This window comes from Gottfriedia sp. NPDC058432 (assembly GCF_042721555.1).
Classification (GTDB): Bacteria; Bacillota; Bacilli; order Bacillales; family Bacillaceae_G; genus Gottfriedia.
On the sequence record NZ_JBHXLC010000022.1, the window covers coordinates 1 to 57,671 of the forward strand.

Genomic DNA, 57,671 nt, shown 5'->3' on the forward strand with positions numbered 1-57,671 from the left:
GATAATCATTACAACATATGGGTAAGCCGTATGCCTTAATAGGGCATGTACGGTTTGATAAGGGGGAAGTCTCGTGAGAGATTTCCCTACTTTCTAAATTGACTATTTTGATCAGACGAATTGTATATTAAGCTATTTTTCTAATAATGTTCTCTGTGAAAGGATTCTATTCATAAACTTAGAATAAGTTTAAAGATAGTATTTATAAGGGGAGAAGATATTTTGAAAAATAAAAGAGTATTTTGGATTGGGATTAGTTTTCTTTTAGTTGGATTTTTGATAATGATTCAAAGCTTTAATATAAATTATCCAAGACCTTTATTTGAAGATAGCTGGCGTATTTACTCTAATTCAATATCGCATTTGCAATATTATGTTAAATCAATTGCAGTTTTATTAATTGGGTTCATTTTGTCTTTAGGTGGAATGTGCCTTTTAGTGAAATCTATAACAAATGAAGAATAAGGAATTTTTCTAATGCAACTAACGCATTGCTTTAGTTTAATTAGAATTTTGTCATTATATTTTTTATGAGGTGAATTAATGGATTTTATTTCAGGAGGATATTACATTATAGCTCCTACTATTAGACAAGAATATATGGATAAAGAAATAATCCCCGATAGAATAGTCTCAGTAAGTGAATGCATTTGTAATATGCATCCTGATATCGATATATTTTGGGGTGGTTCGAAGGAAAATAAACTAAAATACATTAAAGATCTTAATATTTCAGTAGATAAATACAAAGAGATGGAAAAATGGATTCAAGATAAGTTTGATTTGAGAGAATTCCAATATCCTCAAATCTTCCCATCATTAAATTTAGCAAAAGAGTTTTTTAGTACATTTTTAAATGACGTAAAAGACTTAAGAATAATAGGTATTGGACTACCTAATAATTATTTAGAAAGTTTTTTTGATGAGGAAGACACAATAAACAAGTCCACAGATGAAAGAACAGGAATAGAGAATGTCCTAATCAGAAAAGAATTTATTGTTGATGAAACTAATTTGATAAAAGGCTATGAGGTCTTAGGCTATGAAACTAATACATTCCATTCTTATTTGTGTAACGGATTAGAAAAAGAGTTTAAAAATAAGTTTGATTTTTCATTGAATGAAAATGGTTTTATTAAATCACTTGCTGAAGCAGAGAGATGTTGTGACATTGCAAATGACGAAAACCTTGGAACAGAACCATTTTTTTGGCTTCCTTGGGCTATTTTTGAATACAATTCTTATTGAACTACCGCATTGCTTTAGTTGAAGAACAAAAGGGATGATCATAAATGGGGCTGTTGACAAAATAGGAAAGGAGATTTAACTCCTTTCCCATTTTGTTTTTTTAGGTTAATTCATTGTGTTTAAACCTGTTTTTATCACATTATCTTGTTTAATTCATTACTTTTATCAATCTTTTTAAGTTCAATGCCAACGCCGAAAAGAGGCACTGTTCAAGAATTTTTTGAATGCCCCTTTTATAAGTTTTATATAAATTATGTTTTGTTTTCATCGTCCCAAAAGTACCTTCACACCAAACTCGTCTTTGTTTTTGAATCTGTCTATATTCATCTGTCTTTGATCTTTTTAGATTTGCTTCGGTTAATTCATGTGCGATTGGTCGTGCAATGGTTCTTTTGCTTGAGCTTTTTCCGAAGCATTTTTCTCGAAACGGACAAATTTTACACTCCTTGGCTTTTGCTGAATAGATTTTGGAGTATTGTCCTTTACTTTTCTTTAAATGAGTAAACGGAAGTTCCTTATTGTTTGGACAAATATAACTGTCTGTATCATTATTATATTTAAATTCACGATAGGACATTGTGTCAAAAGCTGTTCCACTTTTGATTGGGCTAATATAACCTGTAATTTCTAGTTTCTTTAAGCCATGATGAATAGGAGCTGTATCGTACCCGCGATCAGCTCCGACATTTTTTATATCTAACTCAAACTTTTCTTGCAGGACGTTTAATCTTTCTACAAAAGGTTCACAATCGTTAATATTTCCAGCACTCGGATGAATATCGACAATGATTCCATTTTTAGTATCAATACTAGTATGTGCTAGGTAGTGAGGTCCAGATGGTTTTCCAGTACGATTTAACACTCCTGAATCAGAATCTGTTCGAAAGACTGTGATTGTTTTTAAAGTAGGATCATCATTTGCTTCTCTACCTCTCTTCTTCTTACCTGAGTCTTTTCTTTTTTTTTCTTGTTCCGTTTCAATTTTTTTTACTTCTTCTTCAAGAGTATTTAAGTATTGTGAAGGTGACTTCTCTACTGTCACTTTTTGAACTTTATCTTTTGCCGCACTAGCTTTTATATGAGTCGAATCCGTCACGATTACATCTCCTGTAACGAAGCCTTTTTCAATGCAAAGTCTAATAATATGGTCAAATATTTCTTGAAAAACTGTACTATCTTTAAATCTTCTACGTCTATTTTGGCTAAATGTCGAGTGGTCTGGCACTGGATCAGATAAGTCTAAACCTAAAAACCAACGATAGCCGATATTTAAAATGACTTCCTGTTCAAGTTCACGCTCTGATTCGATATTAAAAAGGTAGCCAATTAATAACATTTTAAATAAAAGGACAGGATCTAAAGACTTTCTTCCTAATTTTGAATAATAATTTTCCATTTTCTCGTAGATAAATGCGAAATCTATCTTTTCTTTAATTTGACGTAAAATATGGTTACTAGGTACAAAATCATTTAAATCAATAAACTCTAATTTATTTTGACTATCTTCTTTTCGACCCATCATAAGAATTCCCCCAATAAAAAAACCTGTATAGACTAATTTCTACACAGGTTTACAAATTCCTATTTAATTTGTCAACAGCCCCTAAATCAATCATCCTCTTTTTCACTATATAGTAGGATGGTCGGCAAAGAAGATTTGTTTAATATATACAATACAATTAATTTCATACTGAAAATATTCACTGTTAAGCGCTAACGCATCATTAGTGTGTTTTTCCAGAAGTAAACAACTAATTTATATCGTATTCCCATAAACCTAATTTTCCTTTAGCTGGTATAAAATCGATTAACATTTCTTTATTGGAAACTTCCCAAATATAATTCCCTACTCTAAAATCTCCTAAGAAGTAGTCATTTCCTGAAACAATACGTCCATCTTCCAATACTGCACTTTCTTGATTATCTTCTATTACTTTTAAACAATTAATAAGATTACAGACACCAATAATCATGCCGGTTGGTAGATTGCTCCTATTCAACTCGTGCTTACTAAGCAAATGCTGAATTGCATTGTTATTACAAACATTACTATCTATTTTTTTACTTGTGTGAATCGCCAATGGACCACGATATTTAGTTTTCCATGTTCTTGTTTCGTATTGTGCTTCATTAAAAAGGAAAAGGCTGGCCCAAGGTTGAATCATTGAAAGTACCTTCATATATGTAATTACACTTCCTTAATATATAATATATATCAAATGGAAAAAGCCGTATTCCGAAGAGTACGGCTTTTCTTCTTGTTTTTAATTATGGTTTTAGAATGACCTTGGTACGTGACTGCTTTCATGTGTTACCTCCTGAATTTATGATACTTCCATAAAATATCCAAATGAAATAATCGTTATTCAATGCAATTTTTAAAAATTCTTTTGCTTTTCTTAATGCAAATGTGTAAAGGAAAATACCTTTTTGTAGAATCAAGTCGCCGCAGTCAACTCAAAAAAGTTCTGATGAATCAATTACTAGAAAAAGACATTTAGGCTTACGCATAATACAGTACGAAGAGAGTAAACAAGAGTTCACATTAAACATAACCCAAGTGTTAGTTTTCCAAAAGTACAATAAACTAAAAAAGCAATAGTTTGTAGATTGAATCTCCTATATAACTAACTGGCGCGTTAGTTGTACAACATTTAGAGGGTAATCATTTGATTATCCTCTATTTTATTAAAAAGGACTAATTGTCTGTTAAGAAGAATAGTAAAAAGAAGGTACTTGAAAAGTTTTAAATTTGATGAGAGGTGGAGATTCGTGAAAGTACACGATTGTCCTAATTGTAATACAAATAGTAGAGAATGTATTATTGTCATCCAAAATGCTCCTAACTTTTCGGAAGAGATATTAAAGTGCAGTATTTGTTCCTGGATCGGCAAGTGGTCAGACATGACAGTGCGGGAGGTCAAATTACCGGAGATTCCAGGTGGGATAGTGATCCCTGGCGTCGAACCTATTACTGATTATTATGTACTTCATTCAGATCAAATTAGAATTACTTATACAGGAGGGTATTGCCCTCATTGTGGTGGAACTGATTCTTTATGTTGGTGCATGACGTAATAAACGATTAGAGCCCCAAACTTGGTAAGTATTATTAACTTTATAACACATAGATAATAAATATCTTATTGAACTAAAACAACCGTTAGTTCAACAACATGAGTTGTTTAGGTGGTTCTTTTTTGTGGAGTAGTAGTTTCAAACGTGACTTATAAAATGAAATATCATTTAAGTGTCATAATTAACATATTATGAGAATTAGAGAGCGTGGAATAAAAGTAGAATTTTCTTTTTAATTCGATTGTCATCTTAATTAGAGTGCTATTAATGATTTGGAGTGATTGCAATGAATAAATCAACCAAAGGATGGATTTATGGATTCCTAGGAGTACTCATCTTCAGTGGATCGCTACCTGCGACGCGCTTGGCTGTGGCTGATTTCGATCCGTTGTTCCTAACAGTCTGCCGCGCGGCAATAGCTGGTGTATTGGCAGGAGCTCTCCTTCTAATTTTTCGGCAGAAACGACCTGTCAAGAGCGACCTTGTTCCACTATTTGTAGTGGCGTTTGGTGTTGTGATAGGTTTCCCTCTACTAACAGCATTTGCCCTTCAGTATGTTACGTCCGCACATGCTATTATCTTCATTGGACTACTTCCACTCTCGACTGCAATTTTTGGCGTACTTAGGGATGGGGAACGCCACCGACCAACCTTTTGGATCTTTTCAGCTATAGGCAGCTTCTTAGTGACAGGATTTGCCCTAATTCATGGTGGAGAATCATCAACAATCGGTGATGCTTTCATGCTGGCTTCAATCATTGTATGTGGTCTCGGTTATGCAGAAGGTGCTCGACTTTCACGTCGGCTAGGGAACTGGCAGGTGATTTCTTGGGCTCTCGTTCTGTCGTTGCCCTTTATGCTCCCACTTACGTTCTATTTTAGTCCAGAATCATGGAAGGACATCGGACTTCCTTCGATCTTCAGCCTTGCTTATGTATCCTTATTCAGCATGCTCATTGGCTTTATTTTCTGGTATCGAGGACTGGCGCAGGGAGGTATAGCGGCAGTTGGACAGTTACAACTTCTCCAACCTTTCTTTGGACTATTGCTTGCCTCCGTGATTCTGCACGAGAAGGTTGGTTGGTTACTTGTGGCAGTTAATATCGTCGTTGTACTATGCGTGGTAGCAGCTCGTAGATTTGCAAAGGAACAAGTTGTCCCATTAAAAAACGAGATTGAACAAAATTAGTACCCTGTTCAATCTCGTTTGTCGTTTACCAAAGTCAGAGCTTATTAAACTATCGCATGCTTTTGTTGAATAAAAAATTTATTAATCTTAGTATCCTCCCATAATCTATTGACTTAGAGTTTACTCTAAACAATATAATTAAAAAAAGATATGAAAAAGTACTGTAATTAGTAAAAAATTGGGTCTTTATCATCATATGGTTCAGATGGAAAATTCGATTTGATTAATGTTAACAGTGATTTTTTCTATTAAATATTTAGATAATAGAAAGGGATAGAACAACAAATTTAGAAAAATAGAAATAAAAATGGTGGGAGTCGGTAATATGGAGCAGTCAAATAAAGCATTTAGTGACACATTAGTAAAATCATTAAGAGGAGAACGTGGTCATCTTCCTATCAAGAATGCTTTGTTGGATATAGATATGGATCTTGCTGGAAAAAGAATAGAGGAGCTACCTTATACTATTTATCAATTAGTCAAACACATGACATACTGGCAAGAATTCCTCTTATTATTCGCACAAGGAGAGAGGCCTAAATTACCTTCTGATGTGAAAGAAAGCTGGCCTGTTGAAGAAGGACCTAGTAATGAGGAAGAGTGGAAACAGATTATTCAGCATTTTCTTCAAGGGATAGAACAGGCATGTACGATTGCCCAAACTGTTCAATTGGACAAATCATTAGAGAAATGGCCAGGCGAATCCCCAGGTGGTGTACTACGCAATATTGCATCTCACAACTCCTATCATTTAGGTGAAATCGTACTAATACGCAGATTATTTAGTGCTTGGCCACCACCAACCGGAGGATATCCTGCTTAAACTTTGGATCAATAGTGAATTCATGGAAACCAATTGAAATTCACTATAAAGGTTTTAGTTGAGTCAACAATTTGGGGGCATTGCATTAGTTCATTATAACTAACGCATGTGTTCGTATTATAAGGACAACTAGTTAAATTACTAGTTGTCCAATTTTTTTATGGTCTTATGATTAAAGTAGTCGGGGTGGTAGCAGAAGTATCAAAGAAGTATGCAGGTTTCATCGTGAATGTAGATCATGCAACTTCAATGGATTACCTCGACTTGATTCGATCTATGCAAGAAACGGTGAAAAATAAATAAAAATTGATATTGAAACAGAAGTGAAAATTCTTGGTGAGGAATATCAAAAAGAAGATCGTTGAGAGAAACAAGGCTGGGCAAGTTATTGGCATATAAGAATTATGCGTGAACTAAATCTTGATTCTAATGAAGCAATTGAGTACGCAAAGCTTAATGCAGGAGTAGTTCAGCCATCAAAAACAAGCATTAACCCTTATTATTTAGGACTAAGAATGTTTGAAGATATTGAAGAGCGATATAATAATCCAACAAAAGAAATGCGTGAGTTAGGAATTAAACCTGGCAGCGGTCGAGAAAAAATGTTTGAAGTACGAGAGTTAGAGTCTGATAGTTCATTTATACGAAACTACTTAACAAAAGATCTCGTCATGCGAGAAGATATGTATTTATTCCAGCGACAAGGTAAGGAGTATAAAGTTACCGATAAAGCATGGGAGAATGTAAGAGACCAACTTGTAGTTAGTCGGGTAAATGGAGGATTCCCTTATATTGTAGTTCAAGAAGGAGACTATTTAAAAAATGGTGAGCTTTACTTGAAGCATTCCTATGAACATATGGAACTTGATGTGAAGTATGTTGAGAAGGTTATGCCGTATATTCATCAGTTATGGGGTAGAGGGGTTCATTTAGAGACGAATATTGAGAATAAGTCTGTGTTGTTCAGTTATGATGGGAAGAATATTCATCGGAAGTATATTTGAGCCACCTTTTTTAGGTGGTTTTTTGTATGAATTGCTTTCTACTTTAACCTGCAAATTTGATCAGAATTTTGTTAATGCTTATTCAACATAATGGAAGTTTAATTGCATTAGAAATGTTAAAATAAAGTATTGAAATTAAAATAGTTTATAAATAATAAAAATGGAATCCACACGCATAAAAGTGTGGATTCCATTTTTATTTGGATCATTAAATTTTATTCGATTTGTTTATCCTTATTCTTTCGTACTGCGAATGTCTTATTATTATTATATGGAAGACCTAAGTAAAACTTATTTTTTTCATAGATGGAGTTAGTTACAAATGTAAACTCATTTGACTAATATACTTTTCTAATAAAGTAAAGATAATTAAAAAATACGTAAATATTTTTAAGGTGAATTATCTTAATATTTTTTATAATTTGAATAGAGTGAGCACTACTTGCTTATTTTTTAATCTATCCTTGCATCGAATGATCTACTATCACTAATTTCAAGAAAATAGGAGGAGGAATAATTTTGAAGTTTATTGGTCTTTTGGCGGTAATTCCTTTTATTGGATTTCTAGGAGGACTTCCTTTTGTGAATAAAGTTAACCCTTATATTTTAGGAATGCCTTTTTTTCTTTTTTGGATTGTAATGTGGGTGGTTATTACATCGGGAATTATGGCGATTATATTTAAACTAGATCCTAAAAATAGGAGGGGAATTTAGTAATGAATGTCGCACTTCTTATTATCATTGCATCTATAATTTTTGCACTTTCCATTGGCATTCGAGCGCGGAAAGGTAAAGATATGAACCTTGAACAGTGGACAGTTGGGGGTCGAGGTTTTGGTACGATTTTTATCTTTTTGTTAATGGCAGGGGAAACGTATTCGACTTTTACCTTTTTAGGAGGAAGCGGTTGGGCATATGGTAAAGGCGGCCCTACTTTTTATATTTTAATATATGGTACATTAGCATTGATTATGTCGTATTGGTATGTTCCAGCTATTTGGCGATATGCAAAAGAAAAGAAGCTATTGTCACAATCGGACTTCTTCGTTAGTAAGTATAATAGTCCATATTTAGGTGTCCTTGTGTCAATTGTGGGTGTAGCCGCTGTCATCCCATATCTAGTTCTTCAATTGAAAGGTTTGGGCAGTATTGTTTCAGAGGCATCTTACGGAGCGATTTCTCCAACAGTAGCAATTTGTATTGCAGTTATTGTTCTTACCATTTATGTGATGGTCTCAGGAATCCATGGTTCTGCTTGGACAGCAGTTGTCAAAGATATTATGATCCTAGGGGTTACCGTATTTTTAGGAATCTATTTACCCCTTCATTATTATGGTGGGTATCATCACATGTTTGAAGCAATCGATACAGCGAAGCCAGGGTTTTTAACTTTGCCTAGTAAGGGATTAAGCATATCATGGTTTATCTCTACGGTCTTGCTAACTTCTCTTGGTTTTTATATGTATCCGCATGCATTCGGCGCAATTTATTCAGGAAAAAGCGAAAAAACGTTCCGCAAAAATACAATTATTATGCCGCTATATCAGCTTATCTTACTCTTTGTGTTCTTTGCCGGTTTTGCCGCAATTCTTCAAATTCCTGGTTTGAAGCCGGATGAGGTTGATCTATCTTTATTACGTCTCTCTAAATTAGCTTTCGACCCATGGGTAATGGGAGTGATTGGCGCTGCAGGAGTACTCACAGCATTAGTGCCAGGTTCGATGCTATTAATGTCTGCGGCTACTTTGCTGGCCAAAAATGTATATGGAGTATTTGTACCTTCAGCTACTGATAAGCAGATTGTAAGTTTGGCTAAGTATTTAGTACCTGTAGTAGCTCTTGTTTCATTATTTTTTACGTTTAACAGTGGTACGATTGTCGCATTATTATTAATGGGGTCCAGTTTGGTTACACAGTTGTTTCCAGCTATGATATTTAGCTTAATGAGAAATAATTTTGTAACGAAGCAAGGGGCATTCGCGGGAATCAGTATGGGGGTTGCTACGGTAGCATACATTACCCTTTCACAAAGCACTATTGGAACACTGTTTCCTTTACTTCCACAGTGGGTGAAGGATATAAATGTGGGGATAATAGCACTTACTATAAATGTAATAGTTATGACCGTTGTCAGCGTAGCCACAAAGAATAATAATGTTTCTAAAATGAAGAATGATGAAGTTGCATCGTGAGGTTAAAGGTTCAAATTCACATTAAACTTAGCGGAAAAGGATCTATTCTGAAAAAAAACGTGCATAGACTTGACCAAGTTAAAACATAATCCTTTCACAGAAAATAGAGATCTTCTCGTTTTTATATTTATTCTTTTAGGACATGAACATCATAACCCCCGTGTGCCTTCTTAATTATGTTTTTAACGTCATTAGAAACATTATGTGCATCGCGAATCTCAAAATTAAATACCTATCTTCAAGATAGAAAAACGTAAAGGTAGATTTTATTATCACTACTTTATTAATCTATTTTATTCTAAATTAATCGTAAGTTAAAACCTTCAAAGCCTTAGATTTGGTTCAGACAGAAGTGAAATATTTGCAATATTAATAGATTAAAAAAAGATGCCTAATTAGGTATCTTTTTTTTAAATACTAATAAAATCCCTAAAGTTGAACTCTCTTTAATACAAATATAAATAACGATCGCATGCAATAGTTGTATTATCTGAACCATGTAACACTAATTTTTTTCTAGTTGGCTTTAAAGCTGAAAAAGAGTGTATTCGATAATGCAAAGTATTGTATAAATTGGAAGGAAATGTAATAAAGTATAAATGTAAACTCAATTAAGGATAGTAAATACATTTTATTTACTTTCAAACACAATTTGGCAAAAAGAGTTACACGCCTTGGGGTATAGATTAGTAGTTGACTCTTTGTATGTTCAACTAGTATAGATATGTTAACAATTAAAGTGAAGTATTTTAATTTAATATAATGTAACGTTACCGAACTTTTGCGAGGGGGAAATATAATTGAATATCACAAATGTATTAATTATCCTTGGATTCATTTTTTTTGCCTTAATATTTACAGTTATAATAATAGGTACACTATATTTGTTTTTTATAGATCGAAAACAGAAGCAACATCCAATACTCCGTAATTATCCAGTAATCGGACGAGCTAGGTACTTCTTAGAAACTATTGGACCTGAGTTACGTCAGTATTTATTTAACAGTGACCGAGAAGGTAAACCTTTTTCAAGAGATGAATATGAGCATATTGTCAAAAAAGCAAAATATAAACGAGATGTCCTTGGGTTTGGATCTAAAAGAGATTTTGAAGATAAAGGGTATTATATTAGTAATTCGATGTTCCCTAAACTGTCAGAAGAATTAAAAATGGACCAGGAAATAAACGTAACAACAAATCGATATTTATTGATAAAAGAGCCTTTATTTACACAGAAGGAAGAACGATTAGAGGAGAATGATTCACTTGCATATTTGTTGGATGATAGTGATGCAATTGTAATAGGTAAAAACACGAAGTATCCTTTTATTGTAAAAGGCCAGATTGGAATGTCTGCAATGAGCTATGGATCTTTAGGTGAAAATGCTATTACTGCACTCTCAGAGGGATTGGCAATTGCGAAGGGGACATGGATGAATACAGGTGAGGGTGGTTTGTCTGAATATCATCTAAAGGGTGGCGTAGATATTATCATGCAAATTGGCCCAGGTTTATTTGGTGTTAGAGATCGTGAGGGGAATTTTAATTGGGATGCCTTGATAGAAAAAAGTAAAATTCCTGAAGTGAAAGCTTTTGAACTTAAATTAGCTCAAGGTGCTAAAGCACGTGGTGGGCATATTGATGGGGAAAAGGTAACTGAGGAAATTGCAAGAATAAGAATGGTAGAACCTTATAAATCTATTGATAGTCCTAATCGTTTTCGAGAGTTTCAGGACTTTCCTTCTTTGTTTGACTTTATGGAACAGATCCGAGAACAAACAGGAAAACCAGTAGGAATGAAAGTGGTTATTGGTAGTAGTCAAGAAGCGGATGAATTAGCAAGACATATAAAAAGTACAGGGAAGGGCCCTGACTTTATTACTGTAGACGGTGGTGAAGGGGGGACGGGTGCCACATACCAGGAACTGGCAGATAGTGTAGGGTTGCCAATTAAGTCTGCATTACCATTATTGGATAATGCTTTAAGAAAATATGGTGTACGTGACCAAGTTAAAATAATAGCTTCAGGAAAATTATTTTCGCCAGATCGAGTAGCGATTGCATTAGCAATGGGGGCTGACCTTGTTAATATCGCAAGAGGATTTATGATTACAATCGGTTGTATTCAAGCATTAAAATGCCACTCCAATGCATGTCCAGTCGGTGTGGCCACAACAGATCCTGATTTGCAAAAAGCCCTTGTCATTGATGAAAAAAAATATCGAACAGCGAATTATCTAATTTCAATGCGAGAAGGTTTATTCCGATTAGCTGCCGCCGCGGGTCTAGATTCCCCTGTCCACTTTCAAAGGGAACATGTCGTTTATAAAGATGAACAAGGGAAAGTGTGGTCACTGAAGGAAATTTATCAATCAATTGTAGAAAACGTAGATTAAAAATAGTGCCTTTACTAAGCCACCTTTTTAGGTGGTTTTCTTAATGGATTAGAAAGCCTAAAATTCTTTTTCGGTAATTGTAGCTTATGCTAGTAAATGGAAGGATAGGTATAAGGAAAAGAATTTTTTATTGTTTTATTGTTATATGAGTAGTTGAAATACAAAAGGAGCTGATTATTCTGTTCCTTATGTACAACTAACCGTTGTTAGTTCTGCCTCTACCATCATAATAATAAAGCTACTTAAAAATTGCTTGATGAGCACAATTTAGTATAATAATATGTACAATTCATGAAAGGCTTTGAAACAATGACCAAAATAAAATTAACTGATTTAAAAAGAGAACTAAAGGTATTAGATAATAAAGAACTAATTAACCTAATTACAGAACTATATAAGCAAAATAAAGATGTGCAACAGTTTTTATCCAATAAGTTTATAGGTGAAGAAGCAATAATAGATTTATATGAAAAAACTAAAAAGAAAGTAGAAGAAGCATTTTTTCCAGAACGTGGTTTACCAAAATTACGAATAAATGATGCGAAAAACGAAATTACAAATTTTAAGAAGTTATCAACTGATGAGTATAGAACAGTAGATTTAATGTTGTTTTTTGTTGAAAATGGTACAAAGTATACAAATACATATGGCGATATTGATAGTAAATTTTACAGTAGTATGATAACTATGTATGACAAAGTAGTGGACGAATGTAATAAAAATGAAGACTTTTTTACTTCATTTAAAGAACGTCTATATTCTGTTGTTCAAAAATCTGAGGGAATCGGATGGGGTTATCATGATTGTATATATGATATATATTATTCACTGGATTATGAATTAGAGGATGATGACGAATGGGTTGAATGCACATAATCATTCCTTATTTTTTATGTAGAAATTTATGAACTAAATATTGATAAGTACAGTAAAACCCCCTTCAAAAACATCGAAGGGGGTTATTTATTTGTGCAATATATTAAGAGTTTTAAATGCTTTGAATAGAATCTCTGTCCTCTCCCCATTAAAAAGCATTGATATTTATTAAGGGAAATTTAAGGTACACAATCCAAAATGAGCTTATCAAATGAAATTAGGAGGAGTAAAAAAATAAATAAAACAAGCTCTAATACAAACTTCCAATAGTAGAGTAAGTTTGCTGTATAAACGCAAGGTAAGCCCTGGTTTTCTTAAAATGGTTACAAGATATTAGAGGTTCTGAGGATATGCGGGATCGAATGAATCTCGTTAAGAATAATCGGGTATATATTCATATCAAACTCAATGATGGAGAGGAGAAAAGAAAATTGAAAAAGTGGGTAATTATTTCAGTTATTGTTGTTGCTGTTGGAGGAGGAAGTGGTTGGTTTATATATAGTAAGAGTCAAGCAAATCAAGCCCAAAATGTGATGGCTACAGCACAAACAATTACGGCACAAAAAGGAAAGTTAGAAGTAGCTGTTACTGGGTCGGGTTCGGTAACTGCAAATACTGATGAAGATGTTACTGCGGCAAATACAATTCTAGTTGTGGATAGTGTAAGTGTTTCATCTGGAGAATCAGTAGATAAAGGTGACACACTTGTAATATTTAAAAATGGTGATGTTGTTACGGCTCCAAAAGATGGGGAAATTACAAAGGTTTATGTAAGTAGCGGTAGCGGAGTTTCACAAGGAAAAGTACTAATTCGTATGGAAGATGAAGATGGAGTTACATTAGCAATTACAAGAGAAGATAGTGGCAGTTCCTCAAATAATTCTAGTACTGGAAACACTGGAGGTAGTAGTTTAGTAGCGGATACTGTATATGTAAAAGAAGGATCAGTTGTAAAAGAAGGTGCATTACTTGTGAAATTTACAGATGGTAGTATTTTACAAGCACCAGTTGCTGGAACAATTACTAGTCTTGCTGTTAATAGTGGAGATTCTGTACAAAGTTCTGCGACAGTAGCGCATATAACAAATTACAGTTCTTTGGAAACAACAATCAGTGTTGATGAATTAGATATCACAAAGGTAAAAGTTGGACAGTCAGTAAAAATAACAGCAAGTGCCTTTGAAGGTCAATCATTTGATGGGAAAGTAACGAAAGTATCAAATGAAGGTACATCGACGAATGGCGTTTCAACATTTGATGTAACCGTAAAAATTAATGATCCAAAAAGTTTGAAAATTGGTATGTCAACAGAAGCAAGTATTTTAATCCAAAGTAAAGCAGACGCGCTATATGTTCCAGTAGAAGCAGTGTATAAAAATGGAGATGAAAAATATGTACTTGTTCCTACTTCAACAGACGATTCTGGAGAATCCACTAAGAAAGTTACAGTAAAAACTGGTATTACAAATGATACGAATGTAGAAATTACAAGTGGATTAAGTGAAGGAGAATCTGTTGAAATTCCGAGCGTTCAATCTAGAGGTAATTCTGGTGGATTTATGATGCAAGGTGGCGGATTCCAAGGTGGTGGATTCTCTGGCGGCGGATTCTCCGGTGGTGGATTCGAACGTGGCGGAAACTTCGGAGGTAAAAACCAAACAGGTGGCGGACAAGGAGGTAAATAATGACTAACTTAGAGCCGATTATTCAAATAAAAAACATGACGAAAATGTATGAACTTGGTGGAGAAACGGTAATGGCTCTTCAGAGTGTCTCTCTCGATATCCAAAAAGGTGATTTTATTTCAATCATAGGTCCATCGGGATCAGGAAAGTCCACATTTATGAACATGATTGGATGCTTAGATCGACCTGATTCTGGGAGATATTTGATTGATAATGAAGATGTAGGGCAAATGAAGAGCTCGCAACTAGCGACTATACGGAATGAAAAAATTGGATTTATATTTCAAAATTTCAATCTTATACCAAAGTTAACTGCGGTAGAAAATGTAGAGCTTCCGCTCATTTATAGAGGGATGAAAACGGCAGAACGAAGAGAAGTTGCTCTTTCGGCGTTAAAAAAGGTAGGACTAGTAGATCGAGCGAATCATTTACCTACACAATTATCAGGGGGGCAGCAGCAGCGTGTCGCAATTGCGCGTGCCCTTGCTGGAAGCCCTCCTATATTACTGGCAGATGAACCGACTGGTGCTCTTGATAGTAAAACAAGTAAAGAAATTTTGGAGATTATGAATTTGTTAAATGAACAAGGGCATACGATTATTTTAATTACACATGATCTAGATGTAGCAAAACAAGCAAGTCGTGTTGTCCGAATTCATGATGGCCAGTTATACGAGAATGGGGGTGAATGGTTTGCAGACACTGAAAATGGCGCTTAAGAGCATTAATGGGAATAAAGTAAGAGCATTCCTAATGATGCTAGGGATAATTATCGGTGTAGCCTCCGTTATTGTTATGGTTGCAATCGGACAAGGATCAACGAAAGAAGTACAAGATCAAATTGGAAGTTTAGGTACAAATGTATTAACAGTAAGTGTTACTGGTTCAGATGTTACCTTTAAAGAAGATGATGCCAATCAACTTAAAGATGTCAACGGTGTAGAAGCAATTGCTCCGACTGTTTCTGGAAGAGTAACTGTCAAGAATGGACAAACGAACGCACAAGTGTCTGTGACAGGAACAACTTCACCTTATTTAAAAGTTCGTGATTTGGAGCTACAATCAGGGCGATTTATCGCAGACTTAGATAATGATAATCACTCGAAAATAGCAGTACTTGGATCAAGCACAGCACAAACATTATTCGGTTTTGGAAATCCAGTTGGCCAATCCGTAAAAGTGAACGGAACTTCATTTAGAGTTGTTGGGGTACTTCAATCAGTTGGTAGTTCGTTAGGTTCAAGTGGAGACAGTACAATCATTGTTCCTCTTAGCACAGCGCAACGCTTGGCATCTACTACTACAATTGGATCTGTCTATGTAAAAGTAGAAAATGAAAATATGGTTAATTTTGTACAACGTAGAATTGAACAAAAGATGTTTACGATTATTGGTGATGAAGATAGCTATAGCGTTTCGAGTCCTGAAGATTTAATGGAAACAGCTTCATCAGTTAATGAAACAATGACATTAATGCTAGGCGGAAGTGCTGCAATCTCACTTATTGTTGGTGGTATCGGTATTATGAATATTATGCTTGTATCAGTTTCAGAACGCACAAAGGAAATCGGTATTCGAAAAGCAATTGGAGCAAAACGTGGAAGTATTCTTCTTCAGTTCCTAATTGAATCAATGGTATTAAGTTCACTTGGAGGGATTATAGGAGTTGGAATAGGCGTAATAAGTGCCAAAATATTTACTATAACGACAGGAACTACAATTGCATATTCCATTCCGGTTATGCTGTTATCATTTGTATTCTCTTTATTAGTTGGAATCGTATTTGGTGTTTTTCCAGCAAATAAAGCGTCTAAGCTTGATCCAATTCAAGCACTTCGATATGAATAGAACGAATAAAGAGGTTGTCCCAAAAGTAAAACTTTTAAGGGGCACCCTTTTTTTGTTTAAAAAGGTTTTTGATAGATTAATCTTCTTTTCGCTTTCAAAAAAAAAATAGATTCGTTATTAAGTTGATTAACTAATAAAATAGTATTTTAGGTTTCTATTCAAAAATATCAGAATAGTCTATAATTATGGTCGTAACCTGAATTCAACCGTAAATAGTATAGTGTATTGGTCTCGTTAGGAAAAAAGTATTAATACAACCCAATTAATAAGGAGGCAATGACGTGGAAGAAATAATCTCAGAATTAGTTGATAACATGAAAGAAAGTTTAATCAAAATTAGGCGTGATATCCACTGTTATCCGGAGATCGGATGGACGGAATTCCGAACCTCATCTCTTATAGCAGATTTCTTATTAGAATTGGGATTTGAAGTAAAAGTAGGAAGAGAAATAATTGTACCTGAATCGAGAATGGGAGTCCCGGATGAAAAAACGATACAAGAAGCTAAGGAGCGGGCATTGTCGTTTGGGGCAAATTCATATTGGATCGAGAAAATGGAAGATGGGTTAACTGGTGTTGTAGGAATTTGTGATACTGGGCGGATTGGTCCAACACTTGCCTTCCGATTTGATATTGATGGATTAGAAATTTCTGAGGATAGAGGAACAAATCATGTTCCATGGAATCAAAATTTCTGTTCGAAAGTAGAAGGCTATATGCATGCTTGTGGACATGATGGTCATATCGCAATTGGGTTAGGAATGGCAAAGTTGATTTCAAAAATGAAAGAGAGGCTTTCAGGAAAAATTAAACTCATATTTCAACCTGCAGAAGAAGGTGCGCGTGGTGCGAGAGCGATGGTTGATTCGGGAGTTTTAGAAGATGTTAATTATTTCTTTAGTGGTCATATTGGTGTATCGGCAACAAAACAGAACCAGCTTGTCTGTAGCGTAACAGATTTTTTCGCGTCAACTAAGTTTGACTTAGAACTGGAAGGTGTGCAGGCACATGCAGCATTAGCACCACATGAAGGTCGAAATGCATTACTTGCGGCAGCTACTATTACATTACAATTATATGCCATCTCACGCCATGGATTAGGGGATTCAAGAATAAATGTTGGAGTTATTCAAGGTGGAGAAGGTCGAAACATCATTCCAGCACATGCTAAGTTAAAATTTGAAACAAGAGGTACGACCAATGAGGTTGATCAATATATGAAGAATGAATCACTGCGTATCATACAATCAGTTGCTCAGTTGTATGGGATTAAGGAATATACCGAAGTAGTAGGACGTTCGATTATAGCAGACTGTGACTCTGAACTTGCGAATATTGTATATGATATAGGATCAAAAGTTAAACAAACGAGTGAAATTGCTATTTCTCAACCTTTCCTTGCTTCAGAAGATGTAACGTATATGATGAAAGAGGTTCAAAAGAATGGTGGAATGGCTACTTATCTACTGTTTGGAACTGAATTGGCAGCAGGGCATCATAATTGTGCATTCGACTTTAATGAAAAAACAATTGCGTATGCAGTTGAAGTTTATGGAGACTTGCTTGTACATTTAGCCAGATAAATGAACTAGAGAGAGAGGAGAAAAGAATATGTTTTTTCTTGCATTAATTAGCTCTTTTTTGAATGCAGTAAATGCGCTGTATGCAAAAAAAATCACATTGCAAATGAAGGATAATAATAGCTTTATTGTAACATCTTTTCTGGTAGTCACCATATTGTTAGGCTGCGTAATGCCGTGGTATTATTCCTTTTCTGTTACTCCAGCTACAATAGGTTTATTAATCATTGTAATTATTTTAGATGCATTGTCCAATGTATCATTTTTCTTAGCGCTAGGACGAATAGAAGTATCTCAACTAGCAGTGTATACTGCGCTAACTCCATTATTCACGTTTATTCCAAATAGCATATTGCACGGATTTGATGTACATATATTAATTCCTGTCCTACTTATAGTGCTTGGTGTATATTTTCTAAATGTAAAAGGTAGAAACATGTTATCTCCATTAGTAGAAATTAAAAAACCGGGAAATTTATTAGGGGTTGCAGCTGCAGTTTCTGCTGGACTCAGTATGGTTCCTACACAACAACTGCTCGTTCATCAATGGATAAATGCTCCTACACTTTACTTTTTCAGAGCGAGTGGAATTGCCCTAATCATCTATTTAATACATCGTCCGAAAATTTGGTATCCAAAACTGAATATACACCTTTCGATTCGTGGTGTGCTTGCGATTACTCAATGGATCGCATTGTTTGCAGCCTTAAAGATTGCCAACGGGACTCTAGTTGTAGCCTTAGCCTATACCTCACCAATATTTGCGTTGGTTTTAGCAAGAATTTATTATAAAGAAAAAATTACAGCGGCAAAGTTGATTGCCTGCTGCATTACCATTTTAGGAATTTTATTTATTTTAGAGTAGTGGAGGAAAAGATGAAAAAAATCCGTTTAGGTTTACTTGGATCTGATGATTCGATTGATGTTATTCAATCTGTAATAAAGGAATACCCAGAATTTGAATGTACCCCGATCATCTATTGGAGAGAAGAGGAAATTATTGATTTATTAAGTCCTATTGCAAATGATTTTGATATTTGGCTCTTTTCAGGTAAGGTCCCTTATGCAATCGCAAAAAGTTGGGGTGGAATTACAAAACCTATGTTTTTCACACCACACACTGGACCAAGTCTTTATAAAACCTTGTTACAAATATTTTATCATAACCAGATTGCAATGGAGCAAATTAGCTTTGATAACTTCCATTTTGATGAACTCAAAAGTATTTTAGACGAAGCAGAGATTAAAGCCGATAACCTATTTTTGAAATATTATGAAGGAGAAGTTGATGCGGAGGTACTTGCAGGATACCACTATGAGTTATGGAAAAGTGGAAAAACGAAAGCAGCAGTTACATGTCTCAGGTCGGCACATATAGAACTTGAGAAAATGGGTGTTCCTGTTTATCGAGTACTTCCTGCTAAGTCAGCTATTGAGTCTGTACTAAATTTAGCACTTCGAACTTATGAGATGTTACATTTTAAAGAAAGCCAAATTGCAGTTCAAATGATTGAGATCGACTCTTATTTTGGATTGGCGAAGGATACTTTTTCGACTGATGAAATTTACAAAATAGAAATTAAAATGGCAGAGAAGCTTCTTGTTTACGCAAATAAAGTGCAAGGATCACTTAAATCTGCTGGTCCTGGTAGATATGTCATTTTTACAACACGAGGGCTTTTACAGGATATAACGAATGAATTTTCAATTATACCGAATTTGGAAGATCTTGAAGAATTAAAGAAAGAAGTAATTACTTGTGGTATAGGAATTGGTAAAACGGCTTATGAAGCGGAAATTCATGCCGGAAGAGCTTTATTTCATGCTAGAGAGTATGGAAAAGGAAGTTGGATGGTTGCACTCGATAATCAAACGATAGCGGGACCATTGGGAAGAGAAGAACAAATTACCTATTCTTATGTCTCAAAAGAGCTACAAAAAATAAGCGAACAAACATCTTTAAGTATTTCGACACTTAGTAAGCTAGAATCTATTCTTAAAAAAATAGGAAAGAGTGAAATTGGAGCACACGAGCTGGCACAGTATATGCAAATCATGCCGAGAAGTGCGCGTAGAATTTTAAAAGAATTAGAAGAACAAGGAATTGCTCAGGTAATTGGAGAGGAAACACCTTATTCGCGTGGAAGACCTAGAAACATATATAAAATAAGCCTTTGACAGGTGATTAAGATTTTTTTTAGTTTTTATACAATATTCAGAATATTATTACTTAACAAACTAAATGATTAATGATATAGTTATGGTCATAACCATAAATAGACCTAAAATACAAACTTTATTGTAGGAGGAAAAATGATTAATCAGGAAAGATTGTGGAATCGCCTAATGGAATTAGGATCCATAGGAAAACAAGAGTCTGGTGGAATTACTCGTTTGTCCTTTACTGAAGATGAGAGAAAAGCTAAGGAATTAGTTACTTCCTATATGGTTGAAGCGGGATTAAAAGTTTACGAAGATTCCGTTGGAAATCTTATTGGACGTAAAGAAGGAACTAATCAAAACGCATCAGTTGTTCTAGTAGGCTCACACGTTGATTCTGTATATAACGGCGGAAACTTTGACGGACCACTTGGTGTTCTCTCAGGAATTGAAATACTCCATACGATGAATGAGCAGGGAATCACAACAGTCCATCCAATTGAAGTGATTGTATTTACAGATGAAGAAGGAGCAAGATTTAGCTTTGGAATGATTGGGAGTCGAGGAATTGCTGGAACACTGACTTTGGAAGAACTACAAAATAAGGATCAACAAGGAATTACAGTAGCTCAAGCGATGATCGATGCAGGTTATGACCCATTATTAATTGATCAGTCAGTCAGAAGTATTGGATCAGTAAAAGCCTATGTAGAATTACATATTGAACAAGGTAAGGTGCTTGAAAACGATAATTTATCGGTTGGTATTGTTACAGGAATCGCCGGACCGTTGTGGCTTAAGTTCACAATTGAAGGCAGAGCAGGGCATGCGGGGACAACCCCAATGAATGACCGTAATGATGCTTTAGTTGCCGCTTCCCAGATTGTTCAACTAATTGAAACTGAATCAGCTAAGACACGTTCAACGGTTGGAACAGTTGGTCAATTGCAGCTATTTCCTGGAGGAATCAATATAATTCCCGGGAAGGTTGAATTTACCTTGGATCTTCGCGATGTTAATGAGGCAATTCGTGATGAGGTTGAAAATCGAATTTTAGAAGAATCAAAAATTTTATGTGAACAACGTGGTGTAGGATTAGAAATTGAAGTTCTGCAACGTATTGCACCTTCATTATGCTCTAATGAAATTCAAGGTATAGCAAAACTTGCTTGTGAAACGATTGGTGTGGAACCATTTTTTCTCCCAAGTGGAGCTGGGCACGATTGCATGCAGCTTACAAGTCTCTGCCCTATAGGGATGCTTTTTATCCGTTCAAAGGATGGGATAAGTCATAATCCTGCTGAATGGAGTTCAAAGGAAGATTGTACAGACGGTGCTAATGTACTTTATCATACTGTACTTCAGTTATCTAATAATAAATAGAGGGAGATACAATTATGCAAACAATATCATTAGATAGTTTAGTAGAGCAAACAAAAGAAGAAGTAATTAAGTGGAGAAGGCATTTTCATCAGTATCCGGAGTTATCTTTTCATGAAGAAAAAACAGCTCAATACGTGTATGATACACTTCAATCTTTCGGGAATTTAGAGATATCTCGTCCAACAAAGACGAGTGTTATGGCTCGTCTGATTGGTTCTCAGCCAGGCAAGGTGCTAGCAATTCGTGCAGATATGGATGCTTTACCGATCGAGGAAGAAAACACTTTTGAATTTACTTCTAAAAATCCGGGTGTAATGCATGCTTGTGGGCACGATGGTCATACAGCAATGCTTCTAGGCACAGCAAAAATTTTAACTAGTTTAAAAGATAAGATCAAAGGTGAAGTTCGCTTTTTGTTCCAACATGCTGAAGAGCTGTTCCCCGGTGGTGCAGAGGAAATGGTACAAGCAGGTGTAATGGATGGAGTAGACATGATAATTGGTGCTCATCTTTGGGCTCCTATGAAACTAGGTACAGTAGGTGTAGCTTACGGACCGATGATGGCTGCCCCAGATACTTTCTATATCACTGTTGAAGGTAAGGGTGGACATGCAGCACTTCCTCATGACACGATCGATTCGATTGCTATAGCTTCCCAAGTGGTAACGAATCTTCAACATATCGTTTCTAGAAATACTGATCCGCTTGATAATCTAGTACTTTCTGTTACAAAGTTTATTGGCGGTACAACTCATAACGTAATCCCAGGTTCAGTTGAAATCTGTGGTACCGTTCGTAGTTTCAACGCCGAACTTAGGAAATCGGTTCCTGAACTTATGGAAAGAGTTATAAAAGGTATAACTGAGGCACATGGTGCACAATACAAATTTAATTATGAGCTTGGATATCGCCCAGTTATCAACGACGAGCATATTACGAAGGCTATTGAAGAAACCATTCTAGAAGTGTTTGATGAAAAGACACTCGACCTTATGAAACCAAACATGGGTGGTGAAGATTTCTCTGCTTTCCAACAAAAGGCACCAGGTACTTTCTTCTATGTGGGAGCAGGAAACAAAGAGAAAGATATTGCTTATCCTCATCATCATGCTCGTTTTACAATAGACGAGGACGCATTGGAAATTGGTGTGAAATTATTTGTTCATGCTACATTTAAGCTTCTAGATTGATAGACTTATGATTAAGTAGACCCTTTTTTTACAAGGATCTACTTAATCTAAACTTATATTTTCTGAATATTTAAACTAATATAAATTTTAAATTGAAAGTGGGGAACAATTTTTGAAAATCTATCATTTGTTAGCACTTATTCCTTTTATTGCTATTCTGGGCTTTTCATCTTGGGCAAACCACGTTGAACCATTTGTATTAGGAATGCCTTTTCTCCTTTTTTGGGTTGTACTATGGACTGTTTTTTCAACACCAGTTATGTGGATTATCTTTAAATTAGATTCGGCTAATAAGGGGGAAAGATAAGATGAATAGTGCATTAATTATAATTTTTCTCTTTCTTGCTGTATCGATTTTTCTAGGGGTACAAGCTAGGAAAGGAAAAGACATGAATCTTGAGCAATGGAGTGTTGGAGGAAGAGGATTTGGTACTATTTTTGTCTTTCTCTTAATGGCTGGCGAAATCTATACAACTTTTACTTTCCTAGGTGGAAGTGGCTGGGCTTATGGAAAAGGAGGTCCAACATACTACATCACTGCTTACGGTGCACTTGCTTATATTATGTCATATTGGTTGCTTCCAAAAATATGGAAATATGCTAAAGAAAATAATTTAATGTCTCAACCTGACTTTTTCGCAAGTAAATACAAAAGTAAAGGCCTTGGCGTTTTAGTTTCACTAGTTGGTGTATCTGCTGTAATTCCCTACTTAGTTCTACAATTAAAAGGGTTGGGAAGCATCGTTTCGGAGGCTTCTTATGGATTGATTTCACCAACTTTTGCGATTTGGATAGGTGCTATTTCAGTGACTATCTATGTTATGATATCTGGTATCCATGGATCTGCATGGACTGCAGCATTAAAGGACATTATGATTCTTGGTGTTGTTCTTTTTCTAGGAATCTATCTTCCATTGCATTATTATGGTGGATTCCAAGCGATGTTTGAAGCAGTTGATCAAGCTAAACCAGGTTTTCTAAGTCTCCCAAAAGAGGGATTAAGTGTATCTTGGTTTAATTCTACGGTTCTTCTAACAGCTTTAGGTTTTTACATGTGGCCGCATACTTTCGGCTCTATTTATTCAGCTAAAAGTGAAAATGTATTTCGTAAAAATGCGATTATTATGCCTTTATACCAACTTGTGTTGCTTTTTGTATTTTTCGTTGGATTTGCAGCAATTCTTCAAGTTCCTGGATTACAAGGTCCGGATGCGGATTTGTCTTTATTAAAATTAAGTAAACAATCTTTTAACCCGTGGTTTGTTGGAATCATTGGTGGAGCAGGAGTATTGACCGCAATCGTGCCAGGCTCGATGATTCTAATGGCATCTGCTACTTTAATATCAAAAAATATTTATAAAGTGTTTGTACCATCTGCTACAGAAAAGCAAGTTGCTGTTTTAGCTAAATACCTTGTTCCTGTGGTAGCCTTATTCGCAGTTTATTTCACATTTAATGGTGGAACTACATTAGTAACTCTACTTTTAATGGGATACAGTCTAGTTACTCAATTATTCCCAACACTTGTCTTTAGTTTAATGAAAAAGAACTTTGTAACGAAGCAAGGAGCATTCGCTGGTATTTTTACTGGAGTTGCAACAGTTACTTATGTGACTATAAGTAATACAACAATTGGATCATTATTTCCAGCACTGCCTCAATACATTAAAGATTTGAATATCGGTGTAATTGGCTTAGTTGTAAATCTAGTATTTTTAGTCGTTGTTAGCTTACTTACTAAAAATGTAGCGGTTCAAAGCAAAAAAGAAATTGTAGCTTAAATAAGAATATTTTGTAACAAAGGGGTTGATTACTTTAACAACCCCTATTTTCTGTGTAGGGATTTTTAAAAATATAGGAGATTTACGAAGTTTGGTTTTTATCTACGAATTCTTCATAACTTTTAAAGTACCTAGAACTTGCTTTATAACTAGCTAATCCTATAATTGTTCCAATTGTATTTAGTATTAAGTCAGCAATATTACATGATCTGTAGTTATAGCCAAGGAACAGTCCAGAAGTAGATTGAATTAATTCTATTGCTAGACTTAATGTAAAACCTATTAAAATCGTTTTTCTGTTTGTTATTTTTATAAATAGAATAGGGAATGCAAATCCTAGTGGTATGAATAATAAGACATTACCAGCAATTTGTTTTAGAACAATTGAAATTGAGCCATAATTGGCGGTATGGTATCCACAATCGATTTAAAGGGAATAAAATTATGATTAAATCCTAACTGATCTTCTATCATTACTTGAATTAAATATTTTTGAAAGGGGAAAGGAAATAAAGTGAAATTAATAAGACATGTAAAGTAAATACCAAAGATTAGCCAATAAAGAAGTTTTAGGAGAGTTATTGAACCTTTTAGAAATTGATATCCAAAAAATAGGATAAAAAAAGTAGGGATGATTATGCTAGGATATAAGAAATTTAACAATCAATTGTACCAGCCTTTCATATTACTAGACTTAATAACTTAGAGATCCTGAACCTGCTTGTACCATCATGTGACTCATGAAAAATTGCACAAAAAAACAAAAGTGCAATTATTTTTTTGCTACCTCCGTTTCCAATCTTATTTATTACATCTTGAGAGTATCAAGCTTGTATAGCTTTTCTCCATCATTTTTATGTCAAATTTTAGAAACTTACTAAATATACGTACCACCAATTATAGGGATATGGATTGAAGGAATAGATAGAGAAAGATTCATTAAGTAACAAACAGACTCGTCTATTGGAATATAGGAAATAAATCTAGACCAAAATATTTGTGTGGAGTGCATACTTGCCACTGGAAAAATTATTAGTTTTTAACGAAATTACCCCAAATGCATATTTATAGTTAAAAAGATTTCAAGAATAAAGAATCCCTAATAAAACCACCAATTATAGGTGGTTTTTCTATTTGAATAAAATAATATTGGCCTATTTAACATAGGTTTTTCCTGAAAAAAGCAGTATCAAACTCGAAAATTCAATAAAATCAAGGCGAAAATAACCCAAGTTTAAATCAAAGGGAAATCAATTTAAATTGTAGAATTTTTCTTTATTGGAGTTGGAATCAATTGAGTTTGTTCAATTGGTTTTTAGGAAGGAGATAACATACACATTTATATACGAAAAATCATTATTTAATCAGAAAAACCAATATTGATACTTTTTATCAAAATTAAAATCACATCAACACTTAATATAATAAAACTAGAACAAGAAAGAGAACATCGTGGAGTATGGAGGGAACTAAATGAATATTGAACAATTAAGTCATCTATGTGAAGTTTTAGAGAGTGGTTCCTTTACGATTGCAGCACAGAAATTTTCTATTAATGAAGCTGACATGAAAGAATCAATCATTAGTTTAGAAATTGAATTTGGCATAAAGCTAATTGAGTGTGACGAAGAATCTAAAGTGATTCCTTCATTTGAATGTTTACAAATTATTTCACATATAAAAGAAATCGTAAGGAATTGTCAGGGAATTGAAGAAGAAATTAAATCCTTAAATAAAAAATCTTCTGTTAATACAATGTATGATGTGAGCTTGTTTTAACTCCTTGTAGTAAAGAACTTTAAAAAATAGGACCAAATCATAAGTGATTTGGTCTTTTTAGAATGACTTTACTTTGCCAATAAGTAGTAAAAAAGAAGGCTGCAATTTGAGTAGCCTTCTTTCAATTTGTCTCATATATAATTTTTCCTGTCATAGAGGTATCATAATCTCCTAAAGAATCAACCTCTAATTGAAACTGATTTGAAGATAATATTTCTTTGACAATACTGATGAGTCGTTCATTTGCAGGAGTTTTTAAAATAACGAGATCATATTGCTCTGTAATCAATGGAATAAAATCAATTCCAACAATTTTAGCGGCTTTTTCAATTCCGACCCCAACATCTGCTACTCCAGTAGAAATAGCGGAAGCCACGCTTAAATGATTGCTCTGTTCATGCTCATATCCGTTAATCTTTTTAGATGAAATTTCGTTGATACGGAGTTGTTCATCAAGAAGGATACGTGCGCCCGAACCTTTCTCTCTATTTACAATCTTTATATCTTGACGTTCTAAATCTTTCCAAGTGGTAATCTTTAAAGGGTTACCTTTTTTTACGTATAAGCCAGCTTTCCGAGATAGAAGGTTGATTAAAATAAATGAATGGCCCACTAAAACTTTTTTAAGATAAGGTAGATTATATTCACCTGTATCCCCGTCAAAAAGGTGTAGGCTAACGATATCACATTCTCCATTATACATAGAAATAAGGCTGTTTAAGCTCCCAGTAAAAGATCTTAATGATTTATAAGTTGAATTTTTCTCGATCTGTTTGCCAAGCATATCTAAAACTAAATCTTGTCCACTAATAACAACATGATTAGATTCCTTTGAATCGCTTCTGCGAGGTTCAAAAACAGAGGTAGGCAATATAGTATTTTGATTTGTTTTATTGTTTTTTATGTAATTGTCCAAGTCATTTGCTGCTATTCTCATCTGTCTTCCAACACGGAATACAGGTAATTCACCTTTTTTGACAAGATCATAAATGGTTAATTTGGATACTTTTAAAAACTGTGACACTTCTTCAATTGTATAGGAAAGTTCCATCGTCATTTCCATCCCTCCATTATCTATTTTAACTCAATGGCTTTTAAAAAGCATATTCCTATTAAATTTAATGTGAATTTAAAAAAGTTATTTCTTATTTAGTTATAACTAAATATAATTAGATATAATTAGTTTATTTTAATATGGAAGGTAGATGAGGAATGAAAAAACTTTTTTCTTTATTTTTTTCAATGCTGTTATTAGGACTAGTGGTATCTGGTTGTTCAACAAATGACCAAGCTAAAAAGTCAACTGCACAGAAACAAGTAGTGTCTCAAAAGAATGTGGAATTGACGATTTCAGCAGCAGCTAGTTTACAAGATGCACTAAATGATATTAAAGCAAACTTCGAAAAGGCTAATCCGAATGTGAAAATAAACTTTAACTTTGGAGCATCGGGAGCATTACAACAACAAATTTCTCAAGGAGCACCGGTAGATCTTTTCTTCTCGGCTGCAGAGGACAAATTTAATAATTTAGTACAAGCAGGTCTTATTGATAAGAGTGAAGGCAAAGATGTAGTTGGAAATGAATTAGTTTTAATAGTGCCAAAAGATTCAACTAAACAAATTACATCTTTTGAAGACCTTGCGAAAGCGGATAAAATTTCAATCGGTACTCCAGAAGCTGTACCAGCAGGAAAATATGGTAAAGAAACATTGGAAGATTTGAAAGTTTGGAAAGCGGTTGAAGGAAAAGTAGTATACGGTAAGGATGTTAGACAAGTTCTTTCTTATGTAGAAACAAATAATGTGGATGCAGGGATTGTTTATAAAACAGATGCCCTAACATCTACAAATGTTAAGATTGTAGCAACAGCAGCTGAAAATACACATGACCCAATTATTTATCCGTTAGGCGTTATAAAGAATAGCAAGCAACCTAAAGAAGCTAAACAATTCTATGAATATCTTCAAAATGACGAGTCTATGAAGATATTGGAGAAGTATGGGTTTAAAGGACTAAATTAATTTACTTTAGCTTTTTTTGAATAACAGAAATCAATAAATGAGCCGTTTAGTTGATTGGCTCATTTTTTTTGTGGGAATACATCCTTAAAAATACATGGTTTAGTACGTTCTGTATAAAGAACGATTAGGTGGATTTGTTAAAGTTTGTCTAGAAGGGGAAATTTAAGAGGGGAGGATATTATTTTAAACAGTAAAAATGGGAAAGGAATTGGCTAGGAAAAAATAATATCAAATAAAATCCTTTTATAAGATAAAAGAAAAATATAATGCCGAATAATTATTATGCTAGTGCATGTATTCTTTTATTGATATATTGAAGAGTTTTCGGTCTCTTTTTCCTTTTTGGCCAATTAGCCAGTACCAGCTCTGTCCAATATAAAAAGAGTTTGATACAAGCTGTTCAATATATTTTGAAATAATTCCATTGATTTTTTCTTTTTCAATTTTATTTTTTATAGATAAGGCAATGACAAAATAGGATTTATCACTTTCAAATTCGAGTAATTGAAGATGATATTTACCACCTTTTTTTTCATTAAAGTCATTTAGTACATGATCTATACAGTTTCGGACGTCAATTTCATATTTAGCCGCATCGTTCCAATTTGATATAAGAGAGTCATATAATGAGACTGTTAAGATGTAATAAGATGCATAATCTTTAGGATTAAATTTTCGTTTCTCACCTTTGTATTTATATAAAGGTGGAACAACAAATTTTTCATAATCAGCAAAAAAATCTTCATTCATGTTTTATACCTACTTTCTAGTTTGAACAAGAGTTTACTATATCGAATCTCAATTTAGTTTTTCCTATTCTTTCCAAAAATAGACACAAGTAAAAAGCAGAGTTGAAAAAATTCAACTCTGCTTTTTTGTTTTATCTTTTGGTTTTATTTTAGTTTTAATCTTATAGAAAATGAAATTAATCTAGTTAGCTTTATAGAATTTGAAGCGAGAATACAAGAGAGGTGAAATCACCATTCGCAAATGTATCATTAACAACTGTAGAACATGACATCTTTCTCCTCTTTGATTCGCATACCAGACTGAAAATCATAAAGAAATTAGTGAACAAGTTAGAGGAAGTGTAAGAGAAATTTGGACATACCTTTCAGAGGCGACTGCAGAAAGACGAAAAGAAAAATGATTTATTAAGTAGGTTATTAACTGAGACTCTCGGTGAAGATTGTTAACTTAATGATGATCAATTAATTGCTCAAACAATGCACTTAATTTTCATTGGGCATAAAATTCCTCAATTTGAGTTATTAAAGTGTGCTTTTAGTTGAACGATGATTCATTTTCGATATTGACAGTAAATTTAGTGTGTAATAGTATAATAGTTAATTTTTAAATATTAAGTATTTTTAGAAAAAAGATTTTAGCTAATACATACTGTCTTATTAAAATAAATAGATTGCTAATTTAGGAGGAGTAATAATGAAAGCGATTACTGAAGGTGCTTTATTATGGGAACCATCTAGGCAGCAAATTGAAAATGCTGGAGTTAGCCATTTTATGAACTGGCTCGAAAATGAAAAAAATCTATGTTTCAATAAACAAAGTGAGTTATGGAAATGGTCAGTCGATGAATTAGAGTCCTTTTGGGAAAGCGTTTGGAAATATTGTAATGTAATTTCCCATGCACCATATGATCATGTTCTTGAAGAGCGAAAAATGCCAGGCGCAAAATGGTTTACCGGATCTAAAATTAATTATGTAGAACATGTATTTCGAAACGATAAAGGAGACCAATCTGCATTAATTTTTCAATCTGAAATTACTCCAAAAACAGAAATAAGTTGGAAAGAGCTTAAGGAAAAGACAGGCTTGGTCGCAAATTCTTTAAGAGAATTAGGTGTTAAACCTGGGGATCGAGTTGTAGCATATATGCCTAATATTCCTGAAACGATTATTGCCTTTTTAGCTTGTGCAAGCATTGGAGCAATTTGGTCAAGCTGTTCACCAGATTTCGGAACGAGTAGTGTAATTGACCGATTTAAACAAATCGAACCGACTATTTTAATTGCGGTGGATGGTTATTCTTATAATGGAAAAGTGCAAAATAGGTTATCAAGCGTTGAAGAACTACAGTCTGAATTACCTACATTAAAGAAGACAATTTTAGTACCATATGTGAATGTTGATGAATACAAAATGGAAAACGAAACAATTCTTTGGAATGAATTATTAGTGGGAAGTAGTGAACTTACTTTTGAAAGTGTTCCTTTTGATCATCCACTATGGATCTTATTTTCTTCGGGGACAACAGGTTTGCCTAAACCAATTGTACAAAGTCAAGGTGGAATATTAGTTGAGCAACTTAAGACATTAGTAGTTGAACAAGGGATAAATCAAGATGATGTAATTTTTTGGTTTACTACTACTGGTTGGATGATGTGGAATCAATTAGTTGGAGGCTTGTTATCTGGCAGTACAATTTTATTGTTTGATGGAAGCCCTTCTTATCCTAGCCTACATGTATTATGGGACCTTGCAGAAGAAGTAGGTGTAACATTCTTTGGTACAAGTGCAGGATTCTTAAGCGTGTGTGAGAAGCATGCAATAAAACTAAAAGATAGACATAGTTTTTCCAAATTAAAGTCTATTTGTTCAACGGGATCCCCACTATCGGTGGAAGGATTTTCGTGGGTATATGAAAATATAAGAGATGACATTTGGCTTGTATCAACTAGTGGAGGTACCGATGTTTGTACAGCATTTGTCGGAGGTTCACCGATTCTTCCTGTTTATGCTGGAGAAATACAAGCTCGTTCATTAGGAGCTCATGTACAATCATTTGATGATGAGGGAAAATCAGTCATTAATGAGGTGGGGGAACTTGTGATTACTTCTCCTATGCCGTCCATGCCTCTATATTTCTGGGGTGATTTAGATAATGAACGTTATCTTGAAAGTTATTTTGAAGTTTACCCAGGTATTTGGAGACATGGAGATTGGATTAAAATTGACGAAAAAGGTAGTTGTGTAATTTATGGGAGATCAGATTCAACTATTAATAGACATGGAGTGCGTCTAGGTACAAGTGAAATCTATCGAGTTGTTGAATCACTTGATGAGATTATGGAAGGTTTAGTGATCGATTTAGAACTACTTGGCCGTCAGTCATTTATGCCATTATTTGTTGTACTTAAAAATGGGGCTGCTTTGACAAATGAATTAAAGGAAAAAATAAAAGTAGTAATTAAACAGAAGGTTTCACCGCGATTTGTCCCTAATGAAATTTATGAAGTTGAGCAAATTCCAAAAACATTAAGTGGAAAAAAATTAGAAGTTCCAATCCGTAAAATATTATTAGGTTTTTCTCCTGAAAAAGTAGTTAACCAAGGTTCGATGGCTAATCCAGAGTCATTAAAGTTTTTTACTGAGTTGGCACAAGTTTTAAACTGTTGTAACTAGCATTATAATATCTATTATGCCATTTGCATAAACAAATGATTCAACATAGTATGAAACAAAAAACATAGTTGTCGCATCAAAAAAAGACCCCTTTAATTGTAAACATAAGTTATGTCAGTTTTTAATTAAAGGGGTAAAAAATAGATAAAGGGGTTTTTTAACGATTAAGATTTTTCATGGTTGTATTAATTCATATATTTCAATTAAAGTTAACACTCATTATTAATAATTTTACCTTGATCAGTCAGTTTAACGAGTGCCGCATAACCAATTCCTTTTTTTACGACAGTCGCCATACCTTCACTGACAAGTGTATTTAATGTTTTTAGTTCGTCTTTATTTAATTTGGTATATCGGAAATAACCATCTCCAATTTTATGAATTAATCTGCCTTCTCTTGTCATGCCTAAAACGCTTGTCATATTTTTCCCTTCTTTCGAAAGTTGTTTGGATTAATGATTACATAACTATCGTATATTGTTTGCTCAATATTGTCTGTGTATATTTTGTGAAATGTTTAACAAACTTAATCTGTTAACTAGGTGGGATCTTCCTTCGTCTTGTAAGAATTTGGAAGGATAAACATATTTTCAACCCGCCATACTATTTTTGTGTCAAAAAAATGGAGGTGTGTTGGTATGTCGTTTCAAAATCGTGGTATCGGACATCCTGAACATCAAGATGATCCAAATAAATTACATATCGTCGCAGTACGAAAAAATGGCGATGGTGATATTACAGATGTAAAATTTCAAAATGGTGAAATAGTTGGGATTGAGCAGGCCATTGCGATGGCAGAACTTGAACAAATTGAAGATGTGAACACCGGTCTAACTCGTGGAGAGAATCCACATAAAACACTTCGTTCTTACCCTGACGGTGATCCTACAAATAATTTAAGTAATTTACCTACTTTTTAATGTCTACACGCTAAAGGTGCACAAGTTCTGTGCACCTTTTTTATTTCAGAGTAATTAAGGAGAAAATGGAAAATTTAATATTAGATGACAAAAAATACCAGTAAAGTAGGGAGCTAATTTGAAACAAACTTTTTTATTTCTTTCACTAGTGACTTGTTTGTTAATCGGAAATTATTTAGTTGCTTCAAATAATACTGTAAAAAGTGAAACTAATTCTTCCCTTATCTATCAAAATGAGAAACCCGATAAAGCAACGGAAGCTCTTAGAGCATTAAATATAAAAAAAGTAAAAGAAGGAAGATTGGCATCATTAGAGCAAAAACGAATCGAAATTGAAAAACAAATAGTGCGAATTCCTTCGAATATTAAAATTAAGGGTGATAATATTGAAGGAACAAAAGTGGAATGGTTAATTCCAAATGGATCTCCAGAAGATAAGATTGTTTTTTATGTACACGGCGGAGGTTGGTCTAGAGGTGGGTTAAAATTTTCAAGGAATTTAGGTACAATTTTAGCAAGAGACACAGGTTATAGAGTACTTACCATAGAGTATAGGCTTTCACCAGAAAACCCGTTTCCAGCTTCTTTAACCGATGTGGAGAAAGTTTATAATTACTTAGTAAAAAATTATGGACCAAAGTCAAAAGTTGTTATTGTTGGAGATAGTGCTGGTGGTAATCTAGCATTTGCTTTGTTAAATAAAATAAAGGCTTCAAATGGAAACATTCCAGCAGCTGTTGTAGGAATCTCTCCAGCGACAGACTTAACGAAAGAAAGTCAATTATACACTTCAGATTTTGATAGTATTCATGCGAATTATCATGGAAATGATATCAATATTGTTGATACTTACATAGGTAATAATAATCGGAAAAATCCTTTAATTTCACCACTATATGGTGATTTAAGAGGTTTGCCCCCTATGCTAATCCATGCTGGCGCACGGGAAGAGTTAATCGATGATATTTTAGCTTATGCGGCAAAAGCAAATGCTAAAGGAGTAGAAGTTACATGCAAAGTTTGGAGAGGGATGTTCCATGATTTTCAATTAATGGACAATGCTTCGAATATTAGTAAACAAGCGAATGCTGAGATTGCACAGTTTATTAAACAACACTTGGAAGATAGATAATCAAAATATAAAAAAAGTAAGGCGATCGTGCCTTACTTTTTTATGTCGAGTGTGAATTTAAGAAATTTGAAATTTGATCAATATCTCTTTCAGTAAGTACAGGATCAATTGTAATGACAGGATGAATGATTTCTCCTTCAAGTAAGAAATCAGAAATAACTAATTCAATGTTTAGTTCATTTATTATTGTTGATTCAAACTCACCTATTTTAGGACGAATAAAATCAATTTTATGACCAAAAGCAGTAACCAATTTCGTTTCAATATAACGATGAACTCCTGGACCATTACTTGTTAATAATAAAACCTTTTTCCTTGAAGATGATAAATTAATTTTGGAAGCTTGAATATTTAATGTAGCTTTTGCAATCCGATCTCTTGTAATTTCAGGATAAGAATATTTTTTAGTCCAGATTTGTAAGGCATCTGATACATTTCCATATAACTCAGGATACTGATTTTGAACATATCGGTCGATTGAATAGGATGGTTCCTTTATATCGATTGAGTTAAAAATTAGAAAGTTCCTCTTAAATTGGTCTTGAAATGTGTAAAGAAATTCTTCGTCTTCATTTAGAGATATACCTGTCTTTTCCTCTAATATTTCGATTAAATTGTGAAGTTCCTTATAATATTGTGTTTTTTGATTTCGATATAAGTAAAAAAATTCATTTTTTTCCATATTATCAAAACTGTGAAAAGGAAGCGTTGACATTAATAAAGAGAACGCAATTCGTTCATTCATTGAAATATGATGTTTATATTGATGATCTAATTGATCACAAATTTCATTAGAAATCTTAAAAAATACAGAATCTAAAATTTTATTTATCGATTGATTAGTTAGTTCAATTTGCATTTTTTTATCTATTCTATATAACATTGTTCCAAGCAAATAGACGTACTTTTTAGTTGTTGAAGGATATAAAAATAATTTGAATTTTTCTGTAGTGGCTATAACAATTTCTTTAATATCTTGGAATGTAAATGATTCTATTGGCCATTCTTGATTTGAATGAGCGTATAAAGCATCAAGAATATCACGGCATAATAGGCGAATTTCAAATTCTCTTCCTACTATTTCAAGTGGGCCACGTTTTAATTTTAGATGATAGGCCCCCAATAATTCTTCAACTCGGTCTAGTATAGAATAGACAGCAGGTTGTTGTATAAAAAGAGCGTTTGCTAACTCTGCTATAGTAGTAATTTGTTTAAATTGTATGAGCATAATGACTTGAAAACTCAATGAGTTTTTTACATAAATTGAACGAATTTGATTAATTGATGAAGAAATTGGTTTATTAATATAAATTCCTTTACCTTTGATTGTTTCTATTTGCCATCCTTTAGGCAAGCTCGAATTAATTGCCTGCAAATCATTTCGTATTGTTTTTTCAGTACATAATAACTCACTTGCTAATTCTCCTGTTTTAAACCACTTATCCTGTTTACTTAAAATATTGATTATTTGTAATTTCCGTTTAGTTGATTTATCCATTCAATATCCCCATAAATTTTGTCCATTTTATTACTATTATTGCTACTAATGTTCTGTCTTAATTCAGAAAAAAATTTATTTCACAGAACGATAAGCACCTATTAATGCGTTTTTTTGTGTTAAATGTGAAATTTTTTTGAAGACAAAGTATTATTTTTACCTAAACCAAAGGTAAAAAACATCATGGGAATCACTTTATTACAACGATATAATGACATCGTTGAAACAAAAAAATAAATTTTTAGAGGAGTAAAGTGAAATGAAAATTACAAAACTCGCACTTGTTAGTGTTATTGGGATGTCATCATTAGTAGGAACTGCACACACAACTTTTGCGGAGGTATCATCCGTAGGTAATTCAAAGGGATCAATTACATTTGTTGCTGGTACTGGTCCAGTTACACCTGTTGATCCAACAAATCCAATTGAACCATTAGAACCATCAGGTCCTACTGATCCAAAAGATCCTCCAACTGGGAATGCTGGTTCATTAACATTAGATTATGTTTCATCAGTTGACTTCGGGGTAAATGAGATTTCAAATAAAACAGAAACCTATTCGGCTAAATCTAAAAAGCCATTTATTCAAGTGTCAGATCGCCGTGGAACAGGGGAAGGTTGGTCAGTAACTGCTAAAGCAAGTAAATTTACAAATGGAACAGCAGATTCTCTTCCTGGTGCAGTCATTACATTAAAAAATGGTTCCGTAATCTCTTTAAGTACAAGTGGCTCTCCGGTAGCAACTGAAACAATTGCCTTAAATACAGATGGAAGTACAGCATCATCTGTTGTTTCCGCATCACAAGGAAATGGTTATGGTACATGGGTAACTCGTTGGCTTGGACCAAACCCGGAAGTGAATGATGGGGCATTAAATGATAATGTCACTTTGTCGATACCGGCAGGCTCAGCAACAATTGGTAATCATGAGGCAACTATTACGTGGACATTAACGGATGCACCGGGTTTATAGTAGTTAATTTGAAAAATAACAATTAATGGAATGGACTTTATATTATATTCAACCTACTAGATGAAGCATCATTAAATCTCTTATAGTGAAAATGATATAAAGTCTCTATTTTCTAAAGGGGGAATATAAATGGATTTTATACGTCAAAAATTATTGCTAATTTTTTCTGCTATTCTGTTAACTTTATCGTTCATCCCTCTATCTGTAAAAGCAGAGAATAATATCGACTTTTCTGTAAAAGCAATCATTCCGACAAATCAAATTGATCATCTGAAATCTTATTTTGATTTAAAAATGAGTCCAGGACAAAAACAGGATCTTAAAATTGAAGTCTTTAATAATAGTAAAAAAGAAGAAACAATTCAAGCGAATATTACTTTTGCAACGACTAATGATAATGGACTGATTGATTACTCTAAATCGAATAGTAAAGATGCAGATCAATCTTTAAAGTATCCACTAACTAGCTTAATAAAAGAACCTCAAAAAGAGGTTGTTATTCCATCAGGTAAATCAAAGGTAGTGTCATTTTCGATTACAATGCCGGAAGAAGAATATAATGGAGTTATATTAGGAGCAGCCCACTTTAAGAAAAAGATTGATGAGTCTGAAAAAAGTTCCAAAAGTGAGAGCATTAATATAAAAAATGAATATGCATATGTGGTTGGAATAAAATTATCGGAAAACAGTAAGGAAGTCGAGCCGGATCTACATTTGCTTGATATTAAACCTAAATTAGTAAATTATCGAACAACAATTGCTGCGACAATCCAAAATAGTGAATCTTCTATTGCGAAGGATATGAGTATAGATGCGCAAATCTTTAAGAAAGGTTCCAATAAAGTTTTATATAATTCGAAAAAAACTGAGATGAGCATGGCACCTAACTCAAATTTTGATTACGCAATCGATTTAAATAATAATCCAATTGAACCAGGGAAATACAGATTAAAGATGAAAGCGATCATCGGAACTCAAGTATGGGAATGGGATGAGTTATTTACGATTGGTAAAGAAGCAACAGATTTGAATAATAAAGCAGTTGAAATAAAAAATAATCATTATTGGTATTATATCGGAGGCGGATTATTACTTTTAGTAGGAATCATTGGCTTAATTGTTTTCCTAAAAAGAAAGAAGGAAAAAGAACAATCGAATGATAATGAATGATTTTTGAAAGAGTGAATTGGATTAATCAGATTCATTAAGTAATTAATCTTAAAGTGAAAGATATATTGATAAAATAAAAAGGCTCATTTCTACATTTGAAATGTTGCCTTTTTTATTAAGATGAAATGATTTCAGTTTTCAAGAAATTGATAAATTGTTTTTCAACTTTCGATAATTTTTTCTTTTTTGAAGTGATTACCCCAAGTTCTGAGTTCACAGGTTCGTAATCTACGAGATCAATTTCAACGAGTTCACCATTCGATAAATATGGATGATTTTTTAATGAAAAATTTGGTCCCCATGTTATAGCATTTCCATTTAAAATTGCTCGTAATAACTCTTCAAGATGGTTGGAAGAAAATAAAATATCTAATTTTCCAATATTATGTTGGAAGTTATTTGTAAACCATCTTATATAGTCACCGTTATATAGAACGAATTTTTGCTGAAGAATTTCTTCAGGAGTTATTTTTTTCGAGATGGCAAAAGGGGAATCTTTTTTTGCATATACTTTCATCATTCCAGGTACTAATCCTTCGTAATGAAATTCTTCTAATTCTTTCATAATGCCTTCGTAAAGACAGATGATTCCTATATTTACTTGATTTTTTTTAACAATTTCAATTGTACGTTCAGTAGTGTTTTCTAATATGTCTATGTGCAAATTTGAATGTTGGTTTTTAAAATCAACTAACGGTGTTAATAAGTAATTAATAAAAGCAGGTACCATGGAAACTCTAAGTTCACTGAGTTGGGTATCTTTACTTTTCTGTGCTATTTCTTTTAATTCTGCGTATTTTAGGAGTACTTCTTGTGATTTTTCCACGATTTGTACCCCATCCACTGTTAATCTTGCCCCTAATCTAGATCGATTGAAGATTTTTATTCCTAGCTCTTCTTCTATTTTAGTAATCGCTTGACTTATACCGGATTGACTTACATGAAGATTTTCTGCAGCGATTGAAATCGACCCCGTTTTAGCGACTTCTACTAAAATCTCTAGTTTTTCTAAATGCATTACATTTACCACCTTTATGCTTTCATACATGAACTAAAACTTTTCCAATATAGATTTTTTATTTCAATTTTTATATTACAAATCGTGAAGTTATATTTAAAAACTGTAAATTTACTTAATCATTTTGCAAATATAGAATTGGGTTTAACTAATAGTATTATTCTATTTTTCGCGATTGAGTCTAATGTTATTGAAAAATAATACGTTCTAATGTTGAATCAAAACATTAGATTTATCAAGTGCTTTCTTATATTTAGAAAAATTTACAATAAATGATACTTTTTTGTTCAATTTGAACGTTGCCTAATATAGAGGAGGCTAAATATGTTAGTTGGAGAAATCATCAAATATTATCGAGAGAAAAAAGGAATTAGTCAGTCTAACTTAGGTGAAGGAATTTGTGGTAAAGCGTATATTAGTAGGTTTGAAAGTGGAAAAGTTACTTTGTCAGAAGAAATTATTTACAAATTGGCTCAAAAGTTAGAAATTGATATAAACAAAGAAATTGAATCATTTTATCTTATAGAGAAGCATTTAAATGAGTGGAATCAAGCAATTATTATGCAAAGAACACCACAGATTGAAGGAGTAAAAGTAGTATTAGATCAAAATCCGTTCATTCTGGCTTCAAAACATGCTGCAAACTATCTGCTATTAAAAGGGAGATATTATCTTCATAAAAATATGTTTACAGAAGCAAAAAATATAATTGATTACGTAGAAAAAGAGTTTCAGACATTATCTAATTATGAGAAGAATGTTCTTCTACACATTAAAGGAATATACTGTATCAGTACATTTAGAACTGCCCACGGTGAAGAATGTCAAACTGCTGTGAACCTTTTAAAACAAATTAAAATAGCAGAGTATAATAATGAAGAGTATTACTATCACTTAGCAGTAGCATATCATCATGCAAAAGCGAAAGTATCCGCATTTACATATGCAAAAAAAGCTCTTCAATTTTTTAATAAAACATATAATCATGTGAGTGCTATGAATGCTCAAATCTTAATGCTAATGCAATTGGACAGTGAAAGAGACATTGACTTTTTAGTGTTAGTAGAAAACTATAAGGATTTGATTCATAATTGTGTCATTTTAGGTGCTCATGAAAGTAAAATAAATATTTTATTTAACTTAGGAGAAGAGTTTTATAAAAGAAAGGAATTTGATCAAGCAGTTAGTTTCTTTGAAGAAGCATTTTTACTAACTGATAAATCATCAATAAAATATTTAAGGCGATTATATCATTTTACTGAAGCATGTTTAGATGCAAAGTTATTGAAAAAAAAGAATCTTTTAGAAAAAATAGAAACAGGGACAAAGTTAGCTAAAAAATCATGTCCAATCTATTTTAATCTGTATAAATTATTAGCTTTGAAAAGTAAAAAAAATTCAAGTCAATATTATCAATTTTTAGCTGAAGTAGTGGTGCCACAGCTTATAGACACTAATAATACCTCGTTTTTTGAGCAGTATGGAAAGATCTTATATAATCACTATATCGAGCAAAAAGAATATGAAAAGGCAATTGAAGTAGACAAAAACTTTAAATTGATGCATAAAGCTTTAAATTAAAAGTCTATAGATAACGAGTATTCGTTGTCTATAGACTTTTTTTGTTATAAGTAAATGGAATTTATTTCAAAATATCAAAATTTATAACAAATGTTTATAAACTTCAGACAAGAAAATTGTCGGAATTTGTTCGGGTTATTCTATAAACCATGTGATATAGGGACTCGATAACCCGATTGATAAAAGATTGAAAATTCTCAATAATGAAGTTGAATAAACAGACAATTTGTTTATTTTTTGGGAAATAATCCATATTTTTGTCAAAGTAAGAATATTTTTGTACTTCAATGTAGATTTCTACCTTGTTGTAAATTTTCTAGGAGGAAGAGAAATGGGGAAAAGGACAGAAAAAAAGTTTTTAAAAAGCTTTACCGTTTTAGCTTTAACATCTAGTTTTATTCTTGGTTCACTTGGACAAGTAACTACTAGTACTAAAGCAGCAAGTCCAAGAAATGTAGAAGATATTTTAGCAAACTTAACTTCAGAGCAAAGATCAGCACTTGAACAGCTTTCGACTAATGAACAATCAGGTCTTCAAATTTCTTCAGATATTAATTTAAACTCAACGGAACAAACAAGTGTTATTGTTGAGTTTGCAAATAAACCTGCTAAAGTTGCTCAAATCGAAGCAAGTGTAGAAGGTAAATCATTAACTGCATCTGAAGCAATAAACTTAGTCGATCAAGATCATGAAACATTTGCTAAAGATGTAGGTCAAGTATTAGAAAATGGCAAAACTAAAAAGGTAGATTATACGATTAATCGTTCATATAAAAATGCCTTTAATGGTGTTTCAATGAGACTACCAGCAAATCAAATTAAAAACCTATTAAAATCAAAAGCTGTAAAAACAGTTTGGAGTAACCAAACATTTTCAATTGATCCTCCTAAGGAAAACGATCAGTTAAAAGCAGATGAAGCAAATGTTGGAAACTATACACCTTATGACGCTTTAGATCGATTACATGCAGAAGGATTTACTGGAAAAGGAATTAAAATAGGGATTTTAGATACAGGTATTGATTATAACCATCCAGATTTGAAAGATGCATATAAAGGTGGATATGATTTCGTAAACAATGATAATGATCCAATGGAGACAACGTATGCAGATTGGAAAAAATCTGGCCAAGCAGAAATTGTGAGTGGCAGTGCATACTATACTGAGCATGGTACACATGTAGCGGGAATCATTGGCGGTCGTGGGAAAGCGAATAGTGAATATAAAACTATTGGTGCGGCTCCAGAATCGGATATTTATTCTTATAAGGTACTTGGTCCATATGGTAGCGGGACAACTGATGCAATTCTTGCCGGGATTGACAGAGCTGTAAAAGATGGTATGAATGTTATTAATATGTCATTAGGTGCAACGTTAAATGACCCACTATATGCGACTTCAATTGCGGTAAACAATGCCGTATTAAGTGGAGTAACGACAGTTGTTGCAGCAGGGAATAGTGGGGATCAAATGTACACGGTTGGTTCACCTGGTACAGCAGCATTAGCTTTAACAGTTGGTGCTTCATCTATCGCACTTGATATCTATCAATATGCAGGTGTACAAGATGGTAAAAATTATTCATTAAGACAATTAGCAAGAAATTATAAAGATGATTTAACTACATTAAAAGGTAAAACATATCAACTTGTTGATGTTGGACTAGCAAACCCAGCAGATTTTAATGGAAAAGATCTAAACGGTAAGATTGCGTTCATTAAACGTGGTTCGATTGCATTGATAGACAAAATCAAAAATGCAAAAGCAAAAGGCGCTGCTGGAGTTTTAATGTATAACGATGAAACGAATAAAGCAGAAGGTGCAATACAATCATTCCTTGGTGAATCAGTCGATGCGATTCCTGCGTTTTCAATTTCAAATGATGAAGGTAATACAATCGCTGCTGCAATTAAAGCCGGAAAAACAGACTTTACATTTGGTGATTTCACAAAACTAAAGACTGCTTCAGATGAATTAGCGTCATTTAGCTCTAGAGGTCCATCTCGAGTAAACTATGATATTAAACCGGAAGTAACTGCACCTGGTGTGTCAATTCTTTCAACTGTACCATTCTATGTAAACGACAAAACAGTAGATGGAACAAAATCAGAAGATTACAAGTATGCGTATGAGCGTTTATCAGGTACATCAATGGCAACACCTTATGTAGCAGGCGTATCTGCATTATTACTTCAATCAAATAAAGATTTAAAACCGGAAGATATTAAATCTATTTTAATGAACACAGCAGACCCACTTTCAAAAGCATATAGTGTTTTTGAAGCAGGAAGTGGACGAGTAGATGCTTATGAAGCAATCCATTCAAATGTGGAATTAGAAGTAGTTGATAAAACTCCTACAATCATTGATGGAAAACAAAAATCAATTCAAGAATTAACAGGTGGAATGAGCTTTGGTTCATTTGGATTTGATGATCAAGATATTGCTGATTCGCGTACTGTTACATTAAAGAACCGTAGCGAAAAAGAAAAAACATTTAATGTAGATGTGAAATTCCAAGCTGGCCTTAGAGGCTCAAAGGATGCTGCTCAGAACAATGTAACTTTATCTGGCCCTACTACAGTTAAATTAAATGGAATTAGTCAAAAATCAATTAAATTTAACTTAAACATTCCAAAGACAGCTGAAAAAGGTACGTATGAAGGGTATATTACGTTTACGAATACTCAAGATTCATCTGAAACATATCAAATTCCATTTGGTGGCCGAGTAGTAAATGAAGGAATTGATTCAGTTGACGCTTTACCAATGTTTTCAACTGATACAGCATGGCCGGAAAATGCATGGCCTTTCGAATCGTTTACATTCGCATTAAAATCGCATATGAAAACATTAGATATTATTTTACAAGATGCTATTACAGGTGAAGATCTAGGATTATTAGGCTCATTGAGTCCGATATTACTGAACGAAAATCAAACTTATTATGTTACAAGAGGGTTTACTGGAACATATTATCCATTTACTGGTGATTCAAAGAATCCGATTAGCTATCAACCAGAAATTGCACAACCAGGACGCTATAAAATAAAGATGGTTGGATCAAATGAACAAGGTAAAACATTTACAAAATCTTCTGAGTTCATCTATGACCAAGGTGCACCAACTATGACTTCTAGCTTTGATTCATTAGATCAAAAAGTAATTGAATATAATGATAGTCAATTTGATTCAAATGGACAATTCTTATATGACTTTAACATTGACTTAAATGATCCTGAAACAGAAGAAGCAAGTAAACTAGGTTTTCCAGTTGATCAATCAGACAATTCAGTTGTTACATTCTATAATGGTCCATGGCCGAAAGCACCAATTTATACAGATAAAAATGGGAATTACACAGATAAACTTGTAGTTAGAAAACAAGCTGCACCTTTACAAGTTCAGTTTTATGGAATGGATTATGCAAGAAACGTTATAGGAAATGCTTTTAATATGTTAAGAGTAGTGTTTGTGGATCACAATTTACCTTATTACTATTTAAAAGCAAATAAACAAATTGTATCAAATGGAGACACAGTCAATTATAGTGTTCGTTCAAATAATGTTAAAAACTTAAAAACATCTAAAATTACAATACCAGTTGATCCTAACCTTGCTTCAATTGAGAATGTAGTAGTAAATGATGCAGTTAAGCAGTATGGTGATGTGCAAGTGTCAGTTACAACGGCACCATCAGGAAGTATTTTAAACTACACAATTATATTCACTTATTTAGGAAACAAAGCATTACCAGAAGACTTACAGTTATTTAATTTTGACCTTAAAACTGCTAAAAAATTCACGGATGGACTTTATGGGGGATCTGCTTTCAACTGGTATACAATGACAGCCTCTACGATTGATCAATCAAATGTAGAGACTAATAATGTCTACTCATACATGGAAAGTATTAAATATAAACCAACATACTCAAGGCTAGATGGCACAGTACAAGTTGAAGGGGCAAAGGATTCCTTGGGTCAATCTATTTATTCAATCGATCTAAGTAAAGTTGGTGCAAATATAAAGGTTACTTCTTACGATGGTAAAACAACTGTTACTCCATCAAGTTTAAACAAGAGTGGACAGTATATCACTGAAGGACTAAAAGCGGAGGTAAATCCTTATACTTTAACAGTTGATGTACCAGGTCATTTCACTATGAATAAACAAATTGTATTATCAAATAATGTACGTGGTGAAATAGTTGGAAAAAGATTAGCCTTTAATTTACCAACTGCAGCAGCTGGAGATGTAAACAAAGATAATGTAATCGATATTCTAGATGCATTAGCAGTACAAACATATTGGGGAACAAATAAAGCAACAGCAGACTTTAACTTTGATAAAGTAGTAGATAAAAAGGATATGGATTATATTGTTAAAAACTTTGGACTGAAAAATCCAACTGTGTCTAATGCTCCAAAAGCGAAAACGGCTTATAAAGGCGTTACGCTAGATGATGTATTAACTCAATTAGGATTACAATAAACAAAGAATGTAGGGAAGCTGGATATCGGCTTCTCTTTTTTATATCAAATAAAATAATAGTATTTGGAATCGCTTAAGAAGCTGAAGATCTTCTAAAACTAAAAATTTTAATGAATCTAATCTATAAAAATATAAAAAAAGCTGATAAATTAGCTAGAAGTTTATAAACTTTATTTACGAATATTGTCGAAAAATGTAAAAGAAAAGAAAAAACATTGAAATAATCCGCCAAATATAACCCGATTGTTAATTATTCGAATATTTTTAATAATTAGTAATAGGAAGTGATTATTAGGTTGATGGATTTTTAGAATATAAAAGCTAGAGTTTTAGATTCAAAGTTCCTCTACTATTAATAACTTCATTTTGCGAATCTTACTATAAATGGGGGAAGAGAATGTTAAAGAGAACGAGTAAAAGTAAAATTGCAAAAAGCCTTACAGTAGCTGCTTTATCAACTAGTTTTATTTTAAGTTCTTTAAGTCATGTTTCAAATGTAACGAAAGCAGATGTTGTCTCAAATGCAGAAACGATTTTAGCTAAATTAACTCCAGAACAAAGAGAAGCTCTACAAAAGATTTCAACGAATGATCAATCAGGTCTTTTTCTTGATTCAAATGTAAATCTTAATAGTCCTGAAACTGTTTCGGTAATTGTTTCATTTAAACAAAAACCACAGAAAATTGCTGTATTAGAAGCTGCTTTAAAAGGACAAGCTTTATCAGATTCAGAAGCAGCAAGCAATGCGAATGAAGATCATACTAAGTTTAAATCAGACATAAGTTCTTTATTTAAAACAAAATCTGATGGTTCATATAAAATAAAACGTGAATATAAACATGCATTTAACGGGGTAGCTTTAGAAGTCCCTGCAAATAAACTAAATGATTTAATGAAATCAACAGCTGTACAAGCTATTTATAGCGATGTAACAGTGAAATCGGAGCTTCCGGTTGAAGGGAAAGATTCATCTACAAGTTCAACAGGAAAAGGAATGGCAGATGAGCGCTCTTACTTACAAATTGATAAATTACATCAAGAAGGCTATACAGGTAAAGGAGTAAAAGTAGCTGTTATTGATACAGGTATTGATTATAACCATCCAGACATTAAAGCCGCATTTAAAGGTGGATACGATTTCGTAGATAATGACAATGATCCAATGGAAACTACTTATGCTGATTATATAAAAGCGGGTAAACCTTATGGAGCTACTGGTGCAGCAAATTACGTAACAGAACATGGAACTCACGTATCAGGTACGATTGTAGGGCAAGGCAAAAATGAAAGTGAAGATGCAACAACTGGTATTGCTCCAGATGCCGATCTTTATGTATATCGTGTATTAGGACCAGGTGGCAGCGGTACAACTGATAATATCATCGCGGGAATTGATCAAGCAGTTGCAGATGGAGTGGACGTTATGAACCTTTCACTAGGTGCAAATTATAATGACCCACTACTTCCTGAAAGTATTGCAATTAATAATGCTGTACTAAATGGAGTTACTGCAGTAGTTGCTGCTGGAAATGCAGGAAATAAGATGTATACGTTAGGTTCACCAGGAACGGCTGGTTTAGCATTAACAGTAGGTGCAAGCAGTGTTCCAATTACGACACTTGGAGGGAAAGGTGCGATCGATAATGTAAATGCATCTTTACTTTTAATGGCAAAAGGCGCTGGGGATGATATTTCAAAATTAAAAGGTGTAACGAATTCGGTTGTAGATGTAAATCTAGGAGAAGCATATTCAGGTAAAGATGTAAAAGGTAAAATTGTTCTAATGAGTCGTGGAACGTATACATTAGATTCTAAAATTGCGGTTGCTAAATCACAAGGAGCTGCAGCAGTTCTTATGTATAATGACAATCCAACTGAAGGACAAATTCCAACCTTCTTAGGCGATGGTGTAAATTTCATTCCAACGTTCTCGCTATCTAACGCAGATGGTCTAGCTTTGAAGCAAAAGCTACAATCAGGATCTGTTAACTTTACATTTACTGACATAGGTGAAGCGAAAACGCAGGGCGATACTTTAGCTGACTTCAGTTCAAGAGGACCTGCAAGATTAACTTATGATATTAAACCAGAAATTACAGCTCCAGGTGTGAGTGTATTATCAACAGTACCAGGTTTTATAAACAATCCAGACAATCCAACAGATTATAAAAAAGCATATCAGCGTATGTCAGGCACATCAATGGCTACACCATTTACAACAGGGGTTGCAGCATTATTAAAGCAAGCAAACCATAATTTACAACCAGAAGATATCAAAGCGATTTTAATGAATACTGCAGATTCTTTAAGTAAGCCATACAGTGTATTTGAACAAGGTGCAGGACGAATTGATCCATATAATGCAATCCATTCAACGATTGAAATTAAAGTGCAAGAAAAAACACCAACGATCATTAATGGAAAAGAAAAACAAATTAATGAAGAAACAGGGGCACTTAGCTTCGGCAATGTATCATTCGATGGAAATGACTATTCAAATAACCGCACAGTCACTTTAATGAATAGAGGAGAAAAGTCAAAAACATTTGATGTAAAAGTTAATTTCCAATCAAACTTACGTGGTTCAAAGGATGCAGCAGCAAATGGTGTAACTGTTCAAACTCCATCGACAGTTACATTAAAAGGAATTAGCCAAAAGAAAACAACTATTACTTTAAATATTCCAAAGACAGCTGAAAAAGGAATTTATGAAGGGTATGTAGTGTATACAAACAAAGATAATCCATCAGAAACATATCGCATTCCATTTGGCGTTCACTACGTCGAGCAAGGATTTGATTACTTTAGATTGTATAAACAATCAGTGCCTGAATCGCTTAGTCAAAGTAGTCAAAAATGGAATCGAACTGATGCTGCTAATATTGCCTTAAAATCACATATGAGATCAATTGACGTTGTTATTTCAGATGCAAAAACTGGTAAAGATCTTGGTGTTGTTAGTTCGTATGATGGGGTAGCATTTAATGAAGGTGTAGATATTTCACTTCCTTTCGTCTATTTTGGATTTTACTATCCGTTTACAAATGACCCAGATAATCCAATTGGAACAAGAGATGATCAATTGGTAGTACCAAAAACAGGGCAATATGTATTAAAAATGATTGGTACAGATGATAATGGAAAACAATATACGATTAGTCAAGATTTATTTGTCGATGGTACAAAACCTAAATGGAATATGCATGTGGAGGGGGAAGTACCGGGTAAACAAATTGTGGAATATAAAGATGATCAAGATACTTTAGGGGTAACAGCTCAGATTACTGATGATAATGTAGATGTAAGACAAGCAGCTGGTAAGGTTGCAGATCAAACACAAAATCAAATTTACTATTCTTACAACTCTTGGTTACCAAATGGTAACTTGAAGCTAGATAAAGAGGGTAATGCATCCGATGATATTGCGATGTTACCGGACCAAAGCGTTCTAAGTGTTAAATTTGAAGGGATGGACGAAGCAACAAATGGTTATCTTCAAAAACAATACTATTTTGTAAATGAACATACAACATATGTTTCTGTTGAGGCAAATAAACCGACAAAATTTAGTAGAGCTTTTGTAAAACCAGGTGAAACTTTTACGATGACATTAAATGCAAATAATGTAAGTAAACTAGCGAAGGCAAACTATAAGTTCTCAGATACTCCAGGGACAAAAATTACGAAAATTTCATTGAATCCTGCTTCACAAAAACTTGGTGGAACACTAGATGTTAAACAAACTACATCAGGAAGTACAACTTCATCAGATGTTACTGTTAACTTTAATGGAACTTCTGGAGTAGATGGTGATTTACCAATGGTTGATTTAACAATTGAAATTCCTAATCCATTAGATCCGAAAAATGCTTATTCATTTAGCTCAGTTACTTCACAATTCACGGATATAAATAATGTTTCAACTAATGTTTTTTCAAACGTATCGCCAATCTCAATCTTAAATAATCAAACTGAATTCCAAGGTTATATTCATGCTCAAGGATTTTTAGATGCAAAGGGTAATTATGATTATGCAAAAGATTACTCAAAGATTTCGCCAACTTTAACAGTAATTGATAGTAATGGTAAAGTAGTCAAAACAAATATAGTTGCAAAAAATGGGTCATTTGATATTACAGGACTTGATCCATCAAAAGATGATTATACATTAATCCAAGATATACCAGGTCATTTTACAACGCGATATTCGAGAATTAACGCTTACTTTGGTTTAGATGACGATGTATACGGTACATCATATAGAGTAGGTACAGAAAGTACTCCTTATGCAACTGCAGGAGATGTCAATAAAGACGATGTAATCGATGTAAATGATGCATTAGCAATCCAAACATATTGGGGAACAAATAAACGTAGTGCAGATATTAACTTCGATGGAACGGTTGACGCGAAAGACCTTGCATTCGTAGAAAAAAATTACTTAATGCAAAATTCTTGGGTTCCAGCACCACCAAAACCAGTTAAAAATTATAAAGGAAGTACATTAGAATCAATTAAGAGTCAATTAGGATTATAATTAAAATGTAAAAGCCTGTTCATATTTTTGGACAGGCTTTTTACTTTAACTGTTTAGCCTTTGAAGTTAATCTCCAGTCGTTCCTTTCTCACGTAATTCAATATAGAAACCTTCTTATTTCTCAAATTGTGTTTTTATCTAATGAAAGGGGGGAGATATCAATAAAGACAATGTAATCGATATTAATGATGCTCTAGCAATTGAAATATATTGGGGAACAAATAAACGTTCAGCAGATATCAATTTTGATGGAACGGTAGATGCAAAAGACTTTGCATTTGTTGAAAAGAACTTCTTAATGCAAAACCCTGCTGTAGATAATGCACCAAAACCAGTGAAGAAATATAGAGGTAAGTCAATTGACGTGATTAAGAATGAGTGAGGCAATCAATAATTAGGGTGCCGAGGAAAAACCACAAGGAATTTTTTTCTTCCTTGTGGTTTTTGTACGTTTTCACTAAAAAAGAGGTCAAATTAAGTTCGTTATTTGCGTTTCTGAACTTGATTTATGATTTTATCAACGAGTTTTAGTGATATTTTAATGAAAAAGTGTTGTAACGAAGTATACTTTATTAGACTTAATCAATGTTTTGGTATATTATAATTTACAAAAATGGTTTATTTACTATTATTTTATCCACTATAATAACATTAATAATTATTTTTACTTTATATTTTCCCATGATATTGCGAAGGGTGGCTCAAAATGAGTTTAGAAGCTGATGATCAAAGACAAGTTGTTTTACAAGTAGGAACAGTACTAAAAAAACTACGTAAAGAAAGGCGTTTAAGTCTTGAAAACTTATCAGAATTATCGGGTGTGAGTAAGCTTACGCTAGGAAATATTGAACGTGGAGAAACAAATCCAACTATAGGAATGTTATGGAAAATTTCAAATAGCTTATCCATACCACTCATGGCTTTATTCTCATCTGAAAATAATGTGAATCTATCTAGAGCCGGTGAGGGACTAAAAATTGTTGGGGACGAAAATAACTGGGCAATTGAGCCGATTTTCCAAAACGTAAATAATAATATGGAAATGTATCGTGCTTATATACAGCCGAATAGCACCTACCATCCAGAAAAACATCATCAGAATTCAACTGAAATCGTGACTGTTATGGCTGGAACCCTTACAATTACAGTCAATAATGAAACATTTACACTAAATCAATATGATTCGATTAGTTTTTCTACAAATGGCACTCATTCATATGCCAATCATACCAACGATGTCGCTGTTCTCCATATTATATTAAAATATAGAATTTGAATTTCTATAGCTTAACCTAAGGTATACCTCAAACAACTGAACAGATTAGATATTCCTTTAGCAATTTAATTTCTCTCTTCATGGATAGATCGAAACTCGTCTTTACAGTAAAACATATTGAACAAACTACAATACATGAATTTTTCAAAAGCTAGGAGGGGATAGGATGAATTCAATGAATCAAGTAATTAAAAAGGAGAATAAAGGAGCCATTTCAACTGTTGGCAAATCAACAGTTTGGATATTGATTGTTGGTATTGTATTTATTGCTGCTAACTTAAGGGCCCCTTTAACCTCAGTAGGACCAATTGTTGGTCTTATTAAGAATGATATGGATATTTCAAATACATTGGCAGGGATGATTACCACGTTGCCATTATTAGCTTTTGCGTTTTTTTCACCTATTGTACCTAAATTAGGGCAAAAATTTGGGGTGGAACGAATTATTTTTGGTTCCATTGTCTTTTTGACTGTTGGTATTGCTATACGTTCTCTATCGGGGGTTGCTGCTTTATATATAGGTACGGCTATTCTTGGTTTGGCTATCTCCGTTGGTAATGTATTGTTACCTGGCCTGATTAAACGTGAATTTCCTGAACGAATTGGCTTGATGACGGGCGTGTATTCCATTTCTATGAACTTATTTGGAGCGATAGCTTCTGGTGTGAGTGTTCCCATTGCACTTGGAGTGGGATTTGGATGGAAAGGCGCATTGGTAATTTGGGGGATTTTAAGCTTTATATCTATTTTAATTTGGTTTCCACAGTTGAAACATCTTAACGCAAAAAGGGATACTGTTCATAATAAAACGGCTAACAGTCATGAGAATTTGTGGGGTTCGGCACTAGCGTGGAAAGTAACCTTGTTTATGGGACTGCAGTCCATGATCTTTTATGTACTTGTCGCCTGGCTGCCAGAAATTCTTAAACAACAGGGATTGAATTCAAGTCAGTCTGGCTTGATGCTTTCTGTTATGCTATTGGCTTTGCTCCCATTTACCTTCATCGTCCCAGTCATCGCAGGTCGCATGTCCAGTCAACGTTCGTTAGTGACTATTGCAGCAATTTTATTTTTAATTGGGATGTTTGGGTTACTATACGGTAGTTCAAACTTAATCGTCTTGTGGATCATCGCTTTAGGCATAGGAGGTGGCTTCGCATTTAGCCTAGCCATGATGTTTTTTAGCTTACGTACAAGGAATGCGCAACAGGCTGCTGAGTTATCTGGTATGGCCCAATCGATTGGATACTTGCTTGCGGCTGTAGGCCCAACCCTATTTGGGTTTATACATGATGCAACCAATAGCTGGACGATTCCACTTTTAATATTAGTTGGTGCATCGATTCTACTCTTTATATTTGGTCTAGGAGCATCCAAAGCGCAATATATTGGTTCTGCTCAAAAGGAAAACATATAATTTATACAGCATTTATATAAGTATATATCAATCATTTGCTCAAAAAATCAAAACTGAGCCCAAATAAAAAAGGGATGTCCACTAGTTAGAAATTTAACTTATGAGACATCCCTTTTATTTGCAATTGAATTCTAAAAAATAATTAAAAGGCGAAGCAAAAAACAAAAACCATTTTTAATCGATTGTTGTCCAATCTTGCGACCATTTCATTAATTCCTTAATAACTGGTTCTAAAGCCAGTCCTTTTTCTGTCAAAGAATATTCGATCCGAACTGGGGTTTCTGGGTATACATCTCGTTTTACAATACCAGCTTGTTCTAAATCCTTTAATCTTTCTGAAAGGACGCGCCCGCTAATTGGCAAAGTTGATTCGATTGTACAAAATCGTTGTGATCCAGAAAGAAGTTGAAAAACTATAAGAATTGCCCATCGTTTACTAATTAACTCTACGCTTTTTTCAAACCGAGGGCATAATAAAGAAAAATCCATTTAAAACCACCTCACCTATACCCATATTATAACTAAATTTGAATTAATAACAAGATTACCATACATAAATTTATTACTTGACGTAAGTTCATTACTAAATTAAACTTACTTACATAAAGTAACTAAATAATTTTTTTAGAAAAATAATAAATGTCTATAAATAGGTGGCAAAACAACATGAATATGAATACAGATGTATGTATTGTAGGTGCGGGACCAGGTGGTGCACTATTAGCATATTTGCTTGCAAAAAATAATATTTCGACAGTTCTTGTGGAACGACATAATGGAATTGATAAAGAATTTAGGGGAGAGCATCTAAATTCTGAAGGTGAACAAATATTAAAAAAGCATCATCTTTATGAAAAAGTTAAAGAATACGGACTACTGCTAATGGATCGTGTTGAATATTGGAATCATAATAAAATAATAAAAAGTATTTTTCCATCACAAGGTTCAAAACACGTTGGTATTCATGTTCCACAAAATCATTTATTGAATGTTATTTTAAAAGAAGCAAATAAATATGAAAACTTTAAGCTTTTAATGGGCACACGTGTATCTAAATTAATAGAAGATCAAGATGGTCGTTATATTGGTGTTAAAGCAGTAAGGAATGGTACTGAAATAACAATTAATAGCTCGATTATAATTGGTGCTGACGGTCGATTTTCAACGATCCGAAAATTAGCAAATATACCCACGGATATTATAAAACATGGATACGACCTACTTTGGGCAAAAGTACCAAGACCAGCAAGTTGGGATCCAACAGTTAGATTAACTTTGATTAATAAACAACAATTGGCTTTGTTTACTCAAGCTGGAGGATTCATTCAAATTGGATGGAACATAGAGGAAGGTTCTTTTTCGAACCTAAGAAGTAAATCTTTCAATCCTTTTGTAAATCAGCTAATCGAAGCATTTCCAGAACTGACTGAAACAGTTCAAGAAAATATAAAATCTTGGAATGATTTTGTATTATTAAATGTTCAAAGCAGCCGTAGCAAAACATGGGTAAAAGACGGCTTAATTATAATGGGTGACGCGGCACACACAATGAGCCCTACTGCAGCGCTTGGTGTAAATCTTGCAATGAAAGATGCAGATATTTTAGCAGAAATCATTCAAGATGCTATTCAAAACAAAGATACTAGTACAATAGTGTTAAAGAAATTTGAATATGCTAGACGAGGAGAAGTTGAAAGCTTACAAAAGCAACAACTAACACAGGAAAGTACCTTCAAACATCACTTTGATGTGACTATATAAAGAATGCCTTAAATGTTTAAATATGGACAAGTAAAAATTAAAATATATTATCATTAAGAAATAGTGTTAGAAAACAGGAGGAAGCCTCATGATCAACGAAAAAGTAGTTTCTTTATTAAAAGAGAAAATTAATGTCATAAAAAATAACGATAAATCAATTTATTTAGTTGGACCAATTAAACTGCCTGTAAATTTAGATGGAGAAACAGTCATTTTTCAATGGTATTGTTGGCTACGCTGTGAGGATATCGAAGGAGATTTTTGTAGCGATGGATCATATAACACTGAAAAAATTATTAGTAAATTAGCTTCATCCAATTTAGCAGAAATGCAACAATCAAGTGTATTAGTTTATGGTGACTTTGAAAATTCAGAGGACGCACTAATTCGAATGCATAGTATTTGTCATACGGGTGATATTTTTGGAAGTAAACGTTGTGACTGTGGATTCCAATTAAAAGAAGCAATGAAAATGATTTCTTCAAATGAATCAGGTGCATTATTTTATTTAGCAAACCATGAAGGAAGAGGAATCGGTTTATTCAGTAAAGCAATGGCTTATGTACTTCAAGAGCAAGGATTTGATACTGTTGAAGCAAATGAAGAGCTAGGTTTCGTAGATGACGCACGAAACTACGAAGATGCTATTAGAGTATTAAAAACACTTCGTTCAAAACCAGTTACTCTAATTACAAACAACCCAAGAAAATTGGATGCTCTTCAAAGCTCTGGAGCAAATGTATCTGGAAGAATTCAATTATGGGGAGACAAATCAAAGTATAACGAGAAGTATTTAGAGACTAAAATTGTTCGTTCTGGTCATTTTAAAGGAGGACGTACAAGTGAGTAATCATGAATTTTATATGAATTTAGCTATTCAAAATGCCATGGCTACGAAAGGTCAAACCGATCCAAACCCCCTAGTAGGGTCAGTAATCGTAAATGATAATCGGATTGTTGGAATTGGTGCTCACTTAAAAGCTGGTGAACCTCATGCTGAAATTAATGCACTTAGAATGGCAGGAGATAAAGCTGAAGGTGGAACAATTTATGTAACTCTTGAGCCATGCTCTCATCATGGACGAACTGGTCCTTGTGCAGAGGCGGTTGTACGTGCAGGCTTGAAAAAAGTTGTTATTGCTACACTTGATCCAAATCCGCTTGTTGCTGGAAGAGGAGTAAAAATTCTTCAAGATGCGGGAATTGAAGTAATCATCGGAGTTTGTGAAGAGCAATCGATCAAAATGAATGAAGTATTTAACAAATATATTGTTAAAAACATTCCTTTTGTCGTAATGAAATCAGCGTCTACATTGGACGGGAAAATTGCTACCCATTCTTCTGATAGTAAATGGATCACTTCAGCGGAAGCTCGAAATGATGTTCATCAATTAAGAAATGAAATTGGTGCGATATTAGTTGGCGTAAATACAGTATTAAAAGATAATCCAGAATTAACAACTAGAATTCCAAACGGACGTAATCCAGTTAGAGTCATACTAGATTCAACTTTAAAGATTCCTTTAGAATCAAAAGTTGTAACTGATCAACAAGCAGATACATGGATATTCACAAGTCAAAAACACTCTGAACAAAAAAGAAGTGAATTAGAAAACTTAGGTGTAAAAGTATTTGTAACGAGCGATCCAAGTCGAGTTGATTTAAACGAAATGCTAAAAATTATAGGTGAACATTCAATCTCTTCTTTATTAGTAGAAGGTGGTGGAGAAGTGAATGCTTCCTTTATGAATCAAAATTTAGTTGATAAAGTGATTGTCTATTTAGCTCCTAAATTAATAGGTGGAAAAAGTGCACCTACATTTTTAGAAGGTACTGGGTTTGATAAAATGGGACAAGCGATTGAACTTGAAGAAATCGAATTAACGAAAATTGGTCCTGATTATAAATTCATAGGCTATCCAAAATATACTACTTCATGAGGAAGGACTTTTAGAATGAAATTCGGTTTCGATATTGACGATACTTTAATTGATTTAAGACAGCATGCTTTTCACATTTATAATAAAAAATTAAATAAAAATATCCCTATAGAAGCTTACAATGAATTAAAAACTGTTGAAATTCATGAACCTTTTGGCTTAACGGCAGAAGAAGGAAGCAAAATGTGGAAGAGTAATCTAGAAGAGACATACTTTACGACTTGTCCTCCATTTCCATATGCAGTTGAAACATTACAAGAATTAGAAAAGCAGGGACACGAAATTTATTATGTGACTGCTAGAAATAAAGAATATGGTGAACGCACAAAAGAATGGTTGTTAAAAAATGGATTTCCAGTTCATCAAGATCGATTTTATTGTGGAATGAAAGATTTGGAAAAAATTCATATTATAAAAGAATTAGGCTTAGATTATTATTTTGATGACAAACCAGAAATTTTGAATACACTTTCAGAATTAACTTTAAAAGCATATGTGAAAGACACTTCATATAATCGAGGATTGGAGATCCCGCGAATTACGTGTTGGTCTGAATTAAAAGAGATTATTGAGAGTAATTAATAAAAAAACACCTGTGAAAGGTGTTTTTTTGTGCGGTTGATGCCTACCACAATCCGTTATGAGTAAGTAAAAATCAACATTATGAAATATAGATACCCATGAACCAGTAATGAGAGATCTAGTCTATGTTTTATGATTACAAGCTGAAAAAAACACCCATGATAGGTGTTTTTTCAAGTAAGATGTTGAAAACTTATTTAAATCTTTTAAATCCTAAAAAATGTTGGTTCCAATATGAATTGTTTATTTTAGAAATAGTTACTCCTGAACTACTACTTGCATGGATAAACTCATTATTATTAATCACGATACCCATGTGGGACGGTCCATAAGTATAAGTGTTTTCGAAAAAGATTAAATCTCCAGGTTGAAAGTCATCTACAGTTTTTAAATTTGAACTATTATACCAATATCCTGCAACATTTGTTCTAGGAAGTGACAATCCAGATTCTTTGAATACATAGGAAATAAATCCACTACAGTCAAAACCTGATGGAGTTTCCCCACCCCAAATATAAGGTACACCTGAATACTTTTTAGATAAGGTGATTAAAGTTTGCACATCAAATGATTGAGAGTTATTAGAATCAACTTTATTTGAATCTGTCTGACTTGAATCTACCTTGTTTGAATCTGTCTTATTTGAATCAGTCTCTTTTCCAACATAAGATGCACCAACATACCCTATAACCCCATTAAATTTTATCTTATACCAACCATTAGAAAGTGAGATGACTTCTAGTTTTTGATTTTTATTAACACTACCTAAAATCTGATAAGAAGTTCCAGCCCCAGATCTTACGCGTAAACCATTAATAGTAGAAAAATAGTTTCCAGAACTGACCACTTGATTATTATTACTATTATTCGATTCGGTAACCTTTCCAACATAGGATGCGCTAATATACCCTATTACCCCATTAAATTTCACCTTATACCAACCATTAGAAACTGAGATTACATCTAATCTTTGATTTTTATTAACACTACCTAAAATCTGATAAGAAGTTCCAGCGCCTGATCTTATGCGGACACCGTTACCAGTAGAAATGTAGTTCCCCGAAGTAACCACTTGATTATTATTACTAATATTCGATTCAGTGACTTTTCCAACATAAGAAGCACTAATATATCCAGTTGCCCCATTAAATTTTATCTTATACCAACCATTAGACAATGAAATTACATCTAGTTTTTGGTTTTTATTAACACTACCTAAAATCTTATAAGAGGTACCAGCTCCAGATCTTACATGGACACCATTACCGATTGATTTATATGTACTAATATTATTATTTGAATAAAGTGTACTAGATTGCAGAGTTTTGGAATCAATAGAGGCTGCAGCTGCAGTAGTATTATATGGAATTTGAATTGTTAATGTTGATGCAAGGCCAACTAATGCCATTGAGTTTAATGCTCGTTTTTTATTTCTTTCTCCTTTCAAATTTAACTTAATTAAGGTACTTGCTGATTTTGATTTCATTACTTACCTTCCCTCTAACCAATAACAGAAATAACAAAGAAAAATCCCTTACCTCTTTTGATAGTAAGGGCAAATCTTAGATTACATGAATTTGGTAATTAAATTATTTAGAATGTGAGATCACATTTAGTTTAAATTCTAACATAAGTACATAGATGTCTTCACTTATTTAGTGTTAAATTTTTCCGGAAAAGTAAATTTAGTTCAAAATTTGCTAAAAATAAACAA

Annotated in this window: 47 protein-coding genes and 1 pseudogene; 38 read left to right on the forward strand and 10 right to left on the reverse strand. The window is 33.5% G+C overall.

Going from position 1 to position 57,671, the window contains the following annotated elements:
* Nucleotides 1-222 precede the first annotated feature (222 nt).
* A complete protein-coding gene (locus tag ACFWM3_RS18670; protein WP_390312437.1) occupies nucleotides 223-465 on the forward strand; it encodes a hypothetical protein in 243 nt (80 codons plus the stop codon).
* 78 nt (nucleotides 466-543) lie between these two features.
* Nucleotides 544-1,248, forward strand: coding sequence for a hypothetical protein (locus ACFWM3_RS18675; protein WP_390312438.1), 705 nt, complete (start codon nucleotides 544-546; stop codon nucleotides 1,246-1,248).
* A gap of 148 nt (nucleotides 1,249-1,396) precedes the next feature.
* On the opposite strand, the gene ACFWM3_RS18680 is transcribed toward ACFWM3_RS18675, so the two are convergent.
* Both ACFWM3_RS18680 and ACFWM3_RS18685 read right to left on the reverse strand, forming a co-directional pair.
* A complete protein-coding gene (locus tag ACFWM3_RS18680) occupies nucleotides 1,397-2,770 on the reverse strand; it encodes an IS1182 family transposase (RefSeq protein WP_390312439.1) in 1,374 nt (457 codons plus the stop codon).
* Nucleotides 2,771-2,999: 229 nt separating this feature from the next.
* On the reverse strand, nucleotides 3,000-3,428 hold the full coding sequence (locus ACFWM3_RS18685; RefSeq protein WP_056471533.1) for an ASCH domain-containing protein: 429 nt from the start codon (nucleotides 3,426-3,428) through the stop codon (nucleotides 3,000-3,002).
* 724 nt (nucleotides 3,429-4,152) lie between these two features.
* Here ACFWM3_RS18685 and ACFWM3_RS18690 point away from each other — a divergent pair.
* The 19 genes and pseudogenes from ACFWM3_RS18690 (at nucleotide 4,153) to ACFWM3_RS18780 (ending at nucleotide 24,433) form a co-directional block, all read left to right on the forward strand.
* Nucleotides 4,153-4,326: a hypothetical protein gene (locus tag ACFWM3_RS18690; protein ID WP_390312440.1), complete on the forward strand. Its 174-nt coding sequence runs from the start codon at nucleotides 4,153-4,155 to the stop codon at nucleotides 4,324-4,326.
* A gap of 286 nt (nucleotides 4,327-4,612) precedes the next feature.
* Nucleotides 4,613-5,515 carry a DMT family transporter gene (locus ACFWM3_RS18695; protein ID WP_056471539.1) on the forward strand — a complete coding sequence of 301 codons (903 nt, stop codon included), beginning with the start codon at nucleotides 4,613-4,615 and terminating at the stop codon, nucleotides 5,513-5,515.
* Between the two features lie 325 nt (nucleotides 5,516-5,840).
* Nucleotides 5,841-6,338 carry a DinB family protein gene (locus ACFWM3_RS18700; protein ID WP_056471542.1) on the forward strand — a complete coding sequence of 166 codons (498 nt, stop codon included), beginning with the start codon at nucleotides 5,841-5,843 and terminating at the stop codon, nucleotides 6,336-6,338.
* 168 nt (nucleotides 6,339-6,506) lie between these two features.
* Nucleotides 6,507-6,641 (forward strand): hypothetical protein, encoded by a 135-nt coding sequence (locus ACFWM3_RS18705; RefSeq protein WP_216600078.1) that lies wholly within the window; start codon nucleotides 6,507-6,509, stop codon nucleotides 6,639-6,641.
* Between the two features lie 68 nt (nucleotides 6,642-6,709).
* Nucleotides 6,710-7,342 (forward strand): annotated as a pseudogene (locus ACFWM3_RS18710) (SpoVR family protein); the annotation flags it as partial.
* Nucleotides 7,343-7,861: 519 nt separating this feature from the next.
* Nucleotides 7,862-8,056 (forward strand): DUF3311 domain-containing protein, encoded by a 195-nt coding sequence (locus ACFWM3_RS18715; RefSeq protein WP_390312441.1) that lies wholly within the window; start codon nucleotides 7,862-7,864, stop codon nucleotides 8,054-8,056.
* A gap of 2 nt (nucleotides 8,057-8,058) precedes the next feature.
* A complete protein-coding gene (locus ACFWM3_RS18720; RefSeq protein ID WP_390312443.1) occupies nucleotides 8,059-9,534 on the forward strand; it encodes a sodium:solute symporter family protein in 1,476 nt (491 codons plus the stop codon).
* 800 nt (nucleotides 9,535-10,334) lie between these two features.
* On the forward strand, nucleotides 10,335-11,930 hold the full coding sequence (locus tag ACFWM3_RS18725) for an FMN-binding glutamate synthase family protein (protein WP_390312444.1): 1,596 nt from the start codon (nucleotides 10,335-10,337) through the stop codon (nucleotides 11,928-11,930).
* A gap of 309 nt (nucleotides 11,931-12,239) precedes the next feature.
* Complete coding sequence (locus tag ACFWM3_RS18730; RefSeq protein ID WP_390312445.1) at nucleotides 12,240-12,806, forward strand: DUF6155 family protein; 567 nt, start codon at nucleotides 12,240-12,242, stop codon at nucleotides 12,804-12,806.
* Nucleotides 12,807-13,237: 431 nt separating this feature from the next.
* Entirely contained in the window at nucleotides 13,238-14,491 is a 1,254-nt protein-coding gene (locus ACFWM3_RS18735) for an efflux RND transporter periplasmic adaptor subunit (protein ID WP_390312446.1), read from the forward strand.
* Entirely contained in the window at nucleotides 14,491-15,210 is a 720-nt protein-coding gene (locus tag ACFWM3_RS18740; RefSeq protein ID WP_390312447.1) for an ABC transporter ATP-binding protein, read from the forward strand. Before ACFWM3_RS18735 ends, ACFWM3_RS18740 begins: the two co-directional genes overlap by 1 nt.
* On the forward strand, nucleotides 15,176-16,339 hold the full coding sequence (locus tag ACFWM3_RS18745; protein ID WP_390312449.1) for an ABC transporter permease: 1,164 nt from the start codon (nucleotides 15,176-15,178) through the stop codon (nucleotides 16,337-16,339). The genes ACFWM3_RS18740 and ACFWM3_RS18745 overlap by 35 nt, the downstream gene beginning before the upstream one ends.
* A gap of 281 nt (nucleotides 16,340-16,620) precedes the next feature.
* Nucleotides 16,621-17,922: an amidohydrolase gene (locus ACFWM3_RS18750; protein WP_390312450.1), complete on the forward strand. Its 1,302-nt coding sequence runs from the start codon at nucleotides 16,621-16,623 to the stop codon at nucleotides 17,920-17,922.
* Nucleotides 17,923-17,950: 28 nt separating this feature from the next.
* Nucleotides 17,951-18,784: an EamA family transporter gene (locus ACFWM3_RS18755; protein ID WP_390312451.1), complete on the forward strand. Its 834-nt coding sequence runs from the start codon at nucleotides 17,951-17,953 to the stop codon at nucleotides 18,782-18,784.
* A gap of 11 nt (nucleotides 18,785-18,795) precedes the next feature.
* Nucleotides 18,796-20,097, forward strand: a complete 1,302-nt coding sequence (locus ACFWM3_RS18760; protein WP_056471589.1) for a hypothetical protein — start codon at nucleotides 18,796-18,798, stop codon at nucleotides 20,095-20,097.
* Between the two features lie 135 nt (nucleotides 20,098-20,232).
* Nucleotides 20,233-21,462, forward strand: a complete 1,230-nt coding sequence (locus ACFWM3_RS18765; protein WP_390312452.1) for a Zn-dependent hydrolase — start codon at nucleotides 20,233-20,235, stop codon at nucleotides 21,460-21,462.
* Between the two features lie 14 nt (nucleotides 21,463-21,476).
* Nucleotides 21,477-22,652, forward strand: a complete 1,176-nt coding sequence (locus ACFWM3_RS18770) for a M20 family metallopeptidase (protein WP_056471595.1) — start codon at nucleotides 21,477-21,479, stop codon at nucleotides 22,650-22,652.
* A 112-nt stretch (nucleotides 22,653-22,764) separates the two neighbouring features.
* Entirely contained in the window at nucleotides 22,765-22,959 is a 195-nt protein-coding gene (locus ACFWM3_RS18775) for a DUF3311 domain-containing protein (RefSeq protein WP_390312453.1), read from the forward strand.
* 1 nt (nucleotide 22,960) lies between these two features.
* On the forward strand, nucleotides 22,961-24,433 hold the full coding sequence (locus ACFWM3_RS18780; RefSeq protein ID WP_056471597.1) for a sodium:solute symporter family protein: 1,473 nt from the start codon (nucleotides 22,961-22,963) through the stop codon (nucleotides 24,431-24,433).
* A gap of 82 nt (nucleotides 24,434-24,515) precedes the next feature.
* Here ACFWM3_RS18780 and ACFWM3_RS18785 read toward each other — a convergent pair whose 3' ends face one another.
* A complete protein-coding gene (locus ACFWM3_RS18785) occupies nucleotides 24,516-24,860 on the reverse strand; it encodes a VanZ family protein (RefSeq protein ID WP_390312483.1) in 345 nt (114 codons plus the stop codon).
* A gap of 1,046 nt (nucleotides 24,861-25,906) precedes the next feature.
* Between ACFWM3_RS18785 and ACFWM3_RS18790 the strand changes: the two genes are divergently transcribed.
* Entirely contained in the window at nucleotides 25,907-26,212 is a 306-nt protein-coding gene (locus tag ACFWM3_RS18790; RefSeq protein ID WP_056471602.1) for a LysR family transcriptional regulator, read from the forward strand.
* A 121-nt stretch (nucleotides 26,213-26,333) separates the two neighbouring features.
* On the opposite strand, the gene ACFWM3_RS18795 is transcribed toward ACFWM3_RS18790, so the two are convergent.
* Nucleotides 26,334-27,269, reverse strand: a complete 936-nt coding sequence (locus tag ACFWM3_RS18795; protein ID WP_390312454.1) for a substrate-binding domain-containing protein — start codon at nucleotides 27,267-27,269, stop codon at nucleotides 26,334-26,336.
* A gap of 155 nt (nucleotides 27,270-27,424) precedes the next feature.
* Between ACFWM3_RS18795 and modA the strand changes: the two genes are divergently transcribed.
* Nucleotides 27,425-28,234, forward strand: a complete 810-nt coding sequence (modA, locus tag ACFWM3_RS18800; RefSeq protein WP_390312455.1) for a molybdate ABC transporter substrate-binding protein — start codon at nucleotides 27,425-27,427, stop codon at nucleotides 28,232-28,234.
* 285 nt (nucleotides 28,235-28,519) lie between these two features.
* On the opposite strand, the gene ACFWM3_RS18805 is transcribed toward modA, so the two are convergent.
* Nucleotides 28,520-28,984: a hypothetical protein gene (locus ACFWM3_RS18805; protein WP_056471610.1), complete on the reverse strand. Its 465-nt coding sequence runs from the start codon at nucleotides 28,982-28,984 to the stop codon at nucleotides 28,520-28,522.
* A 693-nt stretch (nucleotides 28,985-29,677) separates the two neighbouring features.
* Here ACFWM3_RS18805 and ACFWM3_RS18810 point away from each other — a divergent pair.
* A complete protein-coding gene (locus tag ACFWM3_RS18810) occupies nucleotides 29,678-31,657 on the forward strand; it encodes an acetoacetate--CoA ligase (protein ID WP_390312456.1) in 1,980 nt (659 codons plus the stop codon).
* 209 nt (nucleotides 31,658-31,866) lie between these two features.
* On the opposite strand, the gene ACFWM3_RS18815 is transcribed toward ACFWM3_RS18810, so the two are convergent.
* Nucleotides 31,867-32,079 carry a hypothetical protein gene (locus ACFWM3_RS18815; protein WP_056471612.1) on the reverse strand — a complete coding sequence of 71 codons (213 nt, stop codon included), beginning with the start codon at nucleotides 32,077-32,079 and terminating at the stop codon, nucleotides 31,867-31,869.
* Between the two features lie 216 nt (nucleotides 32,080-32,295).
* Here ACFWM3_RS18815 and ACFWM3_RS18820 point away from each other — a divergent pair, with 216 nt between their 5' ends.
* Nucleotides 32,296-32,577 (forward strand): DUF3892 domain-containing protein, encoded by a 282-nt coding sequence (locus ACFWM3_RS18820; protein WP_056471613.1) that lies wholly within the window; start codon nucleotides 32,296-32,298, stop codon nucleotides 32,575-32,577.
* A gap of 118 nt (nucleotides 32,578-32,695) precedes the next feature.
* A complete protein-coding gene (locus tag ACFWM3_RS18825; RefSeq protein ID WP_390312457.1) occupies nucleotides 32,696-33,709 on the forward strand; it encodes an alpha/beta hydrolase in 1,014 nt (337 codons plus the stop codon).
* A 40-nt stretch (nucleotides 33,710-33,749) separates the two neighbouring features.
* Here ACFWM3_RS18825 and ACFWM3_RS18830 read toward each other — a convergent pair whose 3' ends face one another.
* A complete protein-coding gene (locus tag ACFWM3_RS18830; protein WP_056471619.1) occupies nucleotides 33,750-35,207 on the reverse strand; it encodes a BglG family transcription antiterminator in 1,458 nt (485 codons plus the stop codon).
* Nucleotides 35,208-35,466: 259 nt separating this feature from the next.
* Here ACFWM3_RS18830 and ACFWM3_RS18835 point away from each other — a divergent pair, with 259 nt between their 5' ends.
* Both ACFWM3_RS18835 and ACFWM3_RS18840 read left to right on the forward strand, forming a co-directional pair.
* Nucleotides 35,467-36,180, forward strand: coding sequence for a WxL domain-containing protein (locus tag ACFWM3_RS18835; protein ID WP_390312458.1), 714 nt, complete (start codon nucleotides 35,467-35,469; stop codon nucleotides 36,178-36,180).
* Between the two features lie 129 nt (nucleotides 36,181-36,309).
* Nucleotides 36,310-37,350, forward strand: coding sequence for a WxLIP family cell surface protein (locus tag ACFWM3_RS18840; protein WP_056471623.1), 1,041 nt, complete (start codon nucleotides 36,310-36,312; stop codon nucleotides 37,348-37,350).
* A 115-nt stretch (nucleotides 37,351-37,465) separates the two neighbouring features.
* Here the strand turns inward: ACFWM3_RS18840 and ACFWM3_RS18845 are convergent, their stop codons facing one another.
* Nucleotides 37,466-38,368, reverse strand: a complete 903-nt coding sequence (locus tag ACFWM3_RS18845; protein WP_056471624.1) for a LysR family transcriptional regulator — start codon at nucleotides 38,366-38,368, stop codon at nucleotides 37,466-37,468.
* 324 nt (nucleotides 38,369-38,692) lie between these two features.
* Between ACFWM3_RS18845 and ACFWM3_RS18850 the strand changes: the two genes are divergently transcribed.
* From ACFWM3_RS18850 to ACFWM3_RS18875, 6 genes are all read left to right on the forward strand, one after another.
* Nucleotides 38,693-39,949 carry a helix-turn-helix domain-containing protein gene (locus ACFWM3_RS18850; protein ID WP_056471625.1) on the forward strand — a complete coding sequence of 419 codons (1,257 nt, stop codon included), beginning with the start codon at nucleotides 38,693-38,695 and terminating at the stop codon, nucleotides 39,947-39,949.
* Nucleotides 39,950-40,280: 331 nt separating this feature from the next.
* Complete coding sequence (locus ACFWM3_RS18855; RefSeq protein ID WP_390312460.1) at nucleotides 40,281-44,444, forward strand: S8 family serine peptidase; 4,164 nt, start codon at nucleotides 40,281-40,283, stop codon at nucleotides 44,442-44,444.
* Nucleotides 44,445-44,841: 397 nt separating this feature from the next.
* Nucleotides 44,842-48,981 carry a S8 family serine peptidase gene (locus tag ACFWM3_RS18860; RefSeq protein WP_390312461.1) on the forward strand — a complete coding sequence of 1,380 codons (4,140 nt, stop codon included), beginning with the start codon at nucleotides 44,842-44,844 and terminating at the stop codon, nucleotides 48,979-48,981.
* A 157-nt stretch (nucleotides 48,982-49,138) separates the two neighbouring features.
* Nucleotides 49,139-49,363, forward strand: coding sequence for a dockerin type I domain-containing protein (locus ACFWM3_RS18865; RefSeq protein WP_390312484.1), 225 nt, complete (start codon nucleotides 49,139-49,141; stop codon nucleotides 49,361-49,363).
* A gap of 324 nt (nucleotides 49,364-49,687) precedes the next feature.
* On the forward strand, nucleotides 49,688-50,257 hold the full coding sequence (locus ACFWM3_RS18870; protein WP_056471628.1) for a helix-turn-helix domain-containing protein: 570 nt from the start codon (nucleotides 49,688-49,690) through the stop codon (nucleotides 50,255-50,257).
* 166 nt (nucleotides 50,258-50,423) lie between these two features.
* Nucleotides 50,424-51,674, forward strand: a complete 1,251-nt coding sequence (locus ACFWM3_RS18875) for a CynX/NimT family MFS transporter (protein ID WP_390312462.1) — start codon at nucleotides 50,424-50,426, stop codon at nucleotides 51,672-51,674.
* Between the two features lie 174 nt (nucleotides 51,675-51,848).
* Here ACFWM3_RS18875 and ACFWM3_RS18880 read toward each other — a convergent pair whose 3' ends face one another.
* Nucleotides 51,849-52,163, reverse strand: a complete 315-nt coding sequence (locus ACFWM3_RS18880) for a winged helix-turn-helix transcriptional regulator (protein ID WP_056471635.1) — start codon at nucleotides 52,161-52,163, stop codon at nucleotides 51,849-51,851.
* Nucleotides 52,164-52,340: 177 nt separating this feature from the next.
* Here ACFWM3_RS18880 and ACFWM3_RS18885 point away from each other — a divergent pair, with 177 nt between their 5' ends.
* The 4 genes from ACFWM3_RS18885 to ACFWM3_RS18900 all read left to right on the forward strand — a co-directional run bounded on the left by ACFWM3_RS18885 (nucleotide 52,341) and on the right by ACFWM3_RS18900 (nucleotide 55,957).
* Nucleotides 52,341-53,435, forward strand: a complete 1,095-nt coding sequence (locus tag ACFWM3_RS18885) for an FAD-dependent monooxygenase (protein ID WP_390312463.1) — start codon at nucleotides 52,341-52,343, stop codon at nucleotides 53,433-53,435.
* An 88-nt stretch (nucleotides 53,436-53,523) separates the two neighbouring features.
* A complete protein-coding gene (locus ACFWM3_RS18890) occupies nucleotides 53,524-54,285 on the forward strand; it encodes a GTP cyclohydrolase II (RefSeq protein ID WP_387364275.1) in 762 nt (253 codons plus the stop codon).
* The gene (gene ribD / locus ACFWM3_RS18895; RefSeq protein ID WP_390312464.1) at nucleotides 54,278-55,375 is read left to right on the forward strand and encodes a bifunctional diaminohydroxyphosphoribosylaminopyrimidine deaminase/5-amino-6-(5-phosphoribosylamino)uracil reductase RibD; all 1,098 of its coding nucleotides are present in this window, start codon (nucleotides 54,278-54,280) and stop codon (nucleotides 55,373-55,375) included. Before ACFWM3_RS18890 ends, ribD begins: the two co-directional genes overlap by 8 nt.
* 15 nt (nucleotides 55,376-55,390) lie before the next feature.
* Nucleotides 55,391-55,957, forward strand: a complete 567-nt coding sequence (locus ACFWM3_RS18900; RefSeq protein WP_390312465.1) for a 5' nucleotidase, NT5C type — start codon at nucleotides 55,391-55,393, stop codon at nucleotides 55,955-55,957.
* A gap of 193 nt (nucleotides 55,958-56,150) precedes the next feature.
* On the opposite strand, the gene ACFWM3_RS18905 is transcribed toward ACFWM3_RS18900, so the two are convergent.
* Nucleotides 56,151-57,443 (reverse strand): C40 family peptidase, encoded by a 1,293-nt coding sequence (locus tag ACFWM3_RS18905; RefSeq protein WP_390312466.1) that lies wholly within the window; start codon nucleotides 57,441-57,443, stop codon nucleotides 56,151-56,153.
* Between the last annotated feature and the right edge of the window lie 228 nt (nucleotides 57,444-57,671).

What these genes read in the sequence shown, in the direction of transcription:
- ACFWM3_RS18840 (WP_056471623.1), top strand. Translation starts at nt 36,310, where the DNA reads ATGGATTTTATACGTCAAAAATTATTGCTAATTTTTTCTGCTATTCTG.
- ACFWM3_RS18695 (WP_056471539.1), top strand. Translation starts at nt 4,613, where the DNA reads ATGAATAAATCAACCAAAGGATGGATTTATGGATTCCTAGGAGTACTC.
- ACFWM3_RS18870 (WP_056471628.1), top strand. Translation starts at nt 49,688, where the DNA reads ATGAGTTTAGAAGCTGATGATCAAAGACAAGTTGTTTTACAAGTAGGA.
- ACFWM3_RS18905 (WP_390312466.1), bottom strand. Translation starts at nt 57,443, where the DNA reads ATGAAATCAAAATCAGCAAGTACCTTAATTAAGTTAAATTTGAAAGGA.
- ACFWM3_RS18675 (WP_390312438.1), top strand. Translation starts at nt 544, where the DNA reads ATGGATTTTATTTCAGGAGGATATTACATTATAGCTCCTACTATTAGA.
- ACFWM3_RS18730 (WP_390312445.1), top strand. Translation starts at nt 12,240, where the DNA reads ATGACCAAAATAAAATTAACTGATTTAAAAAGAGAACTAAAGGTATTA.
- ACFWM3_RS18820 (WP_056471613.1), top strand. Translation starts at nt 32,296, where the DNA reads ATGTCGTTTCAAAATCGTGGTATCGGACATCCTGAACATCAAGATGAT.
- ACFWM3_RS18685 (WP_056471533.1), bottom strand. Translation starts at nt 3,428, where the DNA reads ATGAAGGTACTTTCAATGATTCAACCTTGGGCCAGCCTTTTCCTTTTT.
- ACFWM3_RS18830 (WP_056471619.1), bottom strand. Translation starts at nt 35,207, where the DNA reads ATGGATAAATCAACTAAACGGAAATTACAAATAATCAATATTTTAAGT.
- ACFWM3_RS18900 (WP_390312465.1), top strand. Translation starts at nt 55,391, where the DNA reads ATGAAATTCGGTTTCGATATTGACGATACTTTAATTGATTTAAGACAG.
- ACFWM3_RS18805 (WP_056471610.1), bottom strand. Translation starts at nt 28,984, where the DNA reads ATGAATGAAGATTTTTTTGCTGATTATGAAAAATTTGTTGTTCCACCT.
- ACFWM3_RS18810 (WP_390312456.1), top strand. Translation starts at nt 29,678, where the DNA reads ATGAAAGCGATTACTGAAGGTGCTTTATTATGGGAACCATCTAGGCAG.
- ACFWM3_RS18755 (WP_390312451.1), top strand. Translation starts at nt 17,951, where the DNA reads ATGTTTTTTCTTGCATTAATTAGCTCTTTTTTGAATGCAGTAAATGCG.
- ACFWM3_RS18765 (WP_390312452.1), top strand. Translation starts at nt 20,233, where the DNA reads ATGATTAATCAGGAAAGATTGTGGAATCGCCTAATGGAATTAGGATCC.
- ACFWM3_RS18740 (WP_390312447.1), top strand. Translation starts at nt 14,491, where the DNA reads ATGACTAACTTAGAGCCGATTATTCAAATAAAAAACATGACGAAAATG.
- ACFWM3_RS18835 (WP_390312458.1), top strand. Translation starts at nt 35,467, where the DNA reads ATGAAAATTACAAAACTCGCACTTGTTAGTGTTATTGGGATGTCATCA.
- modA (WP_390312455.1), top strand. Translation starts at nt 27,425, where the DNA reads ATGAAAAAACTTTTTTCTTTATTTTTTTCAATGCTGTTATTAGGACTA.
- ACFWM3_RS18880 (WP_056471635.1), bottom strand. Translation starts at nt 52,163, where the DNA reads ATGGATTTTTCTTTATTATGCCCTCGGTTTGAAAAAAGCGTAGAGTTA.
- ACFWM3_RS18795 (WP_390312454.1), bottom strand. Translation starts at nt 27,269, where the DNA reads ATGACGATGGAACTTTCCTATACAATTGAAGAAGTGTCACAGTTTTTA.
- ACFWM3_RS18770 (WP_056471595.1), top strand. Translation starts at nt 21,477, where the DNA reads ATGCAAACAATATCATTAGATAGTTTAGTAGAGCAAACAAAAGAAGAA.
- ACFWM3_RS18790 (WP_056471602.1), top strand. Translation starts at nt 25,907, where the DNA reads ATGAATATTGAACAATTAAGTCATCTATGTGAAGTTTTAGAGAGTGGT.
- ACFWM3_RS18690 (WP_390312440.1), top strand. Translation starts at nt 4,153, where the DNA reads ATGACAGTGCGGGAGGTCAAATTACCGGAGATTCCAGGTGGGATAGTG.
- ACFWM3_RS18855 (WP_390312460.1), top strand. Translation starts at nt 40,281, where the DNA reads ATGGGGAAAAGGACAGAAAAAAAGTTTTTAAAAAGCTTTACCGTTTTA.
- ACFWM3_RS18720 (WP_390312443.1), top strand. Translation starts at nt 8,059, where the DNA reads ATGAATGTCGCACTTCTTATTATCATTGCATCTATAATTTTTGCACTT.
- ACFWM3_RS18875 (WP_390312462.1), top strand. Translation starts at nt 50,424, where the DNA reads ATGAATTCAATGAATCAAGTAATTAAAAAGGAGAATAAAGGAGCCATT.
- ACFWM3_RS18780 (WP_056471597.1), top strand. Translation starts at nt 22,961, where the DNA reads ATGAATAGTGCATTAATTATAATTTTTCTCTTTCTTGCTGTATCGATT.
- ACFWM3_RS18885 (WP_390312463.1), top strand. Translation starts at nt 52,341, where the DNA reads ATGAATATGAATACAGATGTATGTATTGTAGGTGCGGGACCAGGTGGT.
- ACFWM3_RS18705 (WP_216600078.1), top strand. Translation starts at nt 6,507, where the DNA reads ATGATTAAAGTAGTCGGGGTGGTAGCAGAAGTATCAAAGAAGTATGCA.
- ACFWM3_RS18860 (WP_390312461.1), top strand. Translation starts at nt 44,842, where the DNA reads ATGTTAAAGAGAACGAGTAAAAGTAAAATTGCAAAAAGCCTTACAGTA.
- ACFWM3_RS18850 (WP_056471625.1), top strand. Translation starts at nt 38,693, where the DNA reads ATGTTAGTTGGAGAAATCATCAAATATTATCGAGAGAAAAAAGGAATT.
- ACFWM3_RS18890 (WP_387364275.1), top strand. Translation starts at nt 53,524, where the DNA reads ATGATCAACGAAAAAGTAGTTTCTTTATTAAAAGAGAAAATTAATGTC.
- ACFWM3_RS18845 (WP_056471624.1), bottom strand. Translation starts at nt 38,368, where the DNA reads ATGCATTTAGAAAAACTAGAGATTTTAGTAGAAGTCGCTAAAACGGGG.
- ACFWM3_RS18680 (WP_390312439.1), bottom strand. Translation starts at nt 2,770, where the DNA reads ATGATGGGTCGAAAAGAAGATAGTCAAAATAAATTAGAGTTTATTGAT.
- ACFWM3_RS18700 (WP_056471542.1), top strand. Translation starts at nt 5,841, where the DNA reads ATGGAGCAGTCAAATAAAGCATTTAGTGACACATTAGTAAAATCATTA.
- ACFWM3_RS18760 (WP_056471589.1), top strand. Translation starts at nt 18,796, where the DNA reads ATGAAAAAAATCCGTTTAGGTTTACTTGGATCTGATGATTCGATTGAT.
- ACFWM3_RS18815 (WP_056471612.1), bottom strand. Translation starts at nt 32,079, where the DNA reads ATGACAAGCGTTTTAGGCATGACAAGAGAAGGCAGATTAATTCATAAA.